Origin of the sequence: Mesorhizobium sp. B4-1-1, assembly GCF_006439375.1 — a bacterium.
Lineage (GTDB): Bacteria > Pseudomonadota > Alphaproteobacteria > Rhizobiales > Rhizobiaceae > Mesorhizobium.
Window position 1 is genome coordinate 56,917 of record NZ_VFTH01000016.1, and the last position, 55,569, is coordinate 112,485.

The window sequence follows — 55,569 nt, forward strand, 5'->3', positions numbered from 1 at the left end:
ATTCTGTTCTCCACCGTTTACCCCCGCTGCCTTCAGCGCAGTTGGATCTATGTTGACGCGAACCCGGTTCTCGAAGACCACGAGCCTGCCATTGTCCTCGACCGACATCGCGTCCGCGGTGATGCGCGACCCGCCACGGCTGACGTCGACCGGATTGCTCGTCTTCATAGAGCCTTTGCCCATGTCTAGGAAGATCGATTTGAACTTCGCCACCAGGCCGTCCGTCGTCGTCACGCTGACCTCGCTGGTCAGGTCCATCGTATTGGCGTCGCGATTGTAGATACCGTGCGCGGCGTCGACTGACACGATGTTGTCGGTGGCGACGGGCAGTTTGGCATTGATGCCGTCGAGGTCGATGACGGCTTGCTGCCCGACATCCTGCGTCGCCCTGGTCGCCGTCAGCGAATAGGGCAGCTTCTGCTTGGTGAAGCCGTTGAGCTTCGGATTGGCCATCACCAGCTTGCCGTCGGAGAACGCCGTGCCATCGGCCTGCACCGAGACGGACAGGGGCGCCTTGAGGTAGGAGTAGACCGGAAAGGCGACGGCGATCGCGACCGCGAGCAGCGGCACGGCGAATTTCAGCACGCGGACGCGGCGCGAGTGCCGTTGCGCGCGGTTGAAGGCATCGCCACGCGTGCCGTCTTGGCTCGCGGGAGCCGATGCCTCACCGGCATCGCTCGTTTCGTCAGATCGCGCCAACATGACTTTTCTAATGGACCTTTGCCCGGCCAAACACCGCCTATAGGTGGTATGCCGGCACCTACAAGCAAGCACAAGCGGAGGAAAACTGCAAAAATGTGACAACTGCCGCCCGCAAAATCGAGAGAAATCCGGCGAGACGGCTTGTACTTCATAGCAGATACGGACTGCTTGCGTTAATTTTTCGTGAGGCCGGCGTCAACGCCGAAGTCCGAAACCGGCCTTTCAAGGCGATTCCAGGACAAGTGCGGGCGGTTTTCCGACGGGAATTGCATCAGGACAAGAAATAGAGCGTGTGACCGTTCCGTGAAGCGGTGACCGCTCCAGGAAACGGTAGCCGTGCGCCGAGGCTTGCTTTAAAAGCGTGCTTCCACCCATCCATGAGGCTGACGATGGCAATGAGAGCCGACGACCTGATCGACCGCCGCCGCTTGCGCCGCAAGCTGGCGTTCTGGCGCGTCGCCGCGTTTCTGGTTCTGGCGGCAGCAATTATCGCCTTCTCGGCCTGGGTCTATGACGACAATTTTACCGGCCAGGCAGTGCCTCATATTGCCAAGGTCAAGATTGAAGGCACCATCACCGAGGACGAGGAACTACTCAAAAGGCTGGAAGCTATCCGCACGTCGCCGGAGGTGAAGGGCGTCATTCTCTCGGTCGATTCGCCCGGAGGCACCACGGTCGGCGGAGAGTCGATCTTCGAGCAGGTGCGCAAGCTTGCCGGCGACAAGCCGGTGGTGGCCGAAGTCGGCACGCTGGCGGCATCCGCCGGCTATATGATCGCCAGCGCTACCGACCACATCGTCGCCCGCAAGACCTCCATCGTCGGCTCTATCGGTGTGCTGATCCAGTATCCGGACGTCAGCGGCCTCATGGATAAGCTCGGCATCAAGCTTGAGGAAGTGAAATCGTCGCCGCTCAAGGCTTCGCCCTCGCCCTTCAAGCCGACCAATGACGACGAGCGCGCCATGGTGCGCAAGCTGATCCTCGACAGTTACGACTGGTTCGTCGGCATCGTCGCCGACCGCCGCAAGATGACGCGTGATCAGGCGCTGGCGCTGGCCGACGGTTCGATCTTCACCGGCCGCCAGGCTTTGGCCAACCATCTGGTCGACGCCGTCGGCGGCGAGCAGGAGGCGATCGATTGGCTGGCGACGAAGGGCGTGGACGGCAAGCTCAAGGTCGTCGAGTGGAAGGACAAGGACAGGCGCGGCGGTTTCCTGTTTTCCCAGTCGATGGCAAAAATGGCGGCCAAGGCGCTTGGCCTGCCCGATGCCGGCGGCGATGTCATTCACGAGCTCGGTGCCGACCGCTTGTTTCTTGACGGTCTCGTTTCGGTCTGGCACCCTTGAGGCGCCGTTGGTACCAGCCAAAAAAGCAATAAAATCATCCTGATAATCGATCGCTTGGTTTTACGGGGAACGTTGTATGATCAAATCCGAGCTTGTGCAGATCATTGCTGCACGCAACCCGCACCTTTTTCTGCGCGATGTCGAAAACATCGTCGGCGCGATCTTTGACGAGATCACCGATGCGCTTGCCGAGGGCAACCGGGTCGAGTTGCGCGGTTTCGGCGCCTTTTCGGTGAAAAACCGTCCCGCCCGTACCGGCCGCAACCCGCGCACCGGCGAATCCGTCGAAGTCGAGGAAAAGTGGGTGCCGTTCTTCAAGACCGGCAAGGAGTTGCGCGAAAGGCTGAACGGCGGCAAATAGGCGCCGCGCCGGCGGGTTGAAACGGGATCTTGGCGCAAAGCCGCTTCACCATGGAGATCTGATGTTCAATCGCTTCATCCTCGTCGTGGTCTTCGTGCCGCTGGCCATCATCCTGATCGCGCTTGCCGTCGCCAACCGCGGCCCGGTTGCCTTCACGGTCGACCCATTCCACCCCGGCAACCCGGCGCTGACGCTGAGCCTGCCGCTTTTCATCTTCCTGTTTCTGGCTTTGGCCGTCGGCATGGTCGTCGGCAGCCTGGCCACCTGGGTGAAACAGGGTCGCTATCGCAAGCTTGCGCGCCAGCGCGGTCTCGAGGCGGAGAACCTGCGCCAGGCGGTCAGCCGCGCGCCCGTGGCGCCCAACGGACCGGCGCTGCCCAAGCCGACGAACTAGAGCATGATGCCGAAAACTGCCAGGCGGCTTTCGGGCGACATCATGCTCAGTCCAAGTAACGTCTCACGGAGCCTCCGATGCTGACCATTTCGGCCGCCGAGGTCGACCGCGCGCTGACCTTTCCGGGCCTTGTCGAGACATTGCGCACCGCCTTCCGCGAAGGCGCTGTGCAGCCGGTTCGCCATCATCATGGCGTGGAGCGCCCGGATGGCGCCGCCTCGACCCTGCTTTTGATGCCTGCCTGGACCGACTTCAACGCCGCGGGCACCTCCGCGGGAGGCCATATCGGCGTCAAGATCGTCACCGTGTCGCCGGACAACAACACAAAAGGCAAGCCGGCGGTGATGGGCCTCTACCTTTTGCTCGACGGCGTCACCGGCGAGCCGCAGGCGTTGATCGACGGCCAGCGGCTGACCCAGTGGCGCACGACCTGTGCCTCGGCGCTCGCCGCCTCCTATCTCGCCCGCAACGACGCCTCGCGGCTTCTGGTGATCGGCGCCGGCGCGCTGTCGCCATTCCTTGCCAAGGCGCATTCGGCGGTCAGGCCGATCACATCCATCCGCATCTGGAACCGCACGCCGGCCAATGCCGAAAAGGTGGCGGCCGCCTTGCGCGCCGAAGGCCTTCCGGCGAGTGCCGCCGGCGATCTCGACGCCGAGCTTGCCGAGGCCGACATCGTCGCCTCGGCGACGATCTCGAACACGCCGCTGGTCAAGGGCGCGCTGCTGAAACCGGGCGCCCATGTCGATCTCGTCGGCGGCTTCACGCCCGACATGCGCGAGGCCGATGACGACGCCATTTCCCGTGCCCGCGTCTATGTCGACACCCGCGCCGGCGCCACCAAGGAGGCCGGCGACATTGTCCAGCCGCTGGCCTCGGGCGTGCTGAAGCCGGAAGCGATCGTCGCCGATCTGCACGAGCTCGCGCGCGGCGAGAAACAAGGCCGGCAAGACGACAGCGAGATCACGCTGTTCAAGTCGGTCGGCGCGGCGCTCGAGGATCTCGCCGCCGGCATCGCCGTCTACAAGGCGCTCAAGTAACCGCTAATGCATGTCGCGCAAAAGTGACCTCGGTTTTGCGACAACGACATGCATCAAGCAACGACCTAATTTAGGTCAGGTTGGCTCCCATCGCTTCGCCGATCAGCCGGAAATCACGCTCGCTGATCTCGAACAGGCCGAAGCGCAACTGGTAGCCCCAGTTCGGCTTGCCGGCGGTAAAATCCAGCCTGTCGAGCAACGGCTTGATCGGCGCTTCCTTGGCCTCGCGCCAGTCGACGTCGCGCCGCGCGGGCGTGAAACCGCCGCCCATGACGCCCTCATAGACTTCCCCTTGCCGCACCGTGCCTATCGCCGTGAAGGATTGCAGCCGGTCTTTCTCGCCGAGCAGGGTGCTCGGCGAGTAGTAAACGATGCCGTCGCCCGGCTTGATGCGGCGCAACGGGGCCGCCTTGCCGTGGTTGACCTGCATGAAGCCATCTTTGCGGCCGATCCGCACATGCTCGGCCGATGCGACCGCGACCCAGAAGGCGCTCATCCTTGCGCTCTCTCGAATGGCCAGTAGACGCGCAGACGATGATTGTCCGGATCGAGCGCGACGAAGGTACGGCCGAAATCGAGATCGGTTGGGGCCTGCAGCACGTCGAGGCCTCTGCCAGTCCAATCCGCGTGGGTGGCATCGACCGCCGCCGCGTTCTCGACGGCAAGCACAAGCTCGCCACCACCGCCTGTGGCCGTCGCAGCCGGCTCCACCGTGTGGCGTGACCAGAGGCCGAGCTTGAAACCCTTGTCGAGCACGAACATCGCGAAGGTCGGCGAGGATTCGACCGGCTCGCGTCCAAACAACGAAGCGTAGAACGCACCGCTCCTTTCCGGGCTGTCGACATAAAGGATGACGAAATTCGGCGTGGTCATGTCTGATCTCCAAAGTGTCTGAACCTTGGGAACCATACGCGGGCCTGCTGTCAGATTCTGGCAGCAGCGATCAGTCGGAAGCGTCTTTCGCTCCATTCTGGCCCCGCGCATCGAGCGTCGCCCGCCATTCTTTCAGCATCGCCTGGCGGCGGCGTGGATAGCGGATGTCGGTCGCTGTCAGGTCGGATATCCGGTCGGCGCGGAAATGCCGGAAATCCTGGCGCGTCTCGCACCACGCCGCCATCACCCGCACCTTGTCGAAGAAGGCGAGCGCGAATGGCCAGACCACGCGCTTCGATGTCGAACCGCCGGCATCGCGATAAAGGAAGCCGAGCTTGCGCTCCTCGCGGATCGCCTGCCGCACGACACCGAGGTCGATCGTTTCGACGCTTTCCGATCGCGGTCCGACAAGCAGCGTTGTTGCGTCGAGGTCCTCGCGCAAATCGTCCGGCAGCACCGCCGCGATCTTTGCCAGCGCATCGGCCGCGGCGGCGGCCAACCTTTTATCCGGCTGCTTCGCCACCCAGCGCGACCCGAGCACGATCGCCTCGATCTCCTCGTCGCTGAACATCAAAGGCGGCAGCATGAAGCCGGGCTTCAGCACATAGCCAAGCCCGGCCTCGCCTTCGATCGGCGCGCCCTGCCCCTGCAGCGTCGCGATATCGCGATAGAGCGTGCGGATCGAGACGCCCATCTCGTCCGCAAGCATGCGGCCACTCACCGGCCGGCGGTGGCGGCGCAGGATCTGGACGAGGTCGAGCAGGCGGGCTGAACGGGACATGATTGGCTAACCGGTGTGTTGGACAATAGGGCTGGCCCGCACATAACGGCAAGCAGACCGATGCCGCGGAACGCCCGCGTCCCGCTCCCGTTGTGTCCGCAATGGAGATGCGCGGATTCCTGCTGTTCTGGTCGGTGCTGACCGCTTTCGTCGCGGCGCTCAGCCTTGGGCCCTCCTTCGCCCATGTGCTGGAATCGCTGCCCAGGTTGACCAGATGGTCGCCGGCGCTCTGGCGTGAGGCGACGGTCTTCAATGCGCAGTTCCAGCTCTTTGCCGTGATCGGAGCGCCGTTGGACGTCGTGGCGATCCTCTGTCCGGTGTTGCTTGCCTGGATGCTGCGCGGTCAAGCGGCGGCCTTCTGGTTCGTGCTCATCGCTACGTTGCTCTATGCGGTCTCGCTGGCGCTCTGGTTCGGCCTGGTCAAACCGGCCAACGACATTCTGGCGACCTGGGCGCCCGGACCGATCCCGGACGATTTCGAGATCGTCCGGCTCCGTTGGGAGACCGGCCACATGGCGGTGACCGTGGCGAAGGCGCTTGGCTTCGTTTCGCTTTGTTTCGGCCTGCTCGGTGTCCGGCAAGGCTGATGATCCCACCATTGAATGAGGCGCGCTTTGTTGCGCCGGTGGGCTGAGCTGTGGCAGAAGCGGGCCGAACCGCCGGAGAGGATCCTTCTTGAAATCTTTTCGCGACAAACGCCGCGATGGCCGCCCGCATCCCGCAAGGGCGGAACAGCCCGGCCCGCGTGATGCGTTCCCGACCGGACGTCAGCAGGCCGCACCCGCCGAGCGACGTGAAACGAGACCGGCGGACCGGCAGGACGCCAAACCGGCGCCGCGCGTGCTCGCGCGCCGCGAGGGCGTGCTGCCCGCCGAACGCCTGCCGCTGATCCTCGAAGTCGCGCCCAACGCCGATTACGCGCTGCTGGATAGCGGCGCCGGCGAGAAGCTCGAGCAATACGGCCCCTACCGCATCGTGCGCCCCGAGGGCCAGGCGATCTGGCAGAGGGCCCTTCCGGCGAAGGAATGGCAGCGCGCCGACGCCGTCTTCACCGGCGACACCGACGAGGAAGGCATTGGCCGCTGGCGCTTTCCGAAAGCGCCGCTTGGCGAAACCTGGCCGATGAAGCATGACGGCATCGACTATCTCGGCCGTTTCACCTCGTTTCGTCACGTCGGCGTCTTTCCGGAACAGGCTTCGCATTGGGACCATATGGCGGGGCTGATCGCGGCGGCGAAGCGACCGGTCAAGGTGCTGAACCTATTCGGCTATACCGGTCTCGCCTCGCTGGTGGCGGCTCGCGCGGGCGCCGAGGTCACCCATGTCGATGCCTCGAAGAAGGCGATCGGCTGGGCGCGCGAGAACCAGGAAATGGCCGGCCTTGCCGATAAGCCGATCCGTTGGATCGTGGAGGACGCGGTGAAGTTCGCGGAGCGCGAGGAGCGCCGCGGCAGCCGCTACGACATCGTGCTGTTCGACCCGCCGGCCTACGGCCGCGGTCCCAAGGGCGAGGTCTGGCAATTGTTCGAGGACCTGCCGGGCCTCACCGACCTCTGCCGCTCGATCCTGACGCCGAAGCCGCTCGCCGTCGTTCTCACCGCCTATTCGATCCGCGCCTCCTTCTTCGCCATCCATGCGCTGATGCGCGATACCTTCGCCGGCATGGGCGGCGCGATCGAATCCGGCGAACTGATCATTCGCGAGAAATCGGCCGGCCGCGCGCTGTCGACCTCGCTGTTCTCGCGCTGGGTGGCTTGAATGACGGCACATGACGGCGCGCGCCCTGTCGGGCAGGTCAAGGACGTCACCAGCCTTGCCAATCCCCTGGTCAAGGACATCAAGGCGCTCGCGCTCAGGAAATTTCGCGACCAGCAGAGCGCCTTCATGGCCGAGGGCCTGAAGCTGGTCATCGACGCGCTGGACCTCGGCTGGTCGATCAGGACCTTGGTCTTCGCCAAGGCCGGACGCGGCAACGCGGCCATCGAAAAGACCGCTGCGCGGACCGTTGCCGCCGGCGGCACGGTGCTCGAAGTATCGGAAAAGGTGCTCGCGGCCATCACCCGCCGTGAAAACCCGCAAATGGTTGTCGGTGTCTTTGCGCAGCAGACCGTGCCGCTGAAGGACGTCCGCGCCAGGGACGGCGATGTCTGGGTGGCACTCGACCGGGTGCGCGACCCCGGCAATCTCGGCACCGTGATCCGCACCGTCGACGCCGTCGGCGCCAAGGGCGTCATCCTGGTGGGCGACACCACCGACCCGTTCTCGCTGGAGACGGTGCGCGCCACCATGGGCTCGATCTTCGCCGTGCCGGTCGCCAGGGCGACCGAGCAGGCCTTCCTTGCCTGGCGGCGCGATTTTTCCGGCCTGGTCGCCGGAACGCACCTCAAGGGCGCGGTCGACTATCGCTCCGTCGATTTCTCCAGGGGGCCGGTCTTGCTGCTGATGGGCAACGAGCAGCAGGGCCTGCCGGACAGCCTCGCCGAAAGCTGCGACCGGCTGCTTAGAATCCCCCAGGCAGGCCGGGCCGATTCGCTCAATCTGGCGGTCGCCACCGGCGTGATGTTGTTCGAGATCCGGCGCGGCGCGTTGAAGCTCGAGCCTGCCAACGACAGCCGATGAGGACTGCTAAGTGAAATCCTGGTCCCCTTACGTCGTGCTGGTCGTCATCGCCATTGCGCTCGACCAGTGGATCAAGCAACTGGTCGAGAACGGTCTCGCCTTTCAGGAGAAGGTCGATCTCCTGCCGTTCCTGGCGCTGTTCCGCACCTACAACACCGGCATTGCCTTCTCGATGTTCCAGTCCTTCGGCGATACCGGCCTGGTGGTCATCGCCGTGCTGGTCGTCGCCTTCGTGCTCTACCTCGCCGCGCGCACGCCTGCCGGTCATGTCGTCGCCCGCATCGGCTTTGCGCTCATCATCGGCGGCGCGCTCGGCAACCTCATCGACCGCGCCGTCTACGGCCACGTCATCGACTACATCCTGTTCCATACGCCCGTCTGGTCCTTCGCGGTGTTCAATCTCGCCGATGCCTTCATCTCGGTCGGCGCCGCGCTTGTCGTCTTCGACGAGCTGATCGGCTGGGGCCGCGAGGCCAAGCCGCAGGATCCAGGCAATTGACCTCACGCGGTTGAAACCGCAGACTTCTCAACAGCCAGAACCGAGGAGAAAAAAATGTCGGATACCTTCAAAGCCATCCTCGTTTCGCGCGATGCGGAGAAGAAGCAGTCCGTCGATGTCGTCGACCTCACCGAGGCCGACCTGATGGAAGGCGATGTCACCGTCGCCGTCGAGGCGACGACGGTGAACTACAAGGACGGGCTCGCCATCACCGGCAAGGCGCCTGTCGTGCGCCGCTGGCCGCTGGTTCCGGGCATTGATTTCGCCGGCACCGTGATCTCCTCCTCGCATGCCGACTGGCGCAAGGGTGACAAGGTGATCCTTAACGGCTGGGGTGTCGGCGAGACGCATTACGGCGCCTATGCCGGCCGCGCGCGCGTCAAGGGCGACTGGCTGGTGCCGCTGCCCGAGGTCATGAGCGCGCATGATGCGATGGCCGTCGGCACGGCGGGCTACACGGCAATGCTCTCCGTCATGGCGCTGGAACGGCACGGCATCGTGCCGGACCGCGGCCCGGTGGTGGTGACGGGCGCCGCCGGCGGCGTCGGCTCGGTCGCCATCTCGATCCTGTCGAGCCTCGGCTACCATGTCATCGCCTCGACCGGCCGCAACGCCGAGAGCCCCTATCTGATCGACCTCGGCGCAGCCGAGGTGATCTCGCGCGAGGAGCTCAGCCAGCCGGCGAAGCCGCTCGCCAAGGAGCGCTGGGCGGGCGGCGTCGACTCGGTCGGCAGCCATACCTTGGCCAATGCGCTGTCGATGACCTCCTATGGCGGCGCGATCGCCGCTTGCGGTCTGGCCGGCGGCATGGACCTGCCGGGAAGCGTCGCGCCCTTCATCCTGCGTGGCGTCTCGCTGCTGGGCATCGATTCGGTGATGGCGCCGAAAGCGGTCCGCCTGGAGGCATGGCGCCGCATCGGCACCGATCTCGACTTGAAGAAGCTGTCGACATTGTCGCGCACGATCGGTTTCGACGGCATTGTCGCCGCCGCGCGCGACATCGTCGAAGGCAAGATAAGGGGCCGCGTCGTCGTCGATATGTAGCTGGAGATGGCGGTTTCGCCCGCGCATGCGGTGGTTCGAATCCGCGCAATCGCTAAAATTCGAACGATCCGTCCCAGTCTTCCATAATTTCTGTCTGGCATGATCTGCGCATGGTCGCGGACTCCGACATCAGACAGAACAGCAAAGCCGCGGACGCTGGAAGGCTCATACCCGATGCGCCGAAGCGGCAGGTGCTCGTCGCGCCGCCGCTGGCCCCTGAATTGCCTGCGGCCAGACACGAAGGCTTGCCGTTCCTGACGATCGTCGCCATCGCCGTCATGGCGGGGCTGGCGCATCTTACCGGCGCGCCGCTCATCGTCACAATCGGGCTTGCCGCCGCCGCGCTTGCCGGCCTTGCCATGCATCTGCGCAGCCGTCGCGACGAGCGGCGCACCGCAGCGCTTCTCGACGAGACCGCCGCCCGCAGCCGCGCCGAGATCGAGACTCTCGCCGATCGCATGTGGGAGATGCAGGAGAGCGAGGAACGCTTCCGCGGCCTGATCGACGCGCTTGGCGACCTCGTCGTCCACCGCGATCGCGACGGCCATATCGTCTATGCCAACAGCGTCTTTGCCTCGCTTGTCGAGACCGACCCGCGCGATCTCGCCGGCAAGACCTTGTCCGAGCTTGGCATCGATGTCGGCATCGTCCCCGATGCCGCCTTCTCCGATCATGAATGCTTGAGTTCCACCGATGTCGCGATCCGCACCCCGAACGGACCGCGCTGGTTCTCCTGGATCGAATTGTCGGTGCGCGACAAGGACACGGGCGCGGTCTCGCACCGCGCGATCGCCCGCGACATCACGGCCCGCAAGCGCGCCGAATCCTCACTGATCACCGCGCGCGAACGGGCCGAATATGCCAGCCAGGCCAAATCGCGCTTCCTGGCCACCGTCAGCCATGAAATTCGCACGCCGATGAACGGCATCATGGGTATGGCGAAGCTGCTTGCCGACACCGACCTCTCGCCCGAGCAGCGCACCTATGTCGGCGCCGTTTCCACCTCGGCCAGCGCGCTGCTCGCGCTCATCGAGGACCTGCTCGACTATTCCAAGATCGAGGCGGGCCGCTTCGAGCCCGAGCCGCAGCCGACCTCGCTGCGCGAGATCGCCGACAACATCATCGAGCTTCTGGCCGCGAAGGCCTTCGCCAAGAACATCGGCCTCGGCTGCCATGTCGAGCCCGACGTGCCGCAGATGATCACCGCCGATCCCGGCCGCGTGCGCCAGGTGCTGCTCAACCTCATCGGCAATGCGGTGAAGTTCACCGACACAGGCGGCGTGCTGCTCACCGTGGCACGCGCCCGCACCGAAACCACGGACCGCATCTGCTTCACCGTCGCCGACAGCGGCCCGGGCCTGCGCGAAGAGGACATGGAGCGCATCTTTGAGGAATTCGAGCAGTCCGACGGCACCTCGACCAGGGTGCATGGCGGCGCGGGTCTCGGTCTTGCCATCTCGAAGCGCCTGGCGACGGCGATGGGCGGCGCGATCTCGGTTTCGAGCCGGCTCGGTGAAGGGTCCGAATTCGTCCTCGAGCTTCCGGCAGTCGCCGCGACCGAGCCGCCGCCGCATCGCCACAACATCCTTGCCGACCGGCGGGCGGTGATCGTGTCGAAAAACGCCATCGAGGCCGATGCCATCGCCCGCACGATCATGGCCCATGGCGGCATCGTCGAGATCGCGGCGACACCAAGCCAGGCCGCCCCCTTCGCTGCCGGCTGCAACGTGCTCCTGATCGACGCCGCGCTCGAAAACAGCGACGGCAGGTTGCTCAAGCGGTTGCGCGACTCGGGCTTCGCCGACTGCGAGGCCGTCACCCTGATCGCGCCGACCGATCGCGGCATGCTCGGCGAATTCCGCGCCAGCGGCTACGCCACCTTCCTCGCCAGGCCGGTGCGCGGCGAGACCCTGCTGCGCGTGCTGTTGACCAGCCATGGCTCCACGCTCGCCCAGCCGCGGCCGGAGCCGCGCGGGGCGCCCTCGGTGCGCAAGCGCGACCAGGGCCTGTCGGTGCTGATCGCGGAAGACAATGACATCAACGCCATGCTCGCCCGTGCCACGTTGCTGAAGGCCGGGCATCGCGTCAAGATCGTCGGCAACGGCAAGGCCGCGGTCGATGCCGTTACCGATGCCGGCCTCAAGTTCCGCTTCGATGTGGTGCTGATGGACCTGCATATGCCTGTCATGGACGGGCTGGACGCGATCGCCGCCATCCGCCGTCATGAAGAGTCCCTGGCAATGCCGCCGATCCCGATCATGGTGCTTTCGGCCGACAGCCAGGAAAAGACCCGGCATGCCGTGCTCGCCCATGGCGCCAGCGGGTTCGTGACCAAGCCGCTCGACCCGGACGCGCTCGTCCAGGCAGTCGAGGGCCAGGTTGCCGCCTGAGGAAATTTTTAACCCTTGAACGCCTTGGCTTGCCTGGCTTTCGCGATCACAAGATAGCCGGTTGAGGGTATTGCCCAGCCGACAAAGTATTGCCCGCCACGTCGTATCACGGTACTGTCACAATCCTGTTGCACCTACACCGTATCCCCGTGCCAAGAGGGATGGCTCGAAGGAGAATCACTCGTGCATACAGTCGTGCCTGAATGTGACACTCGGCCGAATGCCGGCGGCGCCCTGCTCGCCGCCCGTACCGCCGACGCCGTCGCAAGCGGTGCTCCGCTGGGCCGCATCGGCAATCTCGAAGTGCGGCTCGCCCGCAACGAGGCCGAAATCGCCGCCGCCCAGGAAGTGCGCTATCGGGTATTCTATGACGAGCTTGGCGCGAGGAAGGACCTGTTCCAGGCGCAGGACCGGCGCGACGCCGACCGTTTCGACCCGCTCTGCGATCACCTTCTTGTGTCCGATACCTCCCTGCCCGGTCCCGAGCATCGCCGCATCGTCGGCACCTACCGCTTGCTGCGGCAGGAGATCGCCACGGCCGCCGGCGGCTTCTATTCCGAGGGCGAGTTTGAGCTCACCAAGCTGATCGCGCGGCATCCCGGCCAGCGCTTCCTCGAGCTCGGCCGTTCCTGCGTTCTGCCGGAATACCGCTCAAAGCGCACCATCGAGGCGCTCTGGCAAGGCATCTGGGCCTATATCAACCATTACGGCATCGGCGTGATGACCGGCTGCGCCTCCTTCCATGGCATCGTGCCGGCGGCGCATGCCGAGGCGCTGACCTATCTCGCTCATCATTGCCGCACCGACTCCGCCTGGGATGTCCGCGCGGTTCCGGGACGCTACTGCTCCATGGACCTGATGCCGATCGAGGCGGTGAACACCAAGGCGGCGATCGCCGCCATGCCGCCGCTGGTCAAGGGCTACCTGCGCGTCGGCGCCCGCATCGGCGACGGCTGCGTCATCGACCACGAATTCTCGACCGTCGACGTCTTCGTCGTCATGCCGGTCAAGGAGATCGGCGCCCGCTACGTCAACTACTATGGCGGCGAAGGCCAGCGCTTCGCGGCGTGATTCCAGTGAGTAGTGAGTAGTGAGTAGTGATGGACACCATCACTCGAGCTTTGTGACTACTGACTACTGACTACTCACTAACCCCTACTCCCTCACGGAATATCCTCCGGCCTTCGCCCCGGCCGGCTCTTATAGGCCGGAAACGACCAGCCGAATTTAAGCGCCCCGCCGCGCACCATGAATGCGCCCGCGAAGCCGAGCAGGCTGGACGCCAGCGCAGGCAGGCCGGCAAGATCGCCAAGGGTGAAGATGGTGGCGCCGGCAAGGGCGGCCGTGACATAGATCTCGGGCCTGAGCAGAACCGAGGGCTCGCCGGCCAGCAGGTCGCGCAAAATGCCGCCGAAGGTCGCTGTCAGCACGCCCGTGATGACCGACACGACGGGCGAGCCGGTGATCGCCAGCCCCTTGGCCGCGCCCATCACCGAAAAAGCGGCAAGTCCGATGGCATCGAGCCAGAGCAGCAATTTGTAGCGGGATTCTAACCGGTGGGCGCTGAAGAAGACCAGCACCGCGACCACGGCGCAGACCAGCACATAGCCGCTGTTGGCGACCCAGAACACCGGCAGGTTGAGGATGACGTCGCGCAGCGTCCCGCCGCCGATGCCGGTGACGCTGGCCAGGAACAGGAAGCCGATGATGTCGAGCTCTTTCCGCGACGCCGCAAGTGCGCCCGTCGCCGCGAAGACGGCGACACCGGCATAGTCGAGCAACGCGATGGGGTTCATAGAGTGAGTAGTGAAGTAGTAAGTAGTGAATGGCAACTGCGCCACTTGGCCGGCGTGACGCGCAAAGATCCCTGCTACTCACTACTCACTACTCACTACTCACCACTCACTATTCAAGCATCCTTCTCGGCCTGCTCGTTCACCGGACCCGGCTCGACCTTGGCCTCGGCGGCGGTCTTCGGGCCGCCCTTGGCGACACCGACCATCGCCGGCCGCAGCACGCGCTCGCCGATCGAATAGCCCGGCTGAACCACCTGGACGACGGTGCCGGCCGGAACCTCCGGATTGGGCACCTCGAACATCGCCTGATGGAAGTTCGGATCGAACTTCTCGCCTTCGGGCGCGAGTTTCTTCACGCCATGGCGTTCCAGTGCCGAAAGCATGGCGCGCTCGGTAAGGTCGACGCCTTCGATCAGTGACTTGAAGCCGGCGTCGCCGCCAGCCTTCGCCTCGGCGGGGATCGCATCCAGCGCGCGGCGCAGATTGTCGGATACCGACAGCATGTCGCGCGCGAAATTGGCGACGGCGTAGGTGCGGGCGTCCTGCACGTCGCGCGCGGTGCGCCGCCGCAAATTCTCCATTTCGGCCGCCGTGCGCAGCGCGCGGTCCTTCAGTTCCTCGTTTTCCTTCAGCAGCCGCACCAGCGCTTCGTAGTCGCCGTCGACGCCACCTTCCGCGCGCTCGCCGGAAGCCTGGGTGGCTTCCATATCTTCGGGCGTGCGTTCGTCTTTTGCCTGGTCGCTCATCGCGTTTCCCGTCATTCGGATTGGTCAGGATTTGCGCCCGATATCGAGGTTTGGAAGCGAAAAATCAAGGGGTAAGCGCTGGCGGCCGATGTCGGGCCGTCATTCCAAATTAATTCAAATTTTACCGTATCACGCGGCTTTGCTTGCCCTCAAATGCCGTTGCGGGAACCATAAGCGGGCTGGAGGAGTTTCGAAGCCAACACAGGATTTTGGGGCTATGAACCGCAACAAAGGCAACAGGCGCGCCGAATTGGCCAACGATATCAGGCGGCAGGCGGGCAGCGAAGCGACCAAGCGTTTTCTGCGCACCTTGCCCGTATTTCGCCTGGAAAAGGAAATGCCCCGGCAACTGAGCGACCTGCTTGACCGCCTCGGCGGCGCAGAGGCTGGGAATGCAGGCGGCGGGCGGCGTCAGTAGCCGCGCGCCGCGACTGACGATTCAGGCCGCCTTCCGGTCGTCACGCATCAGCGCTTCGCCATGGCGGATCTCGGTGCCGAGCACTTTCAGGCATTCCCGCATGAAGGCGGCAAGGCCCGGCCAGCCCTTGGCTGAAACCAGATTGCCGTCGACATGCGCGCCGGTCGGCGCGACATCGATATAGATGCCGCCGGCAAGCGTCACTTCCGGCTCGCAATAATGCAGCGCCGCCACTTCCTTGCCGCGCACCACGCCGTCGACCGCGATCAGGATCTGCGCGCCATGGCAGATGGTGAAGATCGGCTTGCCGGTCTCATGGAAATGCCTGACCAGCGCCTGCACGCGCTTGTCGATACGGATATATTCCGGCCCGCGCCCGCCCGCCGCGTAGACCGCGTCGTAGTCGGCGGGGTTCACCTCGGCGAAGGTCTTGTTGAGGATGTAGTCGTGGCCGAGTTTTTCGGTATAGGTCTGGTGGCCCTCGAAATCGTGCAATGAGGTCTTGAGCACGTCGCCGGCCTTCTTGTCCGGGCACACGACATGGACGGTATGGCCGACCGCGTGCATGGCCTGTTCGAAGACGAAAATCTCGTACTCCTCGCTGAACTCGCCAACGAGCATCAATATTTTCTTGCCTGCCATGTTGCTTCCTCCCTTAGCTGACTATTATTTCGCGGCTCGAAATAATAGAACCTATCCTAAGGGCAGGCCAGCCAAAGAGGAAGCCTGAATCGCCAATGTGGTCTGACCAGAATGATACAGGTCGCGTTCCAGGCCTGCCTTGAGCAGATTTGGCCGACAAAATACGCAACGGTGGTCGGACCAGGCTGATCAGCTTGCCTGCACAAGTCTCGATCAGCTGGGCCGCCTGCGCCGCCAAGAATATTTCGGCCCTTTGGGCTCCTGTTCTACGGCCGGCTGATAGTACACCGGCAGGCCACCGGTCCGGCCTTCCTCAAGACGCTTCAACAGCACCGGATTGGAGACCTCGAACTCGTCGAAGCCGAGCCGCAGCATGTGCGGCAACTGGTCGACCAGAACTTGCCCAGTGGCGCGCACCGCGCCCTTGAAGTTATGCCGGGCCCGCAGCAATTCGCCCTTGGAAAAGGAGCGGCCGTCATTGAAGGCCGGGAAGGCAAGCGCCACCAGCGACAACTGGTCCAGCAGGCCGGTGATCTTGTCGAGCTCGTCGCCCGGCTGCAGCAGGACGCCGATGCGCTCGCGCGCCGACTTGCGGACCTCGTCGTCGAGCCCGAGAAAGGCCTGCAGCGGCAGGATGAAGCGGCCATTGCCGGCAAGTGCCTCGGCGCCTTCGGCGTGGGTCCATTCGTCCTCGCGAAAACCGTCCGGGGTCCAGAGGCGGATCCCCGCTTTCGTCGATCCAGTCATCAAAAATCCTAAAGTTCCAAATTGTCCCAGCGAGCCGGCAGGCCGCCAGCAACCGGAAGCCCGTCGCTTGCGAACCGGCATCACGTGATAGCGATATACCCTAAAGTGAGGCGTCGGTCAGCGACTTCTCCAAACCGGAGAGGTGGATGCCGCACTCGGTCTTGGCGTGGCCTGCCCAGCGGCCGCTGCGCGTATCCTCGCCCGGTTGCACCGGCTGCGTGCATGGGAAGCAGCCGATCGAGAGATAGCCATAGGCGACCAGCGGATTTTCGCGCAGCGCATGCGCGCGCATGTAGTCGGCCTGGTCGGCGGTCGTCCAATGCGCCAGCGGATTGATGCGGATGCGCGAGCCGACCGCCTCGAAGACGGGCAGTGCCGCGCGCGTCGAAGCCTGGAAGCGCTTGCGCCCGGTGAACCAGGCGCGGAACGGCTCGACGCCCCGCGCCAGCGGCTCGACCTTGCGCACATTGCAGCAGGCGTCGGTGTTGGTCTCATGCAGCCTGCCGGTCGGATCGACCTGTTCGAGCGCGGCCTCCTGCGGCTTGATCGCCCTGATATCGGTCAGGCCGAAATCGGCGACCAGCGCGTCGCGATAGCCGAGCGTCTCCTCGAAATGCTTTCCGGTATCGAGGAAGATCACCGGCAAGGTTCGGTCGATCTCCGAGATCATGTGCAGAAGCACGGCGGAGTCCGCACCGAAAGACGACACCGCGGCGACCTCGCCGCGGAAAGCTTCGCGCACCGAGCGCTCGATGATCTCGATCGGCTTCAGATGGCCGAGCAGCGCGTCCAGCCCGGCCGCTTCCGCGGCAACCCCGGCCTCGACGCCGCCTACCCTGTCAAGCGGCCTTGGTTTCGCCAGCATAGAGCGCCTCCTTGAACGGCGCGGGACCGACACGGCGGTAGGCGTCGATAAAACGTTCGTCGGGGTTGAGCCGAAGGCCGAGATAGGTATCGACGATCTGCTCGATGGCATCGGTGATCTCTTCCGAGGAGAAGCCGCGGCCGATGATCTCGCCGACCGAGGTGTTCTCGTCGGCCGAGCCGCCGAGTGTCACCTGGTAGAGCTCGGAGCCCTTCTTCTCCACCCCCAGGATGCCGATATGGCCGACATGGTGGTGACCGCAGGCGTTGATGCAGCCGGAGATCTTCAGCTTCAACTCGCCGATCTCGCGCTGCCGCTCCAGCGAGGCGAAGCGGCGCGAGATTTCCTGAGCCACGGGAATGGAACGCGCCGTGGCCAGTGCGCAATAGTCGAGGCCGGGGCAGGAGATGATGTCGCTGATCAGGTTGGAATTGGCGGTCGCCAGGTCGATCTCGACCAGCGCGTCATAGACAGCCTTGAGATCGGCGCGCGCCACATGCGGCAGGATCAGGTTCTGCTCGTGGCTGACGCGCAATTCGTCGAAAGCATATTTCTCGGCAATGTCGGCCACCGCTTCCATCTGGCTGTCGGTGGCGTCGCCGGGCGCCTCGCCGATGCCCTTGAGCGAAATCGTCACCGCCGCATAGTCGGGATGGCGATGCGTCACGACATTCTGGTCGAGCCATTCCGAAAAGCTCCTGGAATCGAGCCTGGCCTGTTTCACCAGCGCATCGCCTTCGGACCGATCCGTCAGTGCGGGCGGCGCGAAATAGGCGTTGATGGCCTGAATGTCGGCCTCCGGCAGCTTGAGTTCGGCATCCTTGAGCTCCTGCCATTCGGCCTCGATCTGGCGGGTGATCTCCTCCACGCCGGTCTCGTGCACCAGGATCTTGATGCGCGCCTTGTACTTGTTGTCGCGGCGGCCATAGAGGTTGTAAACGCGCAGGATCGCCGTGCAGTAGGAGAGGAGGTCGGCTTCCGGCAGGAAGTCGCGGATTTTTCTCGCCACCATCGGCGTGCGGCCCTGGCCGCCGCCGACATAGACGGCAAAGCCAAGTTCGCCGGCGGCGTTCTTCTTCAAATGCAAGCCGATGTCATGCGTCTGGATGGCGGCGCGGTCGCGCTCGGCGCCAGTCACGGCGATCTTGAACTTGCGCGGCAGGAATGAGAACTCCGGATGCACAGAAGACCATTGGCGCAGGATTTCCGCATAGGGACGCGGATCGGCGACCTCGTCGGCGGCGGCACCGGCGAAATGATCGGCGGTGACGTTGCGGATGCAGTTGCCGCTGGTCTGGATGGCATGCATCTCGACGCTCGCCAGATCGGCCAGGATCGCCGGGATGTCCGACAGCGCCGGCCAGTTGAACTGGATGTTCTGGCGCGTGGTGAAATGGCCGTAGCCCTTGTCGTATTTGCGCGCAATGTGGCCGAGCATGCGCAACTGCCGGCTGTTCAGCGTGCCGTAGGGCACGGCGATGCGCAACATATAGGCGTGCAGCTGCAGATAGACGCCGTTCATCAGCCTGAGCGGCCGGAACTGGTCCTCGGTGATCTCGCCGGCAAGCCGGCGCTGCACCTGATCGCTGAACTCGGCGACGCGGGCGTGAACGAAATCTTGGTCGAACTCGTCGTAACGGTACATGCTTCGTCTTTCCGGGCGCGTCCGCCCGCTGTTTCCTAAAACTCTACGCCCTGATTGCTTCCGGGACCGCCTGCTTGCCAAGATCGGTACGGATGGTCGGGCCCGCGGCGCGGATCTTTTCGCGCAGCCGCACCGGCTCGACCAGACCGTCGACCACAGTGACATCGATCAGGTTGACGTCGACCACCTCATTGTTGGCGGCGGCAGCGGCGCCGATCGCTTCGAGCCGATCCTCCGCCGCCTTGTCATGCGCGACATCGGCATGACCGACAGTCTCCGCCCAGCCGCCATCGGCGTACCAGACGGCGATGCCGTCGGAGAGCCTGTTCGCGGTCAGAACCTTCATTGCTTAACTCCTTCGGCGACGGCGAAAGCCGCGCCCTCACGCTTATGTGCCGCGAGCGGCTCGGATTGTTCAAAATTGGCGCCGGCGACCGCGTCGCCGATGATGGTCATCACCGGGCCGGTAAGGTCGACGCGCTCCTCCAGCGACGGCAGATCGGCCAGCGTGCCGTGGAAACGGCGGCGCTCGCCAAGGCTGGCGTTCTCGACGACGGCGACGGCGGTGTCCGGCGACAGCCCCGCTTCGATCAGTCGGCCGGCAACCTCGGCCGCGACCGAACGCCCCATATAGACGGCGACGGTCGCACCCGAGATGGCGAGCTTGGCCCAGTCGGGCAGCGAGTTGCCCTTGAGATCGTGGCCGGTGGTGAACACCATCGATGACGAAACGCCGCGCAGCGTCAGCGGCAGCTCGAAATCCGCGGCGGCGGCGAAGGCGGCGGTGACGCCCGGAACCACTTCATAGGCGATACCGGCCTCGCGAAGTGCTGCCATTTCCTCGCCGGCGCGTCCGAACACCAGCGGATCGCCGGACTTCAGCCGCACCACGCGCTTGCCGGCGCGGCCAAGCTCGATGAGCAGCGCATTGATTTCAGCCTGGCTCTTGGAATGGCAGCCCTTGCGCTTGCCGACCGGCAGGCGCTCGGCGTCGCGGCGGCCCATGGCCACGATCGGCTCCGGCACCAGCGCGTCGTAGACGATGGCATCGGCTTCCATCAGCAGGCGATGCGCACGCAAGGTCAAAAGGTCCTCCGCGCCCGGACCTGCGCCGACCAGCGCGATATGTCCCTGGACCGGAGCATCCTGGGCCAAAAGCTCGAGCGTCGCGCCATGCGCCTGAGCGAATTCGCCGGCTTCGATGGCCTTGGCCGGCGCGCCGGCGAAGAAATCGCTCCAGAAACGGCGGCGGCGATTGCCCTTCGGCAGCTTCTCGGCGGCGGCGCGGAACGACGCGGCAAGCGCCGCCAGCCGGCCGAGCGACGGCGACAGCGTGCGGTCGATACGCCCGCGCAACATCTGCGCCAGGACCGGCCCAGCGCCTTCGGTGCCGATGGCGATGGCGACCGGCGCCCGGTTGACCAGCGCCGGTGTGAAGAAATCGCAAAGCTCCGGACGATCGACGGCGTTGACCGCGATGCCCAGCCGGCGCGCATCCTCGACGACGCGGCGGTCGACCGCTTCATGGCCGCTGGCCGCGAACACCAGGACAGCACCTTGGAGATGCACGGCCTCATAGGCCGTTTTGATATGAACGGCGCCGGTCGAGGCGATGAAATCCAGCAGGCCGCTACTGGCATTGTCGGCAACGATGCGCAGCACCGCGCTCGATTGCGAAAGCAGCCGCGCCTTGGCGAGCGCCTCCTCGCCATTGCCGACGATGGCTACGGCTTCGCCGTCGACCCGCATGAAGACGGGAAAGGCATTGAGCTTGGCGTTGGTTGGCGACATGGCGATGAGCAATACTGGAACAGTTTGGCAGTTTTACGCGGCCACGCCAAAAACCAGAAGGCAAGCACTCGCGCGCCGCCGAACGGCAGGCAATCGCTTTTTCGCAACCGCGAAGGGCAAGAGAAAAAAATTCTACTTTGAGAATGAAGCAATCAGAACGGCATGAGAAACTGCCTTGATCCGACGCAATTTTTAGCGCCTTGGCTGGAAAGCCGCAAAACAGTTTTTTCTAAATTCTACTAAGTTAGTAGATTAAAGCCGACCCTTGGCTGTTCGGCGCCAGCCTCATCGGCTGAGAGTGATCGAAGCGCCATCGCCAGATCGGAACAATCATGCTTCGCGGCTCGTTTGCTTAGCAGTCCATTTGTCGATCCGAAGCTCCATCGATCGGCAATCGTGCAAGCAAGGAGGAACGCGATGAGCATCAAGCTGAAGCACGGATTATGGGTCGTCGTGGCCGATGGCGAGAAGGCACTCTTCCTGCGCAACCAGGGCGACAGCAAGTTCCCGAATTTGGAAGTGATGCAGGAGATGGAGCAGGAGAATCCGGCCACGCGCGAGCAAGGCAGCGACAAGCCGGGCCGCCAGAGCAACGAGGGTCCCCGCAGCGCCGTCGAAGAAACCGACTGGCACCGTCTCGGCAAGGAGCGCTTCGCCGTCGAGATTGCCGACCGGCTCTACAAGCTCGCGCATCGTGGCGCGTTCGACGCGGTCGTGCTGATCGCACCGCCGCAGGTGCTTGGCGAGATGCGCCAGAAACTGCACAAGGAGGTCGGTGAGAAGGTACAGGCGGAAATCCCGAAGACGCTCACCAACCACACCATTTCCGACATCGAGAACCTGCTTCAGGCGGCATGAAGCGGCGGAACGAACGCAGCTTCGAAGCCTGATTGGTCTAAGAGCCGTCTCTTTGGCGGCGCGGTGCTGATTTTCCGGCGCGCGCCGTTACGATTCTGCGTGGCGGTGGTTGCATCATCGCCGCTCCGTCCACCATATTGCCGAAGGCGACGGCCTCGGCGCCCATCCGACATCGCGATTTTTCGAAAGGCGCTCCATAGACAATGCCGCATGACACGCCTCTTATCGCCACCATCGTCGCCGGTCTGGGGCTTGCTTTTGTCTTCGGTGCTTTAGCCAACCGGCTCCGCATCCCGCCGCTTGTCGGCTATCTTGTTGCCGGCGTCCTGGTCGGTCCGAACACGCCCGGCTTCGTGGCCGATGCCAGCTTGGCCAACGAGTTGGCCGAAATCGGCGTCATCCTTCTGATGTTCGGCGTCGGCTTGCATTTTTCGCTGAAGGACCTTCTGTCCGTCCGCGCCATTGCGGTGCCGGGCGCCATCGTGCAGATCGGTTTTGCCACCTTGCTTGGCGCCGGGCTTGCCTGGCTGCTCGGTTGGTCGCTGGGCGCCGGCCTGGTCTTCGGCCTCGCGCTTTCGGTCGCCTCGACCGTGGTGCTTTTGCGCGCACTTCAGGAGCGACGGCTGATCGAGACCGAACGCGGCCGCATCGCCGTCGGCTGGCTGATCGTCGAGGATCTCGCCATGGTGCTGGCGCTGGTGCTTTTGCCGGCACTCGCCGGCGTGCTTGGCGGCCAGCCGCAGGCCGATGACCATGCGAGCCTGCTCTCGCTGCCCGCCAGCTATGGCATATGGGGCGTGGTCGGCATCACGCTCGCCAAGGTCGCCGCCTTCGTCGTCGTCATGCTGGTGGTCGGCCGCAGGGTGATTCCCTGGATCCTGCACTACGTCGCCCATACCGGCTCGCGCGAACTGTTCCGGCTCGCCGTGCTGGCCATGGCGCTCGGCGTCGCCTTCGGCGCTGCGAAGCTGTTCGGCGTCTCACTGGCGCTCGGCGCCTTCTTCGCCGGCATGATCATGAGCGAATCCGAGCTCAGCCACCGCGCGGCGGAAGAATCGCTGCCGCTGCGCGACGCCTTCTCGGTGCTGTTCTTCGTCTCGGTCGGCATGCTGTTCGACCCGTTCAGCCTGATCAGCAACGGCCTGCCCATCCTCGCCACCTTGGCCATCATCGTCATCGGCAAGTCGATCGCTGCTTTCGTCATCGTCATTGTCTTCCGCTACCCGATCGCCACCGCGCTGATGATTTCGGCGAGCCTTGCCCAGATCGGCGAATTTTCCTTCATTCTGGCCGAGCTTGGTGTCGGCCTGAAACTGTTGCCAGAGCAGGGCCGCGACCTGATCCTGGCCGGCGCCATCCTGTCGATCCTGCTCAATCCGCTGATGTTCCTGATCGTGGACTGGATGAAACCCTGGCTGGAAAAGCGTGCCGGCAAGGATGCCGCGCCGGCCGTGGAGCAGCGACCCATCGGCCCGGCGACCGAGCCCGGCCAGGTCGCTTCGGTGTCGGCCCCGGGCAAGGAAGACGGCCCGCCGCCGAAAACGGCGCTTGCCGGCCATTCCATCCTGATCGGCTATGGCCGCGTCGGCAGCCTGGTGGGCGCGGCGCTGAAGGAAGCCGCCCTGCCCTTCCTGGTCATCGAGGATGCCGACAAGACGCTGGCGAAGCTGCGGGACGACGGCGTCGAAACCGTCGCCGGCAACGCCGCCAATGCGGACGTCTTCTCGGCCGCCAATCCGGAAGGCGCAAAGCGGCTGATCCTCGCCATCCCCAACGCCTTCGAGGCGGGGCAGGTCGTGCTTCGGGCGCGGGCCGCCAATCCGGCGATCAACGTCATTGCCCGCGCTCATTCCGACGCCGAGGTCGAGCATCTGAAAGGCCTCGGCGCCGACACCGTCATCATGGGCGAACGCGAGATCGCCCGCGGCATCGTCGAGGTGGTGACCGGCAAGACCGTCGATCGGGCCGGGCCTGCCATGGAGATCAACCCGCAGCCCGCTTGATTGGCATCACGCCACGAACGCAGAGCCGCCGTTTTGCGCGATATCGCTGAGATATTTGGCCGGCGGCTTGCCCAGCGCCTTCTTGAACATGGTGATGAAGGCGGTGACGGATTCGTAGCCGAGATCGCCCGACACCTGCTGCACACTGGCGCCGGCGGACAGTTCCCTGAGCGCCACGATCAGATGCAGCTGCTGGCGCCAGCGCCCGAAACTCAAGCCGGTCTCCTTCACCACGAGACGCGCCAGGCTGCTTTCGCTGAGCGCAACACGGTCTGCCCAATCGGCCAAGGTGCTGCGATCGGCGGGGTCGTCCGCCAACGCTTCGGCGATCCGTCGCAACCGGGGCTCCGCCGAGATCGGCAGGTGCAACTGCTGAACCGGCATAAGCGGCAGCTCGGCAAGCAGGACCTTTCCCAGGAAATCGCATCTCGGCTCGTCCGGCGCGCACTCCGACAGTTCGATGATCAGCTCGCGCAGCAGCGGCGAGATCGAAAGCGTGCAGCACCGATCCGGCAGGTCGGCGGCGCCCGGCTCGATATAGACGAAGAAAATCCGCGCATTCGCCGTCGCGATGTTGCTGTGTTCCATGCGGCTCGGCACCCACACCCCGCAATGCGGCGGCACCATCCAAAGCCCGCTCGGAACGCGGCAGGTGACGCCGCCGCCGAGCGCGAAGACGAGCTGCCCTTTGCGATGCCAATGCGCCGGCACCTCGGCCTTGGTCCCCGTGACATCGACGCCAATGGCGATCGCCGGCGCGGCCACGTCGTCGACGTCGAAATCCAGCCATGGCCAGCGGAGCGGCTGTCTCATATCTGACGGCTTTTAGAGATCATCTGGTTTTATCTCTAAATTATTCGAGCGCGAAAGTCGATAGGCTCCAGCCAATTCGCCAATCGATAGCGACTCCCAAGCGCTAATTTCAAAGGAGGGGCCCATGCTCGCTCTCGCCATTTCTTCCGGCAGCCCCAACAGGCTGAAGCTCACCGAGGTCGACCACCCAAACTGCAATGGAAATGAAGCATTGGTGGCTGTTCATGCAACATCATTGAATCGTGGTGAGCTGCGCCTGCTCGGCATACGTCCCGACGGCTGGATACCTGGCCAGGACATCGTCGGCATTGTCGAGCGCGCGGCGGCCGATGGTTCAGGCCCGGCCGCAGGCACGCGCGTTGCCGCCTTGGTCGACCAGGCCGGCTGGGCCGAGCGCGTCGCCGTTCCGACCGACCGTCTTGCCGTCGTGCCGGACGCGGTCAGCTTCGCCGACGCAGCCACGCTCCCGGTGGCGGGCACGACGGCGCTGCGGACTTTGCGCCATGGCGGCGACCTCGCCGGCCAGCGGGTCCTGATCACCGGCGCGAGCGGCGCGGTCGGCCGCTTCCAGATCCAGATCGCCCGCGAGCAAGGCGCTTCGGTGACAGCGGTCGCTTCGGCCCGGCACCACGATGATCTTCGCGATCTGGGCGCCGGGCAGGTCGTCGAGTCGATCGAACTGGCCGGGGGCCTATTTTCATTGATCACCGAGTCGGTCAGCGGCAAAAGCCTCGCCGACGCGATCGAGCGTGTCGCGCCCGGCGGGACCATCGTCATGTTCGGCTCGAGCAGCGGCGAGCTCACGCCGATCGGATTCCGGCAGTTCGTTCCGGGCCACGAGGGCGCGAGGCTCCAGACTTTCGCCTATTACACATCCGGTTCAGCCATCGGCGCTGACATCGCCACGCTGCTCGATCTCGTCGCGGCCGGCCGGCTGGAGACCCGCGTGGCGATGACCGTGCCATGGACGGACATCGGCCAGGCCCTGGACGCGCTGCGGCAGCGCAGCTTCAGCGGCAAGGCCGTTCTCACCATGGCCAGATGAGCCGACTGCGGTCTATCGCTTCACAACAGTAAGATCGGCTTCTATCAGCCGCTTCCTGATACTTTGAACGTCGGGCGACGGAACGTTCCATTGCCATGTTACAGCCGAAACCTTCCGTAAGACGCCAAATGAATTTTCTTCAATCCAGTTTTCCAAGTATTTGCCATCGATCTGGCGGTTCAGGTGGCCTTCTGACAGCAGATTGAAGGGAAACAGATCGCGAATTTTTTGGTCCAACTGCCGCCGAGCGCTTTCAGCTCGGAAAATTGGGCCGAAGGCGAAAGACTGCTCTTTCATTTCAGGTGGAGGGCCATAAACCGTCTTGTCCACGGTAGCGAAACGGGAAGATGCCGACCCTCGCGCAAATGCCCTCGGCCCCCAAAAGTACGGCATCGACAAACCGATCCCGTAAACAGGTTGCAACTCCTCGCAAACCAATCTGGTGATCCTCTGGAATGTACCGTTGAAATCCGTGACCGCCGCCTTGTCGATATGGATTTCGAAGCATCGGAAACTCTCGGGAGAGCAGGCAATTTCTATTGCAAAATCCGAGAGTGTATCGACACCCCTCTTCCAGAGATAACTCAGCGCTTGCCATTCCTGCTTTCGGAGCACATCGCGCTTTACGAAGTTGCGAAAGAGATAGTCCTTGCTGGTTTTCGCGCCGACGACGGTTGCGATATCTGGTGCTAAGCCGATAATTCCGGCGATCTTATCCAGTATGTCGCGCGCTCGGCGTATATCGAGCTCTGCGGCCCACTCATAGATGACGAGCGACCCAACGATGTTGGTTTCTGTGTAACGCTCGAAACCCTGACTCACACGTGCTGGCCGCCATTGATGTGTATTTCCGAGCCGGTGACGTAGGACGCCTGGCCTGAGCACAGGAAGAAGATGATGTCGGCGACTTCCGAGGTGGCACCAAGCCTTCTCAGCGGGATCGTCTCGACGATCTTGTCGGTGCCGGGCGACAGGATCGCGGTGTCGATCTCGCCCGGCGCGATCGCGTTGACGCGGATGCCGTGCGGACCGAAATCATGCGCCATCTCGCGCGTTAGCGAGCCGAGCGCCGCTTTCGATGTGGCATAGGCCGTGCCGGCGAAAGGATGCACGCGGGTGCCTGCGATCGAGGTGACGTTGACGATCGAGCCTTTGGCGGCGGCGAGCTCCTTGAACAGGCCTCTGGCCAGCATGATCGGCGCAAAGAAATTGACCTGGAACACGTCGCGCCAGACATGCATCGGCGTCTCGATTGAATCCATGCGCCTGCCGTCTTTCAGCTTCGGCGAGATGCCGGCATTGTTGACCAGCGCGTGCAACTGTCCGCCATGCGCCTCCAACCGGTGGCGGATTTCCGAGACGGCGATGCCGACATCCTCCTGGTCGGCGAGGTCGACCTTGATGTGGTCCTCGGGGCCGGCCGGCCACGGGCAATCCTCGGCGAAAGCCTGGCGCGAGCAGGTGATGACGCGCCAGCCCTCGCGCGAAAAGCGCTTCACGGTCGCATGGCCGATCCCCCGGCTGGCGCCGGTGAGCACGATGGTTTTTCTGCTGTCGGTCTCGGCCATGGCTTGATCTCCGGCCGGACATGTAGCCGAAGGCGCTTGCCATTACGAGAGGGCGAGTTGCCGCTTCAACCGCCGCCCAGGATATCGAGGATCGAAGTCTGCCGCTTCTTGGTCGGTCCGCCGACATTGCCGGGCGGCACCGGATGCTTGATCGAGGCGGTCGATCCGCTGTCGCTTGGCATGTCGAAGCCGTCCGCATCGACGGTCTGGGCCGGGCGCGCCTGACGTACCGGCGCTGGCGCCGGAGCGACCGGCTGGGACTGGCCGACGGCCGCGGGCGGCGCTGGCGGCTGCGAGGCGTCAGCCGACGGGATCTCGTCCGGCACGATCGTATCGGACGGCGTCGACTTCCAGGTGCCGGGCAGCGGCCTGACCGGCACGCCTTCATGCGCGGCCACCATGAATTCGTGCCAGGCCTGCGCCGGCAGGGCGCCGCCGGTGACCTTCTTCATCGGGCTGCCGTCGTCATTGCCGAACCACACGCCCGTGGTGAGATTGGCGGTGTAGCCGACGAACCAGGCATCGCGTGAGTTCTGGCTGGTGCCGGTCTTGCCGGCCGAAGGCCAGTTGAACGCCGCCTTCTTGGCGGTGCCGACCTCGACGGTACCCGTCATCATCGAGTTCATCATGCCGACGATATCGGCCTTGATGACGCGCGGCGCGCTGCCGCCGCTGTTCTCGTAGAGCACCTTGCCGTTGGCGGTGCTAATGCGTTGGATGAAGTGGATGTCCGGCTTGTAGCCGCCATTGGCGAAAGGCACATAGGCCGAGGTCAGTTCCAGCGGCGTCACCTCCGAGGTGCCGAGCGCGATCGAGGTGTTGGCCTGCAGGTCCGACTGGATGCCCATGCGATGCGCGGCTTCCACCACGGCGTCGGGGCCGACTTCCATGGTGAGCTGGGCCGCCACCGAGTTGAGCGACTTGGCCAAAGCTGTCGCCAGCGTCACCTTGCCGTAATATTTGCCGCCGTAATTGTCCGGCGTCCATTTGCCGATCTTGATCGGCGCGTCGTTGCGGATGCTGTCAGGCGTGCGGCCGGCTTCCAGCGCCGCCATATAGACGAAGGGCTTGAAGGCCGAGCCCGGCTGCCGGCGCGCTTCCGAGGCGCGGTCGAACTGGCTGGTCGAATAATCATAGCCGCCGACCATCGCGCGCACCGCGCCGGAATCGTCGATCGACACCAGCGCGCCTTGCGTGACGTTGAGCTTCTTGCCGCTCTCGTCGATCAGCCGGCGGATCGACTGTTCGGCAAGCTTCTGCAGGTTGAGGTCGACCGTGGTGTTGATGACGATGTCGCTGCGCACGTCGCCGATGAGGTCCGGGAGTTCGTCCATCACCGTATCGGCGACATAGTTTTCCGAGCCGGTCCAGTAGGACGGCGCGCGCGTCGCCGACGCGCTCAGCGCCGTCTTGTATTCCTTGTCGCTGATCTTGCCGGTCTCGCGCATGGCCGCGAGCACGAGCTGCGCCCGCTCCTCGGCCGCCTTCGGGTCGCGCGCCGGCGAAAGCTTGGACGGCGCCTTCAGCAGGCCCGCCAGCAACGCGGCTTCCGAAAGCGTCACGTCGCGCGCGCTCTTGCCGAAATAGCGCCGCGAGGCCGCCTCCACGCCATAGGCGCCCGAGCCGAAATAGACCCGGTTGAGGTACATTTCGAGGATCTGATCCTTGCTGTGCTTGTGCTCGAGCCACAGCGCGAGCAGCACTTCCTGGACCTTGCGCTCCAGCGTACGGTCCGGCGTCAGGAACAGGTTCTTCGCCAGCTGCTGGGTCAGCGTCGAGCCGCCCTGCGAGAAATGGCCGCCAAGCAGATTGGCGACCATGGCGCGCGACAGGCCGATCGGGTCGATGCCGAAATGCGAATAGAAGCGCCGGTCCTCGATGGCGACCACGGCCTCGGGGATATAGGGCGACATTTCGTGCAGGCCGACGGCCTCACCGCCAGACGCACCGCGATTGGCGATCAGCGCGCCATCGACCGAGACGATCTTGATGTTCGGCGCACGGTCCGGGACCGACCACGTCGTCGCCGCCGGCATCTTGGCGCCGTAATAGACGACGATGCCTGCCGTCGCGATACCGCCCCATATGCAGAGCACGAAGCACCAGTAGACAAGCCGCGTGGCGATACCGAGCAGCCCGCGCCGATTGCGGTCGCGACCACGTCCGCGGCCGCGCGATTTCGCCTTGGCGGACCTGCCTTTCGAAGCGGATTTACGACTGCCCGGCACGACGCGATCCTCCTCGCTCACCGAAAAGCCTTCGGAGGATTTCGCGCGCGGCGATCCCTCGAAGCTCGGTTCGATGCGACTGTCTCTGCGGTTCGCCATGCGCTCTTGCTAGCCTGCCCCCGGGTGCCGATGGCGTTCGGGTTGAAGACTAGATGCGGCGATTTAAGGGCGGGTTAAAGCAGGGTTTATGCAGGCCGTTGAAATTCCTTACGAACTTCTAAACGCGTTACCGCTCTGTTCACGGCGCTTGACGCGGGCGTCCGCCAAGCGATCGGACCTCGCGTCTGCCTTCGATTGAGCGGTGCCGAGATAGTTTTCGTAAAAGCGGGCCACCAAAGCAACAGGGAGTCCGCCATGGAAGGTCGTCAACGGCCGGAAAGCCCTGCTTGTCGGCGAGCGCCGGAAGGCGCTCTCGCATCCATTTCTCGGCATTGTCGCAACCGACGATCGCCTCGGCGATCTGGCGATCGTCGGCAAACATCGGCAGGTCCTAGAGCTGTTCTCACGCCAAGCGCGGCCAGGCTGGGATGTGTGGGGATTTGAAGCCGAGCCGGCGCCGTCAGCGAAGAAGCCGCGCGCGAGAAAGGCGGTGGCGGCACGAAGAGTTCAGAACACCGCGCGCTTCGGAGGACGAGGATGCGAACCGGATCTGCGGCTAAAATCACCTTCGAGGAAAACTTCAGACCAGTCTACTTGTTCAGTCCCGGTGCATACCGGGGGATTGGTCGGCTCGTAGTAGCAGTTGACGTGTCGGAGGTCCGAGGTTCCTACCCTGCCGATTTTCGCGCCGGAAAAATCACATCTTACGAAAGTGCCGTTCGACAGATCTTTTGCGGAAGAGATTTTGCATCTCTCGAAAGTGCAATCGACAAAACTTTGGTCGATATCCATTGCGCATCTTGTGAACGTCACCATGTCAAACATGGCGTTTTGCAGCGGGCCGACTTGTGCCGAGAAGAAATTGCCGCCGTTGTAGTAAACGCCCCCGACGCCCCGTACCAGTCTCCAATACGTTTTCGGACGAGGGGTGTCAGTGTCGTCGTTGGTTGGCTCACTGAAATCCAACGTTCGCTGGGCGATCAGTCTAGTTCTACCAGTTATTCGGCCCAAGGCCTCAATGGCCAAACGAACTCCGGCGTTCAGATGGTCGGTCTTGCCCTGTTCGTCAACAAAGTCCGCTATGAGGTTCATCGCTTCGATCGCGAACGGCGAATTGGGCGTATTGGCTACAGCCTCAAGCGATACGAGACCGGCTGCGACATGAGACCTTTTGCCAGGGTCCGAGAGCAACTCCGCGCCTTTTTGAAGGCGGAGGGCAAGATTGTTCTCATCGGTCGCGGCGATCTGAGCGGTCAGTTTCTCGATTTGAATTCTCTGCAGCTTAGCCTGCTGTGTGGCAATCAGGCCTCTCCACACGACCGTACAGAAAGTAATCAACGCCACCCCAAACGCGGCGAGGCTGCCCACTATCTGGACACGCTGAAGCATCTGCAGATCAGTTGTAGAGGAATATACCCAAGGGAAGAAAAACGCGCAGACAGAAGGTGTTCCAATTGCCAGCGCAATTGCGGCCGCCTTCCAGCTATCGGCGGTTTCCCAAAGCTCGTCGCTATTACTCTCAGCCATCGTCGTTTGCCCCCAAGGCGGCACGTAGCACGAAATCCATCAAGCTGGCGAGGGCAACATGAGCAGCGTCCTGGCTGGCACCCTCACTGACCCATATCTCGATTTCCTGCGCCGCAAGATGCATCTCGCCTCGTCGCACGGCCTCGATGTCGAGGCTGGAGATGCCCCTGGGTCTCCCTACGACGGTTGGGCGCCTAAATGGATTTGGGACTGGTTTCTCACAAGGGCCGGTCCAGCTACTGGCGATGGCCCACTGATCGCTCAAGTGCCTTCGCCGCGCTGAACACGGCCTTCGGAGCGCGTCAACCTTGTAACTGCGGCTTAGGGGAAAGCTTCATAGGCCGAAAGTTGCGGCCTCGCTTTCATTGTTCCCTGTGTGATATAGACCGCTCCTTATGAGGGGTAAATCATTAAAAGCACTTCTTGTTGCTGTCGGCGTCCTAATTGGCGCGAGCGCGATGATCTTTATTGACCACCAAGCGTGGCTACTAGAAAGCATCAAATACAATTTCACATGGGAAGGCACGCGCGATTGGATCGGTGCGACGAGCGGATGGGCGGCTGCCGCATTTGCAGCTGCGACGATCTACGTCCTTTGGAGGCAGGTAGATCAAGTCAGGCAAGCGGAACGCGACAGATCGCGTGGAATCGCCAACACTATACTTATCGACGTTCTGGACACTGGCCTGCGTCTTCCGAAAATAACTCACCTACATGAACTTGACCCCCCTATGTCAGATCTATCGCGGGGCATGATCAACGATGCCACAAGGGTAGCGCCAGAACTTGCCGCTGCTCTGCAGAGACATTGCAGAGAAATTGGCGCGTTCGAATCTCTGATTCGCTCTCGAACAGGTCGGGGGCCGGGAGCGATCACCGCCGCGCTACTTTCTGATGCACGGTCACTCGCCTTTCGGGCCACTGTTCTATCGTGGTGCTTTGGCATAGCGAGTGAGCAGATCGCAAAAAAGGGACGGGCAACTGGACATTTCATTGATCAGAAAAATCTGGATCGGATAAAGCAACACTACAACGCCCAAGATGATGACATGGGCTTCCTGGAGCAGTTGTTTGAAGCTTCGCCCGTTGGCTCGTAGCCGCCGGATGGAACGAAACAGGCTCCCCGCTACCACCACTCTCTCTCATTGCGGTAACACTTTCCAACGAAAACAACTGCTTACCTTTAAAGGCGGGTTAAGGCACGGTTTATGCAGCCTTTTGAAAACCCTTAGGATTTTCTGAATCCGGCTGTCTCGCGGTATCGTTCCGGGCCGGATCGGCTGCCTGCGGGGCGCCGTTGCTGGTGGACAGTCGCCTAAAGTCCCGCTGCCTTGGCCAGATAGGGCGCCAGCGCCAAGGCGTAGCTTGCCGTCAAATGATGGTTGTCGCGCAAAACGACGATGTTGCCGACCACCGCCGGGCAGCTGTCCTTGCCGCATAGCGCATCGTTCATGTCGACCACGGTCACCCCCGCCACGGACCGGGCGGCGAGCGCGTAGATGTTTTCCCGTTCGACCTCGTTGCGCGGATTGATGCATTTGCCGGGATTGGTTCTGAGGCAATTGCGCGGGTCGAACAGGCTGAAAGGCGTGTTGCGGATGGCGACGACGCGGACGCCCTGGCTTGTGAGCTCGCTCCAGACGCTGCGCAGCCCCTCGATCATCGCGTCCTGCGCAACGCTGGTGTAGTTGCTCTGGCTGGTGAACACGAAATCGGGCTTCAATTTCGCGATTTCGGCGATAACTTTCTCCCGCCACAGCGCGCATTGCTCATACGGTTTGCCGTCGTCAAGGATGGTGACCCGGGTTACCGGGCATGCCGCCTTGGTGAAGCTGACGAGCTTCCATTTTCTGTCTTTGGCGATTTTGTCAATTGCCGGCACCCATTGCGCCGCGTGGGAATCGCCCATCACGACAATGGTCCTCGTCCCAGCCGGGTCGCCGAGTGGGCAACCGGTCGCATCGGTCCCCTTCTGCTCCTGATGACATTTCATCCCGTAGATGACGGGCACATCGCTGCCGATCTTGCTCAAAGGTGGCAGCGGCTCGACGCCCTCGGGAACGACAGCGTTCGCCAGCAGGGCCGCAGGTCCCGGATAATTCGGCGTTCCGATCAGGCTGGTATCGATGGGCTGCCGGTCGATCGCGTGGACGAGTCCGCCGGCCGCCGCCACGCACAACCCCACCGCCACCGTGCCGTCGATCAGCGGCCGCCATGCCAGGGACGAGCGCGAATGGCGATAGGGCTGTTCGATGAAGCGGTAGGAGAGACCGGAAACGACCAAGGTGGCGATGATCAGCCCAACGCCATCGAGAAGGTCGATCGCGCCGCACTGCGCCGCATAGAAAATGATCAGCGGCCAATGCCACAGATAGATCGAATAGGAGCGATCGCCGATATAGCGCAGCGCGGCGGTATCCAGGCCACGGAAGCGGCCAATGCGCACGCTGCCGGCCGCAATGATCAGCGCGGCGCCGAGCGTCGGCAGCAGCGCCTTGAAGCCCGGAAAATCGGTCGATCTCGAAAACAGCATCGCCGACGCGAGCGCAGCCAGCATGCCGGCGGCGGCCATCGTCGCCCGTACGCGTCCGTTCGCCTGGAACCGGTCGAGGGTCAGCGCCAGGAGCCCGCCAAGGGCCAGTTCCCAGACCCGGGTTTGGGTGACGAAATAGGCCCATGCCGGATCGGATCGGGTGAGCGCGACGGAGGCCGCGAGCGAGCCCGCCAGGACCGCGCCGAGCACGAAGGTAAGTGTTTGTACGGGCGAGTGCCCGCGGCGCCTGGCCCACCATAGCGCCGCGATCATCAGCACCGGCCAGACGATGTAGAACTGCTCCTCGATCGACAGCGACCAGAAATGCTGGACGGGGCTCGGCGCGTCCTCGGCGCCGAGATAATCCACGGCCTGCTCGGCAAGCCGCCAGTTCTGCACGTAGAGCGCGCTTGCGATCACCTGCCTGGCGGTTTCTTCCCACCATGCGTCCGACACGAACAGCAGCGTTCCCGCGAGCGTGACCAGGAGCGCGACGACCGCCGCCGGCAACAGCCGCCTGACCCGGCGCGTGTAAAAGCCGACAAGCGAGATGCCGCTATCGCTCAGAGCCATGCGCGTAAGCAGGCCGGTGATCAGGAAGCCGGAGATGACGAAGAAGATGTCGACCCCGACATAGCCGCCGGGAAGTGCCGCCGGCCAGATGTGGAAGATCACCACAAAGGCTACGGCGAGCCCGCGCAGTCCTTGTATCTCCGGCCGAAATCCCCCCGGCGCAATGTCGTCTCGCAAAGCCAGTCTGGTCCCTCACGGCGCCGGCCTGTCCCGGCCAGCATGGTCAATTCTGCTGGATCGAAATGCCCTTGTCGTCGATCTTGAGCTCGACGCCTTTCGGCTTGGTGTGCTCGCGATAGACATAGATGCCGAGCGCGATGATCACCGCGATCAGCACACCGATGATGAGATAGAGCGTGTTCTGCCTCATTGCGTCCCCTTGGTTCGGTCGAGGCCCGCTTTGAAGCCTGCAGGCGGCCTACTGGTCGTCGTCATCGGAGGCCGGACGCCAGCTCGTCGGATCGACCTTCTTTTGCGTGTCGCTGTCGGTGTAGACCCACCAGCCTCCGTCGCGATACTGACCTATGGATTCGTTGACGACGCCGTCGCCGTCCTTCCACAGGATGGTGACCTTCGAGCCGTCCTTCGGCGCGCTTTCTATCGATTTGCGCTCTGCCATGTCACTCCCTCCATGAACCGGCCCCGCCGCGAACCGGCCTCCATAGACCGGCATGAACGTCCCTGGACGCGCCGGGTTCCGTCAGCTGTGCGCGAAGATGTCTTCCTCCGCCCAGCCCATCAGGTCGAGCTTGGCGCGCGTCGGCAGGAAACGGAAGCAGGCGTCCGCCTCCTTGGTGCGGTTTTCGCGCGCCAGGCGCGCGCCCAGCACCTCGCGCAGACGGTGCAAATAGAGCACGTCGGAGGCGGCATATTCGAGCTGTTCGGGCAAGAGCGTTTCGGCCGCCCAGTCGGAGGATTGCTGCGCCTTGGAAAGGCCGATGCCGAGCAGTTCGTTGCAGAGATCCTTCAGCCCGTGACGATCGGTATAAGTGCGAGTGAGCCGCGAGGCGATCTTGGTGCAGAACACCGGCTCGGCCATCACACCAAAGGTGTGGTAGAGCACGGCGATGTCGAACCGGCCGTAGTGAAACAGCTTGGTGATTGTGTTGTTTCTCAACAGGCTGGCGAGGTTCGGCGCCTCTTTCTGGCCTGGAGCGATCTGGATGACGTCGGCGCTGCCGTCGCCAGGCGATATCTGCACCACGCAGAGCCGGTCGCGATGCGGGTTGAGCCCCAGCGTTTCCGTGTCGATGGCCACTGCCCCGACGTTGTAGCGGGTAAGGTCCGGCAGATCGTTTTTATGGAAACGGATGTCGACGGTCATTCTCTTCTCCGGGTCGGCTTAACCCGTCCTCGCCGCGATCCGGAGAAAAATCAACAAAAAGTTGAATGTCACGTCTTTCGTGAAACCGCGCCTCAGCGCGTCAGCGCGTCGAGGATGCGCGCCCATGACCGCTGCCCCTTGTGGAAGGAGGTCAGCTCGTATTTCTCGTTCGGCGAGTGGATGCGGTCGTCGTCGAGGCCGAAGCCGACCAGCAGCGATTCCATGCCGAGATAGGTCTGGAAGTCGCCCACCACCGGGATCGAGCCGCCGCCGCCGGTGGTCACGGCCTGCCGCTCCCACTCGTCCGACAGCGCATCCTTGGCCCTGGTCAGGAACGGCGAGTCATAGGAAAGCTGGATCGCCGGCGAGCCGCCATGCGGGTGGAATTCTACCGAGCAGTCGCCGGGGATGCGCTCGCGCGCGAAGGCCTGGAAGGCGGCGCGGATCTTCTTCGGATCCTGCTTGTGAACGAGCCGGAACGACACTTTCGCCGACGCTTCCGCCGCGATCACCGTCTTGAAGCCCTTGCCGGTATAGCCGCCGATGATGCCGTTGAATTCCGCGGTCGGCCGCGCCCAGGTGAGCTCGAGCACCGAGCGCCCTTTTTCGCCGGCCGGTATGGAGAGACCGACCGGTCCGAGGAAGGTCTCGGCCGTTTCGCCGAGCCCTTCCCAGGATTTCAGCACTTGCGAGGGCGTCTCCTCGACACCGTCATAGAAGCCCGGAATGGTGACATGGCCGTCCTTGTCGTGGATGTCGGCTAGTATCTTCGCCAGGATGCGGATCGGATTGGCGGCCGGCCCGCCATAGAGGCCTGAATGCAGGTCGCGGTTGGCCGCCTTGACGGTGATTTCCTCGCCGACCATGCCGCGCAACGACACGCAGATCGACGGCGTCTCGCGGTTCCACATGCTGGTGTCGCAGACCAGCGCGAAATCCGCCTTCAGCTCGGCGGCGTTGGCTTCCAGGAACGGCTTCAGCGACGGCGAGCCGGATTCTTCCTCGCCCTCGAACAGGATGGTGACGCGGCACGGCAGATTGCCATGCACCTGCTTCCAGGCGCGACAGGCCTCGACGAAGGTCATCAGTTGCCCCTTGTCGTCGGCCGAGCCGCGCCCGGTGATCACCTTGCGGTCGGGCTCGATCTCCTTAATCGACGGCGCGAACGGATCGGTTTCCCACAATTCGATCGGATCGACCGGCTGCACGTCGTAATGGCCGTAGAACAGCACATGCGGAGAGCCTGCCGGTCCTTCGTGATGCGCCACCACCATCGGATGTCCGGGCGTGTCGCGCACGCTTGCGTCGAAGCCGATCAGCTTGAGCTCGGCCACCAGCCATTCGGCCCCCTTGCGGCAGTCGGCGGCAAAGGCGGGATCGGTGGAGATCGACTTGATGCCGAGCAGGCCGAACAGCCGCTCCAGGCTCTGGTCGAGGTTCTGGTCGAGACGGTCGAGGACGGGGGAGAGTTTGGACATTTTGGGGGCCTTTCGATTTTTGCGGCAGACCCTAAAGGGCGATGCGGAAAACGAAAAGCCGCGATCGTTGGACCAAGCGGGAAAGGCTTGCCCGGAGGCAAAAAAGAACCGCCGTGGTGGAGGGGGAACCACGGCGGTCTTTACTCGAAACGATGCGGCAGCCCGGAGAGGGGGGATAGGCTGCCGCAGTTTGCCCGGGATAGGCGGGGGACGGGCCTTACTCCGGACTTCGGCGAAAACTGCCGATGACGTGTATTTGGGTCTGTGAACGTGGCGATTCAAGGGCACGAAAATTACACTTTTGTAACATGCCCGTGAGCAGTGGATTCCGCCCGGACAGTATCTGTCAGGGGTGTTGCCCGAACCGGCAGGTTTGCACAGCCTTTGGCATGGACCGCGAAGGCTGGCCGCGCTATCCCTGCCGGCATGAAAAAAGGCGATCACCTCTTCCTCGTCGACGGCTCCGGCTACATTTTCCGCGCCTATCACGCGCTGCCGCCGCTGAACCGCAAATCCGACGGCCTGCCGACCGGCGCCGTGCTCGGCTTCTGCAACATGGTGTGGAAGCTGATGCAGGACGCCCGCAACACCAGTGTAGGCATCGTGCCGACGCATTTCGCCGTCATCTTCGACTATTCCTCGAAAACCTTCCGCAGCGATCTCTATCCCGAATACAAGGCGAACCGCTCGGCGCCGCCGGAGGACCTGATCCCCCAATTCGGTCTGATCCGCCAGGCGACCGTGGCCTTCAACCTGCCCTGCATCGAGATGGAGGGGTTCGAGGCCGACGACATCATCGCCACCTATAGCCGGATGGCCTGCGAGGCCGGCGCCGATACCACCATCATCTCTTCCGACAAGGATTTGATGCAGCTGGTCGGCCCGACCGTCGGCATGTACGACCCGATGAAGGACCGCCAGATCGGCATTCCCGAAGTGATCGAGAAATGGGGCGTGCCGCCGGAAAAGATGATCGATTTGCAGGCGCTGACCGGCGACTCCGTCGACAACGTGCCGGGTGTGCCCGGCATCGGGCCGAAGACGGCGGCGCAGCTTCTGGAGCAGTATGGCGACCTCGACGGGCTCCTGGCACGTGCCTCCGAGATCAAGCAGGAAAAACGGCGCGAAACCATCATCGCCAACGCCGACAAGGCGCGCATCTCGCGCCAGCTGGTGACGCTGAAGAACGACGTAGCGGTGACGGAAGGGCTGGACGAGCTGGTGCTGCATGCGCCTGACGGGCCGAAGCTGATCGGCTTCCTGAAGACGATGGAATTCACCACGCTGACCCGCCGGGTTGCGGAGGCGACCGCGACCGAGATCGGCGACGTCCAGGCAGCTGCCGTCACCATCGAGCGTGCCGATACCGCGCATGGCCCCGATGTTGGCTTTGGCGCGCCATCGAGACAGCCGGCACCTGAATCGAAGGGTACCACGAAACCTGCCACAAGGGGCGAGGACGCGCCGCCGCAGGGCGACACCCCTTCGCTGCTCTCGGCGCTGCGGCTCGAACAGGCGGCGGCCCGCAAGATCGACCCCTCGGCCTATACCGCCATCCGCGATGCGGCGGCGCTCAAGGCCTGGATGGCCGGAGCCCGCGACGCCGGCGTCCTTGCGCTCGACGCCGAGACCAGCTCGTCCGATCCGATGCAGGCCGACCTGATCGGCATTTCCATGGCGATCGCACCTGGCCGCGCCGTCTATGTGCCGCTCGCCCACAAGAGCGGCAATGGCGACCTGCTCGGCGGCGGCATGCTGGAGAACCAGATCCCCGTCCGCGAGGCGCTGGCGCTGCTCAAGCCGTTGCTCGAGGACCGGTCGGTTCTCAAGATCGTGCAGGATATGAAATACGACATCGTCGTGATGGGCCGGCACGGCATCGAGGTCGGGCCGTTCGACGACACGATGTTGATCTCCTACGTGCTCGACGCAGGCACCTCCGGCGGTCACGACCTCGTCTCGCTGTCGGAGAAGTGGCTCGGCCACGCGTCGGCCTCGAAGAAGGAACTCGCCGGCTCGGGCAAAAGCGCCATCGGCTTCGACCAGGTCGATATCGAGCGCGCGACGAGATACGCCGCCGAGCAGGCCGACATTGCGTTGCAGCTCTGGCTGGTGCTGAAGCCGAGGTTGGCCGCCAAGGGCCTCGTTTCCGTCTACGAGCGACTGGAGCGGCCGCTGGTGCCGGTGCTTGCCCGGATGGAACAGCGCGGCATCTCGGTCGACCGCCAGATCCTGTCGCGACTGTCGGGCGAATTGGCGCAGGGCGCCGCCCGCGTCGAGGAGGAAATCTATGGAATCGTCGGCGAACGCATCAACATCGGCTCGCCGAAGCAGCTCGGCGATATCCTGTTCGGCAAGATGGGCCTGCCGGGCGGTTCCAAGACCAAGACCGGCCAGTGGTCGACCTCGGCGCAGCTTCTGGAAGACCTTGCCACCGAAGGCCACGAGCTGCCGCGCAAGATCGTCGACTGGCGCCAGCTCACCAAGCTGAAATCGACCTATACCGACGCGCTGCCGGGCTTCATCAACCCCGGCACCAACCGCGTCCACACCTCCTATGCGCTCGCCGCGACGACGACGGGGCGTCTGTCGTCCTCCGATCCCAATCTGCAGAACATCCCGGTGCGCACCGCCGAGGGCCGCAAGATCAGGACCGCCTTCATCGCCGAAAAGGGCCACAAGCTGGTCTCGGCCGACTACAGCCAGATCGAACTGCGCGTGCTTGCCCATGTCGCGGAGATCCCGCAGCTCAAGCAGGCTTTCGCCGACGGCGCCGACATCCATGCCATCACCGCATCGGAAATGTTCAACGTGCCGGTCGAAGGCATGCCTTCGGAGGTGCGCCGGCGCGCCAAGGCGATCAATTTCGGCATCATCTACGGCATCTCGGCCTTCGGCCTGGCCAACCAGCTGTCGATCCCGCGCGACGAGGCGAGCGCCTATATCAAGCGCTATTTCGAGCGCTTCCCAGGCATCCGCGACTATATCGAGGAAACCAAGGCCTATGCGCGGGAAAACGGTTTCGTCGAGACCATCTTCGGCCGCCGCATCCACTATCCGGAAATAAGGTCGTCCAACCCGTCGGTGCGCGCCTTCAACGAGCGCGCCTCGATCAACGCCAGGCTCCAGGGCACCGCGGCCGACATCATCCGCCGCGCCATGGTGCATATGGAAGAGGCGCTGGACAAGGCGAAACTCTCCGCCCGCATGCTGTTGCAGGTGCATGACGAACTGATCTTCGAGACGGTGGAAGCGGAGGTCGAGGCGACGATCCCGGTGGTACGCCGCGTGATGGAGAACGCGCCGATGCCGGCGGTGTCGATGTCGGTGCCGCTGCACGTCGACGCGCGAGCGGCGAACAACTGGGACGAGGCGCATTAGGCGCTACCCCACGCTGTAAGAGCGTCGAGATTCAGGTCAGGTCGAGTCGAAAATGGTGGGTCCCGAGAACCGGAGCGGAGCGTACTTAAAGTACGTGAGCACCGGAAGCGCAGGGAGCCGCCATTTGCAGGCCGACCTCACCTGAATATCGGCGTTCTTACGCCGCTTCAGCCCTGCATTTGGCACACACCCCGCGAAACTCGATAACCGCCTTCTTGGCTGCAAATCCCGTCGAGCGCACCCATTCGTCAAGCCGGTGATCGACATCGTGGTCGGACATTTCGGTCACCTGGCCGCAATTGTCGCAGATGGCGAAGGCCGTCATCGAATGGCTGTGGTCGTGCGGCTCGGCACAGGCGACGAAGGAGTTGAGGCTTTCGAGCCTATGCACGAAGCCGGACTTCACCAGCGTGTCGAGCGCCCGATAGACCTGCAACGGCGCCCGGAAACCGCGCTCGCGCAGCTGGTCGAGCAGCGTATAGGCGCTGAGCGGCCCGCTGGACGCCTCGAGCTTCTCGAGCACGCAGAGCTGGTTCTTGGTCAGCGCATCTCTTGCCGTCATCTTGTTCGCCCAATCGACGTCCGCTCGAAATCTCGCACGCGAACGGCTTCAATTCCCCTGAGATAGCGACGAACGAATGATTTTGCCACTGTTTCCGCAGCGCGTCCCTCCAGGCACGCGCCGGCGGAGATGGTTCGCCGGCTAACCGCTACTTGCGCGGCGGCCCTTTGCGTTCGGCCGAAGCCGCCCAAAGATTGATGTCGGACTCGCACGCGTAAGTGTCGATCTCGGCGAGCTCGGCATCGGAGAACTCGAGCGCCTTGAGCGCGCCGACGCAATCCTCGACCTGTTCCGGCCGGCTGGCGCCGATCAGCGCTGTGGTCACGCGACCTTTGCGCAGCACCCAGGCCAGCGCCATCTGCGCCAGCGTCTGGCCGCGGCGGGCGGCGATGGCGTTGAGCGCCTGGATGTTGGCGATCGACCTGTCGTTGATGAAGGCGGGCTTGAGCGATTTGCTTTGCGACGCGCGGCTGCCCTCGGGGATGCCGCCGAGATATTTGTCGGTCAGCATGCCTTGCGCCAGCGGCGAGAACACGATCGAGCCGATGCCGAGCCCCTCCAGCGTGTCGAGCAGCCCATCTTCCTCGACCCAGCGGTTGAGCATCGAATAGCTCGGCTGGTGGATCAGGCATGGCGTGCCGAGCTGCCGCAATAGGTCGGCCGCCTCGCGCGTGCGCTGCGAATTGTAGGAGGAGATGCCGGCATAGAGCGCCTTGCCCGAGCGCACCGCATGGTCGAGCGCGCCCATCGTTTCCTCGAGCGGCGTCTCGGGATCGAAACGGTGCGAATAGAAGATGTCGACATAGTCGAGCCCCATGCGCTTGAGGCTCTGGTCGAGGCTGGCCAGCACATATTTGCGGCTGCCCCATTCGCCGTACGGACCGGCCCACATCTCGTAGCCAGCCTTGGTCGAGATGATCATCTCGTCGCGGTAAGCGGCGAAATCGGTGCGCAGGATCTCGCCGAACGCGGTTTCCGCCGAGCCGGGCGGCGGACCGTAATTGTTGGCGAGGTCGAAATGCGTGATGCCGAGGTCGAAGGCCTTGCGCGCGATCGCCTGCTTGGTCCTGTGCGGCGTGTCGTTGCCGAAATTGTGCCACAGCCCGAGCGAGATCGCCGGCAGCTTCAGGCCGGACCGCCCGCAGCGGTTATAGATCATCTTCTCGTAGCGGTCTTGGGCGGCGACATAGGGCATGGCAATCCTCGGGATCGAAACGGCGCGGCGATCGCCGCCAACCTGAATTGAATCGATGCGTGCCCCTAACCCTTACCCTCTCCCCGCCGCAACGGGGAGAGGGGTTGCCACCTACTTTTTCTTCGCCAGCAACGCCTTGGCGTCCTTGACGCCGAGCGCGGCCGGCCGCTCGCAGGTCGTCTGCATGGCGACATATTTGCCGCTTTCGCCGGAACGCAGGATGCCGGTCATGACATCGACCGCGTGCAGCGCCAGCTCCATCGAGCAGCGATGCGGCCGCCCTTCGGCAATCGCGACCGCCATGTCGGCGAGGCCGGCGGTGCGGTAGTTCGCCATCATGCCATGGCCATGCATCTCGTTCGGCACGCCGAACGGATGGTTCCATTTCGGCAGTTTCTTCACCGGCTTGGCCGAGTCGGTGAAGCGCACCTCGCCGCCGAAGAAATTCGGGTCCGGCACGAAGACGGTGCCCAATTCACCGTAGAGCTCCATCGGCGCGTGGCCATGGCTCCAGACGTCCCAGCTGGTGTTGAGCGTGATCACCGCGCCATTGGCGAATTCAAGCAGCGCATGGATGGTGGTCGGCGTGTTCACCGGGATCTTTTCGCCCGCGCGAGGCTGGGAGCTGATGGTGCGCTCCTTCGCCGGCGTCGTCGCGAAGGCGGCCACCTGCTTCACGGGTCCGATCAGCTGGATCAGGTTGGTGACATAATACGGTCCGATATCCAGCACCGGACCGGCGCCCGGCTGGAAGAAGAAATCCGGGTTGGGATGCCAGTGCTCCATGCCGTGGCCCATCACATGGCAGGTGCCGCTGGTGATCGCGCCGAGCTTGCCGCTGTCGACCAGATCGCGAACCAGTTGGTGCGCGCCGCCGAGGAACGTGTCCGGCGCCGAACCGATGCGCAGGCCCCTTTTCTCGGCCCGTTTCTTGAGATCGAGCCCTTCCCCGATCGACAGCACGAACGGCTTTTCCGAATAGACATGCTTGCCGGCGTCGAGCACCGCCTTGGAGACCTCGTAGTGCACCGCCGGAACCGTGAGGTTGACGATGATGTCGATCTCGTCATCCTTGAGCAGGTCGTTGACCGTCTCGGCGCGGAGCTTGAACTCCTTTGCCCGTGCTTTCGCGGCATCCATGTTGATATCGGCGCAGGCGCGCATCTTGATGCCGCGGAACAGCGGCGACAGCGAGAAATACGCCTTCGAGATGTTGCCGCAGCCGATGACCCCGACGCCAAGTTTCTCCGCCATTTTGATTACTCCTGCCAGCTCTTGGCTGCCGCGATCGAGCGGCGGGCATAGCGCTCGATGTCGTTGGGATTGTCCTGCTCCATGATGAAATACCGCGCCGCGCTCTTGGCGCGCAATGTCTTGAACAGGCCCGCCCAGTCGATCGTGCCGTGGCCGACGTCGGACCAGCCGTCCTCGTCCAGCCCCTCGCCCGGCTTTGCCATGTCCTTGACGTGCACGGCGACGATGCGCTTGCCGTGCTTTTCGATCCAGGGCAGCGGATCGGCGCCGCCGCGGATCACCCAGGCGACGTCCATCTCCCAGCCGATATCCGGTGCCGCGGACAGGATGTGGTCCTGCGGCAGCGAGCCGTCGGCAAGCGGCTTGAACTCGAAATCGTGGTTGTGCCAGGCAAAGCCGTAGCCGGCCTTCTTTGCCACCTCGCCGACCTTGGCGAGACGCTCGCCGAAGCCGCGCCAGCCGGCGGCATCGGACGGGCGCTGATCGGGCATCAGATAGGGGCAGATCAGAAGCATGATGCCGAGCGCTTCGGCGGTTTTGCGCACGCCGTCGAAATCGTTTTCCAACGCGTCGATCGAGAAATGCCCGGTCGGCATCGCAAGTCCGTTCCTGTCGAGTTCGGCGCGGAACGCTTTCGGGTCGTCATAGACGCCGCCGAAGCCCTCGACTTGGCTGTAGCCGAGCTCGCCGAGCATTTTCACCACGCCGTTCCATGGCTGGAAATTGCGGGCGCTGTAGAGTTGGAATGACCAGTTCATCTGTCCTGTCCGTTCTGTTGGTCCTGGGGAGTTAAATTCGGTTGCCGGTTTGAGCGTCGAAGAGCGAGGCGCGCAGCGGATCGAAGCCGATGCCGACCGCATCCCCGTTCTTCGGCGTGCGTTCGGAGGTGACGCGCACGGTGAAGTTCTGCCGGCCGAGCTTCAGCCACACCAGCGTGTCGGAGCCCATCGGCTCGACGACCTCGACATTGGCCGTCGCGGTGAAAGGCCAGCCCGTGCCGCTGTTGAAGGCGACATGCTCTGGCCGGATGCCGAACACAGCAGGGCCCGGCGCCGGCTCCTTCTCGAAGGCATAGGTCGCAAGCGGGATGCGAACATCCTCGACGGCAAAGTGCCAGTCGCCGCTATCCTTCTCCAGCCTGCCGTCGATGAAATTCATCGCCGGCGAGCCGAGGAAGCCGGCAACGAAGCGGTTGACGGGGCGGTTGTAGATCGTCTGCGGCGCGTCGAGCTGCTGGATCACGCCGCCCTTCATCACCGCGATCCGATCGGCCAGCGTCATCGCCTCGATCTGGTCGTGGGTGACGTAGATCATCGTGTTCTTGAGCCTGCGGTGCAAAAGCTTGATCTCGACGCGCAACTCCGAACGCAGCTTGGCATCGAGATTGGAGAGCGGCTCGTCGAACAGGAAGACATCGACGTCGCGCACCAGCGCGCGCCCGATCGCCACGCGCTGGCGCTGGCCGCCGGACAGCGCCGAAGGCTTGCGCTGCAGCAGCGGCTCGATCTGCAGGATCTCGGCGGCGCGCGCGATGCGCTTGGCGATCTCGTCCTTCGCCACGCCGGCGACGCGCAGGCCGAAGGAAAGGTTCCTCTCCACCGTCATCTGCGGATAGAGCGCATAGGACTGGAACACCATGCCGATGCCGCGGTCCTTCGGCTCCTCCCATGTGACGTTCTTGCCCTTGATGAAGATACGCCCGTCCGAGATGTCGAGCAGCCCGGCGATGCAGTTGAGCAAGGTCGACTTGCCGCAGCCGGACGGACCGAGCAGCACGATGAACTCGCCGTCGGCGACATCCAGGTTGAGGGTCTGCAGCACCGAGACGGCGCCGAAATTGAGCGACAGGTCCTGGATCGAAACGCTGGGATTGGCGATTTCAGCGGCCATCATCATCCTTTCACCGCGCCGGCGGCGATGCCGCGCACGAAGAGCTTGCCGGAAATGAAGTAGACGATGAGCGGAACCAGGCCGGTCAGGATGGTCGCTGCCATGTTGACGTTGTATTCTTTCACGCCCTGGACCGAGTTGACGATGTTGTTGAGCTGCACCGTCATCGGATAGGTGTCGGGGCGCGTGTAGACGACGCCGAACAGGAAGTCGTTCCAGATGCCGGTTACCTGCAGGATGATGGCGACGACGAAGATCGGCAGCGACATCGGCAGCATGATGCGCAGATAGATGCCCCAGAAACCGGCGCCGTCGACGCGCGCTGCGCGGAACAGCTCCTCCGGCATCGAGGTGAAATAGTTGCGGAAGAGCAGCGTCAGGATCGGCATGCCAAAGATCGAATGCACGATCACCAAGCCGGTCAGCGTGCCGTAGATGCCGATCTCGCGCAGGATGATGACGATCGGATAGATCATCACCTGGTAGGGGATGAAGGCGCCGACGATCAGGATGATGAAGAAGGTGTCGGCGCCCTTGAAGCGCCAGTTGGCCAAGGCATAGCCGTTCACCGAGGCGATCGCGATCGACAGGATCACCGACGGCACGGTGATGCGCACCGAATTCCAGAAACCGCGCGAAAGCCCGTCGCAGTTGAGCCCGGTGCACGCTGTCGCCCAGGCTTTCACCCAGGGTTCGAAGGTGATTTCCACCGGCGGCGAGAAGATGTTGCCGAGGCGGATTTCCGGCATGCCCTTCAGCGACGTGACGATCATCACGTAGAGCGGCAAAAGGTAGTAGAGCGCCACGACGATCAGCGTGCCGTAGAGGAAGATATTGCGGCGCGACAGCACGTGCCGCGGCTTGGGCCCGCTCGGGCCGGTGGCATCGCGCCTGAGCGCTTCGGCACCGGTGGACAGGGAGGCGACGTCAGCCACGCTTCTTGCCTCCGAATTCGAGATAGGCCCATGGCACGATGACGATCACCACCGACAACAGCATCATGGTCGAAGCGGCGAAACCCTGGCCGAGATTCTGGGCGAAGAACATGTAGTCGTAGACATATTTCGCCGGCACTTCCGACGCGATACCGGGGCCGCCGCTGGTCTGCGCCACGACCAGGTCATAGACCTTGACGATGCCGGCGGCGATGATCACCAACGTCGTGATGAAGACCGGCCGCATCATCGGGATGACGATGAAGAGATAGGTCTTCCAGGCCGGAATGCCGTCCACCCTCGCCGCCTTCCAGATGTCCTCGTCGATGCCGCGCAGTCCGGCGAGCATCAGGCACATGATCAAGCCCGTGCCTTGCCAGAGCGCCGCGATCGAAATGCCGTAGATGACGATGCTGGAATTGTAGAGCGGATCGAAGCTGAAGCTCGTCCAGCCGAGGTCGCGCACGACGCGTTGGACGCCGAAATCCGGATTGAGCAGCCACTGCCATACCAGCCCGGTGACGATGAAGGACAGCGCGAAGGGATAGAGGAAGATGGTGCGGAACGTGTCCTCGAAGCGGATCTTCTGGTCGAGAAGGGCTGCAAGCAAGAAGCCGATGACCAGCGAGAACACCAACGAGATCACGCCGTAGATCAAAAGGTTCTCGATCGACACCAGCCAGCGCGATGTCGACCACAGCCGGTGATACTGGTCGAGCCCGACGAAATTGAGCCGCGGCAACAGCTTCGAATTGGTGAAGGAGTAGAGCACCGTCCACGCCGTGCCGCCGACGAACACCACCAGCGCGGTGAGCACCATCGGGATCGATGCGACCTTGGCGTTCAGGTTGCGGAAAAGCTGGTTCGGGCGTTCGCTGCTGCTCATCTCGGCCGGCCGGGCAATGAGGACATCGAGCTCCCGACCCCGATAGGCTGGGGTCGGAAGCCGGCGGGGGCGCCGGTCGTCAGTCCGCCGAACCGATGATCTCGGCGAAGCGCTTCTGTGCCTCTTCGATCGTCATGTCGGGCTTGGCGAAGAACTCGGAGAACAGGTCCTCCTTCTGCTTCTGGGTGTCCTGCGAAAGCAGTTGGTCCGTCCACGGCATGACGGCGCCCTTGGCGAGGATGGCGAGGCCCTTCTTCATGCAGTCGTTCGCCGTATTGAGGTCGACATCGCCGCGCACCGGCAGCGAACCCTTCTTGAGGTTGAAGGCGACCTGGGTCTTCGGATCGAGCAAGGTCTCCGCGAGCACGACCTGCGCCTTCGCCTTCGCCTCGTCCTTGAGCAGCGGGAAGTAGAAGGCGTCGCCGCCGGTGGCGATGACTTCGTTCAGGCCGAGGCCAGGCAGGCAGGTATAGTCCTTGCCGGCGGTCTTGCCGGCGACCTGGAACTCGCCCTGCGCCCAGTCGCCCATGATCTGGCCGGCGGCCTTGCCGGTGATGACCAGATTGGTCGCCTGGTTCCAGTCCTGCACGTTGGTGTTCTTGGCCATCTTGCGGGCATCGTCCGCCGCCTTGAACACCTTGGCGATCTCCGGGCCGGCCGCGAAGGTGGCGTCCTTGTCCTTGTAGACCTTGAGGAACGTATCGGTGCCCCCGGTCGCGGCCATCAGCACGTCGAAGGCACCCGAGGCTTGCCAGGCCTGTCCGCCGACCGCGAGCGGAATGATGCCGGCCTTTTCCAGCGCCGGCGCATCCGCCACGAATTCATTCCAGTCCTTCGGCACGGGCAGGCCGGCCTTCTGGAAGGCCTCGTTGGACAGCCACAGCCACTGCCAGGAATGGATGTTGACCGGCACGCAATAGATCTTGCCGTCGATGGTGCACGAGTCGAGCAGGCTCTTCGGCCGCACGATTTCCGTCCACTTGTCCTTGGTGGCGATATCGGTGAGGTCGCGCATCAGCCCGGCCTGCACCAGCTCTTCCGCCTGCCGGCCGTGGTTGAACTGGGTGGCGCCCATCGGGTCGCCGCCGGTGATACGGCTGATCATGATCGGCCGCGCCGTGCCGCCGGAGCCTGCAATGGCGCCGTCGACCCAGTGATTGCCTGTCGCGTCGAATGCCTTGGCAAGCTCGGCCACCGCCGCCGCCTCGCCGCCGGAAGTCCACCAATGGGTGACTTCCAGGTCGGTCGCGACCGCCGGACCGGCGAAGTTGAGCGCAACCGTCGCGGCGAAGGCGGCAGTCAGGAATTTGTATCGCATTTCGGCTTCCTCCCAGAATCTGAAACGTTACAGATTTTCGATACGGCAAATGATCCTCCTAGGCAACCCTCGCCTTGAAGCCAATCAAGATTTTTTCGAGGCCCGAACAAAATCCTTCTTCCGACGCGGTAATGCCGGCGCTGGCACAGCCGATTGGTGCAAAAAATAGGCCTAGACTGATATTTCTTTGTGATTCCAGCGACTTTGGTTCATCGCCGCACCGCGATGCAAAGGGGCACCGACCTTGCCGGTCGATCACGAAGATTGGCAATCTGTAACGTTTCAGTATATTGAACCGAGCCACAAGCTGAAGGTCGCGCAAATGTCACCGCCGCACGATTGCCGGTCGGCCCTGCGGCTGCTATGCCCCTGACGGGCGGGACGAATGGATAGACGGATAACGAAGAAGGGCGACGACGCCACGTCGGGCAAGGAGCGACCGACGCTGAAGACGCTTGCCTTCATGACCGGGCTTGGCGTTACGACGGTCTCGCGCGCGCTGAAGGATGCACCCGAGATCGGCGCCGAGACCAGGCGTCGCGTCCAGCTCGTCGCCAAGCAGATCGGCTACCGCCCGAACCGCGCCGGCGTCAGGCTGAGAACAGGCAAGACCAACGTCGTCTCGCTTGTGCTGAACACCGAGCACGAGCTGATGAGCTTCGTCTCCGACATCATCTACGGCGTCACCGAGGTGATCGCCGACACGCCCTACCACCTGATCGTCACGCCCTATTCGCGCTCGCAGGATCCGCTGGATCCGGTGCGCTATCTGGTCGAGACGGGCTCTGCCGACGGCGTCATCATCTCGCGCACCCAGCCCAACGATCCGCGGGCACGCTACATGCTGGAGCGCGGTATTCCCTTCGCCACGCATGGCCGCACCGACATGGGGCTGGTGCATCCCTACCACGACTTCGACAATTACGCCTTTGCCGGCGAAGCCGTGCGCTATCTCGCCAGCCGGGGCCGCAACCGGCTTGCCCTTGTGACGCCGCCGGTCGGCCTCACCTATTACGGCCATACGGTGAACGGCTTTGCCGATGCGCTGAGCGAGGCGGGCGTTAGCGAGGTGCCGTTCAACACCGTCTCCATCGACCAGTCGATCGAACAGATCAGGATGCGCACAGCGCAATTGATGCGTCGCAAGGACCGGCCGGACGGCTTCGTCAGCAGCGCCGCCGCAGCGACGCTCGCCATCGTGGCCGGCATCGAGGACGCCGGGCTGAAACTCGGCCGCGACGTCGACGTGGTGTCGAAACAATCGTCGGAGCTGCTGCATCTGTTCCGGCGCGAACTGCTGGTCGTCAACGAGAACTTCCGGCTGGCCGGCTCCGAGCTCGCCCGCGCGGTGCTCGGCTGGATCGGCGGCGCCGACCCCGGCTCGTTGCAGTCACTCAGTACCCCGAGCGAGGTTCTGCCTTATCGGGGTTAATGCCCCGCGCCGCTGCCCCACGGGCCGTGAAACGCCCCCTGCTCGCCGATACGCTCGAAGCCGTGCGCGCCGAAGAAATCGCGCTGCGCCTGGATCAGGTTCGACGTGCCGCGTCCCTGCCGGTAGCTGTCGAAATAGGCAAGCGCCGACGACAGCGCCGGCACCGGCGACCCGGCCTCGGAGGCACGCGCCACGATGCGCCTGAGCGACGGATGCGCCTCCTTCATCAAGGCGATGAAGGCCGGCGCCATCAGCAGGTTGGTGGAAGCGCTGCCTGAATCGAACGCCTCGGCCATCGTGTCCAGCATCTGCGAGCGGATGATGCAGCCGGCGCGCCAGATCTTGGCGATGGTCGGCATCGGCAGGTTCCAGTTGAATTCCTTCGAGGCGCCGCTCATCACCGCGAAACCCTGCGCGTAAGCCGCGATCTTGCCGGCGAACAATGCCAGCTCAAGATCCTTGAGCAGCGCGGTCTTGTCGCCGGAGATCTTTTCGACGCCGATATCGCCATAGGCCTTTTCCGCCGCCTGCCGCTCGTCCTTGATCGAGGACAGCACGCGCGCCGCGACCGCCGCCTCGATCGCCGTCGCCGGGATGCCGAGCTGCTGCGCCTCGATCACCGACCATTTGCCGGTGCCCTTCTGTCCGGCGCGATCGAGGATGATGTCGACCACCGGCTTGCCGGTCTTGGGATCGTCGGCGGCCAGCACCTTGGCGGTGATCTCGATCAGGTAGGAGTTGAGCCGACCCTTGTTCCAGCCGTCGAAGACCTTGCCGATCTCCTTGGGCGCCATGTCGAGCCCGTCGCGCAGGATGCCGTAGATCTCGGCGATCATCTGCATGTCGGCATATTCGATGCCGTTGTGGATGGTTTTCACGAAATGGCCGGCGCCGTCGGTGCCGAGCCAGGCGGCGCAGGGCTCTTCTTTGAACTTGGCGGAGATCGCGGTCAGCACTTTCTCGACGCGCTTCCAGGACTCCTCGGTGCCGCCGACCATGATCGACGGCCCGTGGCGCGCGCCCTCCTCGCCGCCCGAAACGCCCATGCCGATGAAGGTCAGGCCCGAGCCGGACAATTCCGAGAAGCGGCGCATCGTGTCGCGGAAATTGGCGTTGCCGGCATCGATCACGATGTCGTTGGCCGACAGCACGGCGCGCAGCGCCGCGATCTGCTCGTCGACCGGCTTGCCGGCCAGCACCATGATGATGATCGGCCGCGGCGGCCGGATCGCCGCGGCGAGTTCCTCCAGGCTGTAGCAGGGAACGACCATGTCCTTCAGCGAACCGGCGCTCTCGATAAAGGCGTCTGTGCGCGACGGCGTGCGGTTGAAGACGGCGATGCGGTGCCCGTGCTCGGCGATGTTGAGCGCCAGGTTGGAGCCCATCGTGCCAAGGCCGATCAGGCCGATTTCGGCTTTTTCCATCGTTTCTTCCCTGCGTTCGGATGCTTGTTGTGGGCTGCGTCCTGGAGAATGCCTTTTCCAGATGAATGACGGGCCTTGGCGGCGGCGTCAACCGTCTCGCCCAATTGTGTCGGGTTGGTTTCGGGTTGGTTATTGCGCCCTGATCTCTATGGGAGCCTCGATCTTCACCACCTCGAAGTCCGAGACGAGGATGTCGAGCCGCGCATTCCAGCGGCCGGGCAGCGGGATGACGAGATTGTCGACGCGCCATGTTCCGTCGCCCGGCTTGGTCGCCGGTCGCTTGATCGGCTCGATACCGGAATCCGGCTTCGACAGCACCAGCGTCACCGCCTTGGCATCGAGTGACCCGAAATCGCCGGTCATGATCACCACCGAAGCGGCGACCTCGCCGGCATGGCCGGGCGTGATGCTGAGATCGGCCATCGCCTTCAGCGTGTGGATGTGGACCGACACCGGCTGCGCGGCGGCGATCGCCAGCGCGCGCGGCGGCGGGGTGAAGCGCCAGCCGGCGGCGACGCCGAAGATGGCAAGCACGATGACCACCTCGATGCGGATGGAGCGCGCCAGCCGCCGCTGCACCTCGGTATCGCCGGCCTCGGCAGGCACCGTCAGCGTCCAGCGGTTGACCGCTGCAAGCGTGAACAGGAAGAGCAGCAGAGCCAGCTTCAAGAGCAGCAGCCGGCCATAGGACGTGTCGATCAATGCTGCCGGCTGCTGCACCTGGATGATCGCCAGCACGATACCGCTTGCGGCAAGCAGGATGACGACCGGCAGGATCGCGCGGGAGAAGCGGCGCAGAAAGGCTTTCGCTTCCGCCGGCTGCCGCTGCAATGCCAGGCCGAGCGGCGCCAGCGAACCGGCCCAGAAGGCGATTGCCGCGCCATGCAGGAACACCAGCGGCCGCGTCAGCCATTGCGGTTCGGCCGCACTTGCGTGGCCGCTCACGGCAAGGGCGCCGCCGACGCAGAGCAGCGCCGCGCTTGCCGACAGCTTGCGAAGAGCCGAAGGTCCGGAAAGCGAAAGCAAAGCGAGACCAAGCGCGATCAAGCCGATCAGCACCGTCCAGACGAAGCTCGTTTCCAGCGCGGTCTTCCAGACGGCCGGTGTCGCAAACCGGGCGAGCGGGGCGCCAAGGCCGTCCAGCCCCTGCAACCCTAGCGACAAGGGCGCGCCGACCAGGCCGAAAAGCAGTGCCGCGGCGACAAAGCGCTGGCCGCAGCGCCGGTCCTCGGCCAGCCAGGCGAGCGCGAACGCGCCGCCGACGCCGAGGAAGAGGCCGGCATAGACAAACAGCCTGGCCGCCCAGATCGCCGCGCGCAGCGTCCAGTCGATGGCTTCGCCCGCCACAGGCGCGGCGCTTGGCGCGCCGATGGAAAACAGCGCCGAGCCACCGACGGGATGACCGTCGACCGACACCACCCGCCAACTCAGCACATGCGTGCCGGGTTTGAGCGTTTCGGGATTGTCGATCTCGATCGTCTGGTCGTTGAGACGGAAGGATGTGAGCGCAAGCTGCGAGCCGTCCGGCCGCACAAGCGTCAGAACCAGTGGCGAGACGGGCTCGCTGAAGGTCAGCGAAAATCGCGCGGGGCTTTGCGACAGCACCACGCCGTCGGCCGGATCGGTTGCGACCAGCGCCGCATGCGCGAAGGCACGACTGGGCAGCGCCAACACCAATATAGCCACGAGCGAAACGAACAGCCAGGCAAGCGGGCCGATGTGTCGGCCCGCGGTCCGGTTCGTCGAGGAAGGCTGTGCTGCGTTCATGCCGTCTTACAGGAAATGGTGGCGCGCCCGATCGGGCGCGCCACCAGGAGATTATTTCTTGGGCAGCAATTTGATGCCGGGCGCCGGAGTTTCCAAGGCGTCCTCATCCTGGCCCGCCGCGGGGATCTCGATCCAGCGGTCGGTGGCGTCGCCGCATTCCTGCACCACCGGGAAATAGAGCATCTGGCCGGCCGGCAGGTCGGCCGCCAGCGCGGCGCGGAAAACGAACTCGTCATAGAACTCGTCTGGCAAATTGCCGCCGCTCCAGTCCACTTCCTTGACGCCGGCGGTCAGCGTCTCGCCATAGAGCTGGTAGGATTTCTCGTATTTGCCCTTCTTGGTCTGCAGCGTCCAGCCGGGCTTGGGCATCGGCTTCACCGCAATGACGCCTTCGGGGATCTGCACGCGCACGGCGGTCGTCGCCTTGCCCTCGCAGCCATGCGGCACCCGCAAGACCGCCTTGTAGGTGGAGCCGACAGCCGCTTCCTGCGTTTCGAGCGTGATGTGGGCGAGCGCGGCATTGGTCCCGAGCGCGAACAGCGCGCCGGCAAAAAGATATGTCTTCATGAATTGTCCCTCTGATTTCGAATTGGCGGATTACTCAGCGTGGTCCATGTCCATATCGCCACTGCCCGTCTCGCCCATGCCTTCGACGGCGAACTCGACTTTCACGCTGCCGGCCTTCTCGAAGGTCAGCGTCGCCGGGAATTTCTCGCCCTGCTTCGGCTGCCGCTTCAGCCCGGTGAACATCAGGTGGTAGGCGCCCGGCTTCAACACGACCTTGCCGCCGGCCGGGATCTCCAGCCCGCCCTCGACCGGCCGCATGGTCATGACGCCGTCCTTGACGCCCATCTCATGCAGTTCGGCCTTGTCGGAGATGTCGGAGGAAATTGACAGCAGCCGGTCCGGCGCGCTGCCCTTGTTGATCACGGTGAAGTAGCCGCCTGCCACCTTGGCGCCGGGCGGCGTCGCTCGCGACCAGGGGTGCTCGATCTCAAGGTCTCCGACCTTGAATTCATGCGCGAGGGTGGCGGGAATGCAGGCCAAGAGTAGAAGAAGGCTGAGCACGGCAAGGCCAACGCGCTGCTGGAGGTGGAACGGCGGCGCGCCGCGAAGGGCATAGGTCCGAGCCCTGGGAAGAAGATTGGACATGATTGCTCCATGGATATGAGGATCGCGCCGCTTTGCGGCTGCGAACAGTCTGATCTTTGGATGAATAGGCCCGCGGAACGTTCCGCGGATCAGACCATTGCCGGCGGCGCGCGCGGATTGGCCGGAGAGCGGTCGCGGGCGAAGTCCTGGTGCCGGAAGGCCGGAAGCTGGAAGGCGACCGCCTCGAAAAGCCGGGTCCCGGCCAGCGTGGCGGTTTCCGGCGGCGGCAGATGCGCCGGCGAAACCATGCTGCAGCCGAGCGAGCAGCAGGACGGCATATTCTGCTGGTGGGGATCGCCGCCGGGGAGCTTTACCGCGCCTTCATGGGTGCAGATGACGTTGCCGAAGGCATCGAGCTGCGACGGCGCGCCGAACGCGAAAGCGCCGAGAGAGGACTGAAGCAACAGGAGCAGCGCCGCGACGAACGCGGCCGGCATGCTCCATCGTTTCAGCCGGATATTCAACGCAAAGCCTCTCCCGGAAACTTGATCGACACTAGAGCAATTCCAGGAAAAGTGTGAAACGGTTTTCCGTCCGGGATTGCGACCAATAAGGAAATAACACGGAGGATGCGGCTGGAAAATCGACAAAACCGCGCTGCGGCAACGCGGCGCGACGCGCTTGTTTTCATGCATTGTCGTTATCCCAGAACCGCTGCACGCTTCTGGGCGACATGCATTAGGCGGGCTGCGCCTGCCGTCCCTCGGGAATGGAGCTCAGCAGCGTCTGGCGCGCCGACTTCAGGTGCTTGCGGCAGGCGGCGTCCACCTTGCCGGGATCGCGCGATTTCAGCGCCGCGATATAGGCAAGATGCTCCTGGACCGCGACCTCGTTGCGCTGGCGCTCCTCGGCCTTGTTCCACTGATAGTGGTAGTGAAAGATCATCGCGATGACATCGTAGAAGTCGACGATGAAGCGGTTGTGCGAGGCGCGGTGGATCAGCCGGTGGAAGCGCTCGTCGAGTTCGGAGAATTCGTTGAAGCGCGTGGCGATTTCGCTGGCGAGCTGGCGGTGTTGGACCTCCAGCATGTCGAGGTCCACCCAGACCGCACTGTCTTCCGGAAGCGCGACGAAAGCCGCCGCCGAGCGCAGTTCGAACATCTCGCGGATCTCGGTCAGTTCCAGCGCGAAGGCGCGCGTGAAACCCTTCAGCACCCAGTGGCTGTTGCGACGCTTCTCGATCAGCCCGAAGCGCGAGAAGCGGATCAGGAATTCGCGCACGCTGGTGGTGCCGACGCCGATTTCTCGCGCCAGCTCAAGCTCGTTGATCTGCATGCCGGCTTCCGCGCCTTCCGCAAGCAGACGCCGCATGAAGGAGCGCTCGATGATCTCGGCAAGCGAATCGGTCTCTTCCTCGGGGAAGAAATCCTCCGGCCGCGGCGCCCTGAGCACCGTCTTGTTGCGTTTGTTCCAGGCGATCAGCCCGGTTTCTTCCATGCGCGAAAGAATGCTGCGCACCGTGGTGCGGCTGACGCCGAGCAGCGTGCCGAGCTCAGGTTCCGACGGCAGGCTCTTGGTCTCGTCGAGCAGCCTGAGGCAGCGGTTGAAGGCGTCCTTGTAGACATTGTTGCTCTTCGACATGCCCGTATTCCCCAACGCTTGCCGCGGCCTGCTGGAAGCGCGAT

Annotated in this window: 56 protein-coding genes (2 of these 56 cut by a window edge); 18 read left to right on the forward strand and 38 right to left on the reverse strand. The window is 63.8% G+C overall.

Translation table 11 applies throughout. From position 1 onward, the window contains the following. Positions 1-2 carry a 2-nt sliver of an LptA/OstA family protein gene (locus FJW10_RS21320; RefSeq protein WP_140836112.1) on the reverse strand. It extends 592 nt beyond the left edge of the window, so only 2 of the gene's 594 nt are visible here; its start codon straddles the left edge of the window (only 2 of its three bases are visible, at positions 1-2); the stop codon falls past the left edge of the window. After that, positions 1-702 carry the 5' portion of an LPS export ABC transporter periplasmic protein LptC gene (gene lptC / locus FJW10_RS21325; RefSeq protein WP_140901519.1) on the reverse strand. The gene continues 12 nt to the left of window position 1, outside the view, so 702 of the gene's 714 nt are visible here — the first part of the coding sequence; its start codon is at positions 700-702; its stop codon lies off the left edge, out of view. Before lptC ends, FJW10_RS21320 begins: the two co-directional genes overlap by 14 nt. A 389-nt stretch (positions 703-1,091) precedes the next feature. On the opposite strand from lptC, the gene sppA reads away from it, so the two are divergent. The 4 genes from sppA to FJW10_RS21345 all read left to right on the forward strand — a co-directional run bounded on the left by sppA (position 1,092) and on the right by FJW10_RS21345 (position 3,843). Continuing rightward, positions 1,092-2,048 carry a signal peptide peptidase SppA gene (gene sppA / locus FJW10_RS21330; protein WP_140901520.1) on the forward strand — a complete coding sequence of 319 codons (957 nt, stop codon included), beginning with the start codon at positions 1,092-1,094 and terminating at the stop codon, positions 2,046-2,048. 76 nt (positions 2,049-2,124) lie between these two features. Next, on the forward strand, positions 2,125-2,409 hold the full coding sequence (locus FJW10_RS21335; RefSeq protein ID WP_027165368.1) for an integration host factor subunit beta: 285 nt from the start codon (positions 2,125-2,127) through the stop codon (positions 2,407-2,409). A gap of 61 nt (positions 2,410-2,470) precedes the next feature. Next, complete coding sequence (locus FJW10_RS21340) at positions 2,471-2,803, forward strand: DUF1049 domain-containing protein (RefSeq protein WP_140901521.1); 333 nt, start codon at positions 2,471-2,473, stop codon at positions 2,801-2,803. A gap of 77 nt (positions 2,804-2,880) precedes the next feature. After that, entirely contained in the window at positions 2,881-3,843 is a 963-nt protein-coding gene (locus FJW10_RS21345; RefSeq protein WP_140901522.1) for an ornithine cyclodeaminase family protein, read from the forward strand. 70 nt (positions 3,844-3,913) lie between these two features. On the opposite strand, the gene FJW10_RS21350 is transcribed toward FJW10_RS21345, so the two are convergent. The 3 genes from FJW10_RS21350 to FJW10_RS21360 all read right to left on the reverse strand — a co-directional run bounded on the left by FJW10_RS21350 (position 3,914) and on the right by FJW10_RS21360 (position 5,497). Continuing rightward, positions 3,914-4,339 carry an EVE domain-containing protein gene (locus FJW10_RS21350; protein ID WP_140901523.1) on the reverse strand — a complete coding sequence of 142 codons (426 nt, stop codon included), beginning with the start codon at positions 4,337-4,339 and terminating at the stop codon, positions 3,914-3,916. Next, positions 4,336-4,716 carry a VOC family protein gene (locus FJW10_RS21355; protein WP_140901524.1) on the reverse strand — a complete coding sequence of 127 codons (381 nt, stop codon included), beginning with the start codon at positions 4,714-4,716 and terminating at the stop codon, positions 4,336-4,338. Before FJW10_RS21355 ends, FJW10_RS21350 begins: the two co-directional genes overlap by 4 nt. A 70-nt stretch (positions 4,717-4,786) precedes the next feature. Next, positions 4,787-5,497 (reverse strand): YafY family protein, encoded by a 711-nt coding sequence (locus FJW10_RS21360; protein ID WP_140901525.1) that lies wholly within the window; start codon positions 5,495-5,497, stop codon positions 4,787-4,789. Positions 5,498-5,598: 101 nt separating this feature from the next. Between FJW10_RS21360 and FJW10_RS21365 the strand changes: the two genes are divergently transcribed. The 7 genes from FJW10_RS21365 to FJW10_RS21395 all read left to right on the forward strand — a co-directional run bounded on the left by FJW10_RS21365 (position 5,599) and on the right by FJW10_RS21395 (position 13,120). Further along, positions 5,599-6,084 carry a DUF1772 domain-containing protein gene (locus FJW10_RS21365; protein WP_140836118.1) on the forward strand — a complete coding sequence of 162 codons (486 nt, stop codon included), beginning with the start codon at positions 5,599-5,601 and terminating at the stop codon, positions 6,082-6,084. An 88-nt stretch (positions 6,085-6,172) separates the two neighbouring features. Further along, positions 6,173-7,255, forward strand: a complete 1,083-nt coding sequence (locus tag FJW10_RS21370; protein WP_140901526.1) for a class I SAM-dependent rRNA methyltransferase — start codon at positions 6,173-6,175, stop codon at positions 7,253-7,255. Then, positions 7,256-8,116 (forward strand): RNA methyltransferase, encoded by an 861-nt coding sequence (locus FJW10_RS21375; protein ID WP_140901527.1) that lies wholly within the window; start codon positions 7,256-7,258, stop codon positions 8,114-8,116. A 10-nt stretch (positions 8,117-8,126) separates the two neighbouring features. Next, positions 8,127-8,615 (forward strand): signal peptidase II, encoded by a 489-nt coding sequence (gene lspA, locus FJW10_RS21380; protein ID WP_140644574.1) that lies wholly within the window; start codon positions 8,127-8,129, stop codon positions 8,613-8,615. Between the two features lie 54 nt (positions 8,616-8,669). Then, on the forward strand, positions 8,670-9,659 hold the full coding sequence (locus FJW10_RS21385; protein WP_140901528.1) for an MDR family oxidoreductase: 990 nt from the start codon (positions 8,670-8,672) through the stop codon (positions 9,657-9,659). Between the two features lie 110 nt (positions 9,660-9,769). Beyond that, positions 9,770-12,049: a PAS domain-containing hybrid sensor histidine kinase/response regulator gene (locus FJW10_RS21390; protein WP_140901529.1), complete on the forward strand. Its 2,280-nt coding sequence runs from the start codon at positions 9,770-9,772 to the stop codon at positions 12,047-12,049. 183 nt (positions 12,050-12,232) lie between these two features. Beyond that, entirely contained in the window at positions 12,233-13,120 is an 888-nt protein-coding gene (locus FJW10_RS21395; protein WP_140644577.1) for a GNAT family N-acetyltransferase, read from the forward strand. Between the two features lie 92 nt (positions 13,121-13,212). On the opposite strand, the gene FJW10_RS21400 is transcribed toward FJW10_RS21395, so the two are convergent. Then, a complete protein-coding gene (locus tag FJW10_RS21400; protein ID WP_140901530.1) occupies positions 13,213-13,845 on the reverse strand; it encodes a trimeric intracellular cation channel family protein in 633 nt (210 codons plus the stop codon). A 113-nt stretch (positions 13,846-13,958) separates the two neighbouring features. Then, the gene (gene grpE / locus FJW10_RS21405) at positions 13,959-14,591 is read right to left on the reverse strand and encodes a nucleotide exchange factor GrpE (protein ID WP_140836124.1); all 633 of its coding nucleotides are present in this window, start codon (positions 14,589-14,591) and stop codon (positions 13,959-13,961) included. Between the two features lie 217 nt (positions 14,592-14,808). On the opposite strand from grpE, the gene FJW10_RS21410 reads away from it, so the two are divergent. After that, positions 14,809-15,009 carry a hypothetical protein gene (locus FJW10_RS21410; protein WP_140901531.1) on the forward strand — a complete coding sequence of 67 codons (201 nt, stop codon included), beginning with the start codon at positions 14,809-14,811 and terminating at the stop codon, positions 15,007-15,009. Between the two features lie 21 nt (positions 15,010-15,030). Here FJW10_RS21410 and FJW10_RS21415 read toward each other — a convergent pair whose 3' ends face one another. The 6 genes from FJW10_RS21415 to cysG form a co-directional block, all read right to left on the reverse strand. After that, positions 15,031-15,651, reverse strand: coding sequence for a DJ-1/PfpI family protein (locus FJW10_RS21415; protein ID WP_140644581.1), 621 nt, complete (start codon positions 15,649-15,651; stop codon positions 15,031-15,033). A 213-nt stretch (positions 15,652-15,864) separates the two neighbouring features. After that, on the reverse strand, positions 15,865-16,398 hold the full coding sequence (locus tag FJW10_RS21420; RefSeq protein ID WP_140901532.1) for a DUF934 domain-containing protein: 534 nt from the start codon (positions 16,396-16,398) through the stop codon (positions 15,865-15,867). A gap of 100 nt (positions 16,399-16,498) precedes the next feature. Next, complete coding sequence (locus tag FJW10_RS21425; RefSeq protein ID WP_140901533.1) at positions 16,499-17,263, reverse strand: phosphoadenylyl-sulfate reductase; 765 nt, start codon at positions 17,261-17,263, stop codon at positions 16,499-16,501. Then, on the reverse strand, positions 17,238-18,908 hold the full coding sequence (locus FJW10_RS21430) for a nitrite/sulfite reductase (RefSeq protein WP_140901534.1): 1,671 nt from the start codon (positions 18,906-18,908) through the stop codon (positions 17,238-17,240). The genes FJW10_RS21425 and FJW10_RS21430 overlap by 26 nt, the downstream gene beginning before the upstream one ends. A gap of 43 nt (positions 18,909-18,951) precedes the next feature. Continuing rightward, positions 18,952-19,254 (reverse strand): DUF2849 domain-containing protein, encoded by a 303-nt coding sequence (locus FJW10_RS21435; RefSeq protein WP_140901535.1) that lies wholly within the window; start codon positions 19,252-19,254, stop codon positions 18,952-18,954. Continuing rightward, complete coding sequence (gene cysG, locus FJW10_RS21440) at positions 19,251-20,699, reverse strand: siroheme synthase CysG (protein ID WP_140901536.1); 1,449 nt, start codon at positions 20,697-20,699, stop codon at positions 19,251-19,253. The genes FJW10_RS21435 and cysG overlap by 4 nt, the downstream gene beginning before the upstream one ends. A 417-nt stretch (positions 20,700-21,116) precedes the next feature. On the opposite strand from cysG, the gene FJW10_RS21445 reads away from it, so the two are divergent. Then, entirely contained in the window at positions 21,117-21,557 is a 441-nt protein-coding gene (locus FJW10_RS21445; protein ID WP_140836131.1) for a host attachment family protein, read from the forward strand. A 203-nt stretch (positions 21,558-21,760) separates the two neighbouring features. Then, on the forward strand, positions 21,761-23,560 hold the full coding sequence (gene ybaL, locus FJW10_RS21450) for a YbaL family putative K(+) efflux transporter (RefSeq protein WP_181177616.1): 1,800 nt from the start codon (positions 21,761-21,763) through the stop codon (positions 23,558-23,560). A 6-nt stretch (positions 23,561-23,566) separates the two neighbouring features. Here ybaL and FJW10_RS21455 read toward each other — a convergent pair whose 3' ends face one another. Beyond that, on the reverse strand, positions 23,567-24,373 hold the full coding sequence (locus FJW10_RS21455; RefSeq protein WP_140901537.1) for a helix-turn-helix transcriptional regulator: 807 nt from the start codon (positions 24,371-24,373) through the stop codon (positions 23,567-23,569). A 124-nt stretch (positions 24,374-24,497) separates the two neighbouring features. On the opposite strand from FJW10_RS21455, the gene FJW10_RS21460 reads away from it, so the two are divergent. After that, positions 24,498-25,418 (forward strand): zinc-binding dehydrogenase, encoded by a 921-nt coding sequence (locus FJW10_RS21460; RefSeq protein ID WP_140901538.1) that lies wholly within the window; start codon positions 24,498-24,500, stop codon positions 25,416-25,418. 12 nt (positions 25,419-25,430) lie between these two features. On the opposite strand, the gene FJW10_RS21465 is transcribed toward FJW10_RS21460, so the two are convergent. The 5 genes from FJW10_RS21465 to FJW10_RS21485 form a co-directional block, all read right to left on the reverse strand. After that, entirely contained in the window at positions 25,431-26,240 is an 810-nt protein-coding gene (locus tag FJW10_RS21465; RefSeq protein ID WP_140836134.1) for a hypothetical protein, read from the reverse strand. Then, entirely contained in the window at positions 26,237-26,986 is a 750-nt protein-coding gene (locus FJW10_RS21470) for an SDR family oxidoreductase (RefSeq protein ID WP_140644591.1), read from the reverse strand. The genes FJW10_RS21465 and FJW10_RS21470 overlap by 4 nt, the downstream gene beginning before the upstream one ends. Before the next feature lie 65 nt (positions 26,987-27,051). Further along, positions 27,052-29,313: a transglycosylase domain-containing protein gene (locus tag FJW10_RS21475; RefSeq protein ID WP_140901539.1), complete on the reverse strand. Its 2,262-nt coding sequence runs from the start codon at positions 29,311-29,313 to the stop codon at positions 27,052-27,054. 139 nt (positions 29,314-29,452) lie between these two features. Continuing rightward, complete coding sequence (locus tag FJW10_RS21480) at positions 29,453-29,695, reverse strand: hypothetical protein (RefSeq protein ID WP_140901540.1); 243 nt, start codon at positions 29,693-29,695, stop codon at positions 29,453-29,455. Positions 29,696-29,820: 125 nt separating this feature from the next. Next, complete coding sequence (locus tag FJW10_RS21485) at positions 29,821-30,840, reverse strand: hypothetical protein (RefSeq protein WP_140901541.1); 1,020 nt, start codon at positions 30,838-30,840, stop codon at positions 29,821-29,823. A 458-nt stretch (positions 30,841-31,298) separates the two neighbouring features. Between FJW10_RS21485 and FJW10_RS21490 the strand changes: the two genes are divergently transcribed. Next, on the forward strand, positions 31,299-31,937 hold the full coding sequence (locus tag FJW10_RS21490; RefSeq protein WP_140901542.1) for a hypothetical protein: 639 nt from the start codon (positions 31,299-31,301) through the stop codon (positions 31,935-31,937). A gap of 218 nt (positions 31,938-32,155) precedes the next feature. Here FJW10_RS21490 and FJW10_RS21495 read toward each other — a convergent pair whose 3' ends face one another. The 5 genes from FJW10_RS21495 to FJW10_RS21515 form a co-directional block, all read right to left on the reverse strand. Continuing rightward, a complete protein-coding gene (locus FJW10_RS21495) occupies positions 32,156-34,123 on the reverse strand; it encodes an acyltransferase family protein (RefSeq protein WP_181177617.1) in 1,968 nt (655 codons plus the stop codon). Positions 34,124-34,169: 46 nt separating this feature from the next. Next, positions 34,170-34,316 carry a hypothetical protein gene (locus FJW10_RS21500; protein WP_040987330.1) on the reverse strand — a complete coding sequence of 49 codons (147 nt, stop codon included), beginning with the start codon at positions 34,314-34,316 and terminating at the stop codon, positions 34,170-34,172. Positions 34,317-34,364: 48 nt separating this feature from the next. Further along, positions 34,365-34,565, reverse strand: coding sequence for a hypothetical protein (locus FJW10_RS21505; protein ID WP_140901544.1), 201 nt, complete (start codon positions 34,563-34,565; stop codon positions 34,365-34,367). A gap of 81 nt (positions 34,566-34,646) precedes the next feature. Beyond that, complete coding sequence (locus FJW10_RS21510) at positions 34,647-35,270, reverse strand: ribonuclease D (protein ID WP_140901545.1); 624 nt, start codon at positions 35,268-35,270, stop codon at positions 34,647-34,649. 92 nt (positions 35,271-35,362) lie between these two features. Beyond that, positions 35,363-36,748 (reverse strand): M20/M25/M40 family metallo-hydrolase, encoded by a 1,386-nt coding sequence (locus FJW10_RS21515; RefSeq protein WP_140901546.1) that lies wholly within the window; start codon positions 36,746-36,748, stop codon positions 35,363-35,365. Positions 36,749-37,174: 426 nt separating this feature from the next. Between FJW10_RS21515 and polA the strand changes: the two genes are divergently transcribed. After that, positions 37,175-40,129, forward strand: a complete 2,955-nt coding sequence (polA, locus tag FJW10_RS21520) for a DNA polymerase I (protein ID WP_181177618.1) — start codon at positions 37,175-37,177, stop codon at positions 40,127-40,129. Between the two features lie 157 nt (positions 40,130-40,286). Here polA and FJW10_RS21525 read toward each other — a convergent pair whose 3' ends face one another. The 8 genes from FJW10_RS21525 to FJW10_RS21560 all read right to left on the reverse strand — a co-directional run bounded on the left by FJW10_RS21525 (position 40,287) and on the right by FJW10_RS21560 (position 48,169). Further along, the gene (locus FJW10_RS21525; RefSeq protein WP_041003614.1) at positions 40,287-40,691 is read right to left on the reverse strand and encodes a Fur family transcriptional regulator; all 405 of its coding nucleotides are present in this window, start codon (positions 40,689-40,691) and stop codon (positions 40,287-40,289) included. Between the two features lie 148 nt (positions 40,692-40,839). Then, complete coding sequence (gene mgrA / locus FJW10_RS21530; RefSeq protein ID WP_140901548.1) at positions 40,840-41,886, reverse strand: L-glyceraldehyde 3-phosphate reductase; 1,047 nt, start codon at positions 41,884-41,886, stop codon at positions 40,840-40,842. Between the two features lie 111 nt (positions 41,887-41,997). Next, on the reverse strand, positions 41,998-43,140 hold the full coding sequence (locus FJW10_RS21535) for a Gfo/Idh/MocA family oxidoreductase (RefSeq protein ID WP_140901549.1): 1,143 nt from the start codon (positions 43,138-43,140) through the stop codon (positions 41,998-42,000). A 5-nt stretch (positions 43,141-43,145) separates the two neighbouring features. After that, entirely contained in the window at positions 43,146-43,898 is a 753-nt protein-coding gene (locus tag FJW10_RS21540) for a sugar phosphate isomerase/epimerase (protein WP_140901550.1), read from the reverse strand. Between the two features lie 31 nt (positions 43,899-43,929). Continuing rightward, positions 43,930-45,030 carry a sn-glycerol-3-phosphate ABC transporter ATP-binding protein UgpC gene (gene ugpC, locus FJW10_RS21545; RefSeq protein WP_140901551.1) on the reverse strand — a complete coding sequence of 367 codons (1,101 nt, stop codon included), beginning with the start codon at positions 45,028-45,030 and terminating at the stop codon, positions 43,930-43,932. Between the two features lie 2 nt (positions 45,031-45,032). Next, on the reverse strand, positions 45,033-45,965 hold the full coding sequence (locus FJW10_RS21550; protein WP_140836145.1) for a carbohydrate ABC transporter permease: 933 nt from the start codon (positions 45,963-45,965) through the stop codon (positions 45,033-45,035). After that, the gene (locus FJW10_RS21555; RefSeq protein WP_140871797.1) at positions 45,958-46,851 is read right to left on the reverse strand and encodes a sugar ABC transporter permease; all 894 of its coding nucleotides are present in this window, start codon (positions 46,849-46,851) and stop codon (positions 45,958-45,960) included. Before FJW10_RS21555 ends, FJW10_RS21550 begins: the two co-directional genes overlap by 8 nt. A 79-nt stretch (positions 46,852-46,930) precedes the next feature. Beyond that, positions 46,931-48,169 (reverse strand): ABC transporter substrate-binding protein, encoded by a 1,239-nt coding sequence (locus FJW10_RS21560; protein WP_140901552.1) that lies wholly within the window; start codon positions 48,167-48,169, stop codon positions 46,931-46,933. Between the two features lie 385 nt (positions 48,170-48,554). Here FJW10_RS21560 and FJW10_RS21565 point away from each other — a divergent pair, with 385 nt between their 5' ends. After that, on the forward strand, positions 48,555-49,601 hold the full coding sequence (locus tag FJW10_RS21565) for a LacI family DNA-binding transcriptional regulator (RefSeq protein ID WP_140901553.1): 1,047 nt from the start codon (positions 48,555-48,557) through the stop codon (positions 49,599-49,601). On the opposite strand, the gene gndA is transcribed toward FJW10_RS21565, so the two are convergent. The 6 genes from gndA to FJW10_RS21595 form a co-directional block, all read right to left on the reverse strand. Continuing rightward, positions 49,598-51,088 (reverse strand): NADP-dependent phosphogluconate dehydrogenase, encoded by a 1,491-nt coding sequence (gene gndA, locus FJW10_RS21570; protein WP_281405137.1) that lies wholly within the window; start codon positions 51,086-51,088, stop codon positions 49,598-49,600. The genes FJW10_RS21565 and gndA overlap by 4 nt on opposite strands. Positions 51,089-51,154: 66 nt before the next feature. Further along, complete coding sequence (locus tag FJW10_RS21575) at positions 51,155-52,792, reverse strand: copper resistance CopC/CopD family protein (protein ID WP_140901555.1); 1,638 nt, start codon at positions 52,790-52,792, stop codon at positions 51,155-51,157. A gap of 51 nt (positions 52,793-52,843) precedes the next feature. After that, a complete protein-coding gene (locus FJW10_RS21580; protein ID WP_140901556.1) occupies positions 52,844-53,359 on the reverse strand; it encodes a YcnI family protein in 516 nt (171 codons plus the stop codon). A 30-nt stretch (positions 53,360-53,389) separates the two neighbouring features. Beyond that, on the reverse strand, positions 53,390-53,944 hold the full coding sequence (locus FJW10_RS21585; RefSeq protein ID WP_140901557.1) for a copper chaperone PCu(A)C: 555 nt from the start codon (positions 53,942-53,944) through the stop codon (positions 53,390-53,392). 89 nt (positions 53,945-54,033) lie between these two features. Then, complete coding sequence (locus FJW10_RS21590) at positions 54,034-54,381, reverse strand: hypothetical protein (RefSeq protein ID WP_140901592.1); 348 nt, start codon at positions 54,379-54,381, stop codon at positions 54,034-54,036. Between the two features lie 241 nt (positions 54,382-54,622). Beyond that, positions 54,623-55,525 carry a GntR family transcriptional regulator gene (locus tag FJW10_RS21595; RefSeq protein ID WP_140836152.1) on the reverse strand — a complete coding sequence of 301 codons (903 nt, stop codon included), beginning with the start codon at positions 55,523-55,525 and terminating at the stop codon, positions 54,623-54,625. Positions 55,526-55,569 lie beyond the last annotated feature (44 nt).

Excerpts from the sequence above, each read along its gene's own strand:
- sppA (WP_140901520.1), top strand. The coding sequence starts at position 1,092 with ATGGCAATGAGAGCCGACGACCTGATCGACCGCCGCCGCTTGCGCCGC.
- FJW10_RS21335 (WP_027165368.1), top strand. The coding sequence starts at position 2,125 with ATGATCAAATCCGAGCTTGTGCAGATCATTGCTGCACGCAACCCGCAC.
- FJW10_RS21340 (WP_140901521.1), top strand. The coding sequence starts at position 2,471 with ATGTTCAATCGCTTCATCCTCGTCGTGGTCTTCGTGCCGCTGGCCATC.
- FJW10_RS21345 (WP_140901522.1), top strand. The coding sequence starts at position 2,881 with ATGCTGACCATTTCGGCCGCCGAGGTCGACCGCGCGCTGACCTTTCCG.
- FJW10_RS21350 (WP_140901523.1), bottom strand. The coding sequence starts at position 4,339 with ATGAGCGCCTTCTGGGTCGCGGTCGCATCGGCCGAGCATGTGCGGATC.
- FJW10_RS21355 (WP_140901524.1), bottom strand. The coding sequence starts at position 4,716 with ATGACCACGCCGAATTTCGTCATCCTTTATGTCGACAGCCCGGAAAGG.
- FJW10_RS21360 (WP_140901525.1), bottom strand. The coding sequence starts at position 5,497 with ATGTCCCGTTCAGCCCGCCTGCTCGACCTCGTCCAGATCCTGCGCCGC.
- FJW10_RS21365 (WP_140836118.1), top strand. The coding sequence starts at position 5,599 with ATGGAGATGCGCGGATTCCTGCTGTTCTGGTCGGTGCTGACCGCTTTC.
- FJW10_RS21375 (WP_140901527.1), top strand. The coding sequence starts at position 7,256 with ATGACGGCACATGACGGCGCGCGCCCTGTCGGGCAGGTCAAGGACGTC.
- FJW10_RS21385 (WP_140901528.1), top strand. The coding sequence starts at position 8,670 with ATGTCGGATACCTTCAAAGCCATCCTCGTTTCGCGCGATGCGGAGAAG.
- FJW10_RS21390 (WP_140901529.1), top strand. The coding sequence starts at position 9,770 with ATGGTCGCGGACTCCGACATCAGACAGAACAGCAAAGCCGCGGACGCT.
- FJW10_RS21400 (WP_140901530.1), bottom strand. The coding sequence starts at position 13,845 with ATGAACCCCATCGCGTTGCTCGACTATGCCGGTGTCGCCGTCTTCGCG.
- grpE (WP_140836124.1), bottom strand. The coding sequence starts at position 14,591 with ATGAGCGACCAGGCAAAAGACGAACGCACGCCCGAAGATATGGAAGCC.
- FJW10_RS21410 (WP_140901531.1), top strand. The coding sequence starts at position 14,809 with ATGAACCGCAACAAAGGCAACAGGCGCGCCGAATTGGCCAACGATATC.
- FJW10_RS21415 (WP_140644581.1), bottom strand. The coding sequence starts at position 15,651 with ATGGCAGGCAAGAAAATATTGATGCTCGTTGGCGAGTTCAGCGAGGAG.
- FJW10_RS21420 (WP_140901532.1), bottom strand. The coding sequence starts at position 16,398 with ATGACTGGATCGACGAAAGCGGGGATCCGCCTCTGGACCCCGGACGGT.
- FJW10_RS21425 (WP_140901533.1), bottom strand. The coding sequence starts at position 17,263 with ATGCTGGCGAAACCAAGGCCGCTTGACAGGGTAGGCGGCGTCGAGGCC.
- FJW10_RS21430 (WP_140901534.1), bottom strand. The coding sequence starts at position 18,908 with ATGTACCGTTACGACGAGTTCGACCAAGATTTCGTTCACGCCCGCGTC.
- FJW10_RS21435 (WP_140901535.1), bottom strand. The coding sequence starts at position 19,254 with ATGAAGGTTCTGACCGCGAACAGGCTCTCCGACGGCATCGCCGTCTGG.
- cysG (WP_140901536.1), bottom strand. The coding sequence starts at position 20,699 with ATGTCGCCAACCAACGCCAAGCTCAATGCCTTTCCCGTCTTCATGCGG.
- FJW10_RS21445 (WP_140836131.1), top strand. The coding sequence starts at position 21,117 with ATGAGCATCAAGCTGAAGCACGGATTATGGGTCGTCGTGGCCGATGGC.
- ybaL (WP_181177616.1), top strand. The coding sequence starts at position 21,761 with ATGCCGCATGACACGCCTCTTATCGCCACCATCGTCGCCGGTCTGGGG.
- FJW10_RS21455 (WP_140901537.1), bottom strand. The coding sequence starts at position 24,373 with ATGAGACAGCCGCTCCGCTGGCCATGGCTGGATTTCGACGTCGACGAC.
- FJW10_RS21460 (WP_140901538.1), top strand. The coding sequence starts at position 24,498 with ATGCTCGCTCTCGCCATTTCTTCCGGCAGCCCCAACAGGCTGAAGCTC.
- FJW10_RS21470 (WP_140644591.1), bottom strand. The coding sequence starts at position 26,986 with ATGGCCGAGACCGACAGCAGAAAAACCATCGTGCTCACCGGCGCCAGC.
- FJW10_RS21475 (WP_140901539.1), bottom strand. The coding sequence starts at position 29,313 with ATGGCGAACCGCAGAGACAGTCGCATCGAACCGAGCTTCGAGGGATCG.
- FJW10_RS21480 (WP_140901540.1), bottom strand. The coding sequence starts at position 29,695 with ATGTTTGCCGACGATCGCCAGATCGCCGAGGCGATCGTCGGTTGCGAC.
- FJW10_RS21485 (WP_140901541.1), bottom strand. The coding sequence starts at position 30,840 with ATGGCTGAGAGTAATAGCGACGAGCTTTGGGAAACCGCCGATAGCTGG.
- FJW10_RS21490 (WP_140901542.1), top strand. The coding sequence starts at position 31,299 with ATGATCTTTATTGACCACCAAGCGTGGCTACTAGAAAGCATCAAATAC.
- FJW10_RS21500 (WP_040987330.1), bottom strand. The coding sequence starts at position 34,316 with ATGAGGCAGAACACGCTCTATCTCATCATCGGTGTGCTGATCGCGGTG.
- FJW10_RS21505 (WP_140901544.1), bottom strand. The coding sequence starts at position 34,565 with ATGGCAGAGCGCAAATCGATAGAAAGCGCGCCGAAGGACGGCTCGAAG.
- FJW10_RS21510 (WP_140901545.1), bottom strand. The coding sequence starts at position 35,270 with ATGACCGTCGACATCCGTTTCCATAAAAACGATCTGCCGGACCTTACC.
- FJW10_RS21515 (WP_140901546.1), bottom strand. The coding sequence starts at position 36,748 with ATGTCCAAACTCTCCCCCGTCCTCGACCGTCTCGACCAGAACCTCGAC.
- polA (WP_181177618.1), top strand. The coding sequence starts at position 37,175 with ATGAAAAAAGGCGATCACCTCTTCCTCGTCGACGGCTCCGGCTACATT.
- FJW10_RS21525 (WP_041003614.1), bottom strand. The coding sequence starts at position 40,691 with ATGACGGCAAGAGATGCGCTGACCAAGAACCAGCTCTGCGTGCTCGAG.
- mgrA (WP_140901548.1), bottom strand. The coding sequence starts at position 41,886 with ATGCCCTATGTCGCCGCCCAAGACCGCTACGAGAAGATGATCTATAAC.
- FJW10_RS21535 (WP_140901549.1), bottom strand. The coding sequence starts at position 43,140 with ATGGCGGAGAAACTTGGCGTCGGGGTCATCGGCTGCGGCAACATCTCG.
- FJW10_RS21540 (WP_140901550.1), bottom strand. The coding sequence starts at position 43,898 with ATGAACTGGTCATTCCAACTCTACAGCGCCCGCAATTTCCAGCCATGG.
- ugpC (WP_140901551.1), bottom strand. The coding sequence starts at position 45,030 with ATGGCCGCTGAAATCGCCAATCCCAGCGTTTCGATCCAGGACCTGTCG.
- FJW10_RS21555 (WP_140871797.1), bottom strand. The coding sequence starts at position 46,851 with ATGAGCAGCAGCGAACGCCCGAACCAGCTTTTCCGCAACCTGAACGCC.
- FJW10_RS21560 (WP_140901552.1), bottom strand. The coding sequence starts at position 48,169 with ATGCGATACAAATTCCTGACTGCCGCCTTCGCCGCGACGGTTGCGCTC.
- FJW10_RS21565 (WP_140901553.1), top strand. The coding sequence starts at position 48,555 with ATGGATAGACGGATAACGAAGAAGGGCGACGACGCCACGTCGGGCAAG.
- FJW10_RS21575 (WP_140901555.1), bottom strand. The coding sequence starts at position 52,792 with ATGAACGCAGCACAGCCTTCCTCGACGAACCGGACCGCGGGCCGACAC.
- FJW10_RS21580 (WP_140901556.1), bottom strand. The coding sequence starts at position 53,359 with ATGAAGACATATCTTTTTGCCGGCGCGCTGTTCGCGCTCGGGACCAAT.
- FJW10_RS21585 (WP_140901557.1), bottom strand. The coding sequence starts at position 53,944 with ATGTCCAATCTTCTTCCCAGGGCTCGGACCTATGCCCTTCGCGGCGCG.
- FJW10_RS21590 (WP_140901592.1), bottom strand. The coding sequence starts at position 54,381 with ATGCCGGCCGCGTTCGTCGCGGCGCTGCTCCTGTTGCTTCAGTCCTCT.
- FJW10_RS21595 (WP_140836152.1), bottom strand. The coding sequence starts at position 55,525 with ATGTCGAAGAGCAACAATGTCTACAAGGACGCCTTCAACCGCTGCCTC.